At 50.9% G+C, this 56,939-nt stretch carries 58 protein-coding genes and 1 riboswitch (2 of these 59 running past the window's edge); of the genes, 30 read left to right on the top strand and 28 right to left on the bottom strand.

The features are described from left to right. Positions 1-969, top strand: the 3' portion of a protein-coding gene (gene fumA, locus NR177_RS10555; RefSeq protein ID WP_256852866.1) for a class I fumarate hydratase FumA. It extends 678 nt beyond the left edge of the window; only the last 969 of its 1,647 coding nucleotides appear in the window; its start codon lies off the left edge, out of view; it ends in the stop codon at positions 967-969. Positions 970-1,019: 50 nt separating this feature from the next. Here the strand turns inward: fumA and NR177_RS10550 are convergent, their stop codons facing one another. Then, the gene (locus NR177_RS10550; protein WP_172896970.1) at positions 1,020-1,676 is read right to left on the bottom strand and encodes an SDR family oxidoreductase; all 657 of its coding nucleotides are present in this window, start codon (positions 1,674-1,676) and stop codon (positions 1,020-1,022) included. Between the two features lie 91 nt (positions 1,677-1,767). Next, a complete protein-coding gene (locus NR177_RS10545; protein ID WP_256852865.1) occupies positions 1,768-2,835 on the bottom strand; it encodes an SDR family oxidoreductase in 1,068 nt (355 codons plus the stop codon). 99 nt (positions 2,836-2,934) lie between these two features. Between NR177_RS10545 and NR177_RS10540 the strand changes: the two genes are divergently transcribed. From NR177_RS10540 to proP, 4 genes are all read left to right on the top strand, one after another. After that, complete coding sequence (locus NR177_RS10540) at positions 2,935-3,837, top strand: LysR family transcriptional regulator (RefSeq protein ID WP_256852864.1); 903 nt, start codon at positions 2,935-2,937, stop codon at positions 3,835-3,837. Between the two features lie 280 nt (positions 3,838-4,117). After that, positions 4,118-4,960 carry a CDP-diacylglycerol diphosphatase gene (locus NR177_RS10535; protein WP_256852863.1) on the top strand — a complete coding sequence of 281 codons (843 nt, stop codon included), beginning with the start codon at positions 4,118-4,120 and terminating at the stop codon, positions 4,958-4,960. Positions 4,961-5,171: 211 nt separating this feature from the next. Beyond that, positions 5,172-6,374: an MFS transporter gene (locus NR177_RS10530; RefSeq protein ID WP_145394316.1), complete on the top strand. Its 1,203-nt coding sequence runs from the start codon at positions 5,172-5,174 to the stop codon at positions 6,372-6,374. Between the two features lie 373 nt (positions 6,375-6,747). Then, positions 6,748-8,223 (top strand): glycine betaine/L-proline transporter ProP, encoded by a 1,476-nt coding sequence (proP, locus tag NR177_RS10525; protein ID WP_109717738.1) that lies wholly within the window; start codon positions 6,748-6,750, stop codon positions 8,221-8,223. 62 nt (positions 8,224-8,285) lie between these two features. On the opposite strand, the gene NR177_RS10520 is transcribed toward proP, so the two are convergent. After that, positions 8,286-8,822: a YbhB/YbcL family Raf kinase inhibitor-like protein gene (locus tag NR177_RS10520; protein ID WP_096011704.1), complete on the bottom strand. Its 537-nt coding sequence runs from the start codon at positions 8,820-8,822 to the stop codon at positions 8,286-8,288. 363 nt (positions 8,823-9,185) lie between these two features. Between NR177_RS10520 and NR177_RS10515 the strand changes: the two genes are divergently transcribed. Both NR177_RS10515 and NR177_RS10510 read left to right on the top strand, forming a co-directional pair. Beyond that, a complete protein-coding gene (locus NR177_RS10515; RefSeq protein ID WP_074180956.1) occupies positions 9,186-9,359 on the top strand; it encodes a GhoT/OrtT family toxin in 174 nt (57 codons plus the stop codon). 315 nt (positions 9,360-9,674) lie between these two features. After that, on the top strand, positions 9,675-10,610 hold the full coding sequence (locus NR177_RS10510; RefSeq protein WP_256852862.1) for an Rpn family recombination-promoting nuclease/putative transposase: 936 nt from the start codon (positions 9,675-9,677) through the stop codon (positions 10,608-10,610). A 113-nt stretch (positions 10,611-10,723) separates the two neighbouring features. Here the strand turns inward: NR177_RS10510 and clcA are convergent, their stop codons facing one another. Together clcA and NR177_RS10500 are read right to left on the bottom strand one after the other, a co-directional pair. Continuing rightward, positions 10,724-12,142, bottom strand: a complete 1,419-nt coding sequence (gene clcA / locus NR177_RS10505) for a H(+)/Cl(-) exchange transporter ClcA (RefSeq protein WP_372340340.1) — start codon at positions 12,140-12,142, stop codon at positions 10,724-10,726. A 93-nt stretch (positions 12,143-12,235) separates the two neighbouring features. Further along, a complete protein-coding gene (locus tag NR177_RS10500) occupies positions 12,236-12,379 on the bottom strand; it encodes a hypothetical protein (RefSeq protein WP_256852860.1) in 144 nt (47 codons plus the stop codon). Positions 12,380-12,401: 22 nt separating this feature from the next. Here NR177_RS10500 and glsB point away from each other — a divergent pair, with 22 nt between their 5' ends. Beyond that, entirely contained in the window at positions 12,402-13,322 is a 921-nt protein-coding gene (gene glsB, locus NR177_RS10495) for a glutaminase B (RefSeq protein ID WP_256852859.1), read from the top strand. A gap of 1 nt (position 13,323) precedes the next feature. On the opposite strand, the gene NR177_RS10490 is transcribed toward glsB, so the two are convergent. Then, entirely contained in the window at positions 13,324-14,265 is a 942-nt protein-coding gene (locus NR177_RS10490; protein ID WP_256852858.1) for a D-2-hydroxyacid dehydrogenase, read from the bottom strand. A gap of 209 nt (positions 14,266-14,474) precedes the next feature. Here NR177_RS10490 and NR177_RS10485 point away from each other — a divergent pair, with 209 nt between their 5' ends. After that, positions 14,475-14,885, top strand: a complete 411-nt coding sequence (locus NR177_RS10485) for a DUF2946 domain-containing protein (protein WP_256852857.1) — start codon at positions 14,475-14,477, stop codon at positions 14,883-14,885. 61 nt (positions 14,886-14,946) lie between these two features. Beyond that, positions 14,947-16,683, top strand: coding sequence for a DUF2534 family protein (locus NR177_RS10480; protein ID WP_256852856.1), 1,737 nt, complete (start codon positions 14,947-14,949; stop codon positions 16,681-16,683). Between the two features lie 70 nt (positions 16,684-16,753). Here NR177_RS10480 and NR177_RS10475 read toward each other — a convergent pair whose 3' ends face one another. Beyond that, positions 16,754-16,972 carry a DNA-binding protein gene (locus NR177_RS10475; RefSeq protein ID WP_063877030.1) on the bottom strand — a complete coding sequence of 73 codons (219 nt, stop codon included), beginning with the start codon at positions 16,970-16,972 and terminating at the stop codon, positions 16,754-16,756. Between the two features lie 168 nt (positions 16,973-17,140). Between NR177_RS10475 and NR177_RS10470 the strand changes: the two genes are divergently transcribed. The 6 genes from NR177_RS10470 (at position 17,141) to crtB (ending at position 23,679) form a co-directional block, all read left to right on the top strand. Beyond that, positions 17,141-17,671, top strand: a complete 531-nt coding sequence (locus tag NR177_RS10470) for a YtfJ family protein (RefSeq protein WP_181377149.1) — start codon at positions 17,141-17,143, stop codon at positions 17,669-17,671. Between the two features lie 246 nt (positions 17,672-17,917). After that, a complete protein-coding gene (locus tag NR177_RS10465) occupies positions 17,918-18,826 on the top strand; it encodes a polyprenyl synthetase family protein (RefSeq protein ID WP_109717731.1) in 909 nt (302 codons plus the stop codon). A gap of 9 nt (positions 18,827-18,835) precedes the next feature. After that, positions 18,836-20,131, top strand: coding sequence for a glycosyltransferase (locus NR177_RS10460; protein ID WP_256852855.1), 1,296 nt, complete (start codon positions 18,836-18,838; stop codon positions 20,129-20,131). Further along, on the top strand, positions 20,115-21,263 hold the full coding sequence (gene crtY, locus NR177_RS10455; protein WP_256852854.1) for a lycopene beta-cyclase CrtY: 1,149 nt from the start codon (positions 20,115-20,117) through the stop codon (positions 21,261-21,263). Before NR177_RS10460 ends, crtY begins: the two co-directional genes overlap by 17 nt. Positions 21,264-21,274: 11 nt before the next feature. Then, positions 21,275-22,753: a phytoene desaturase gene (locus tag NR177_RS10450; RefSeq protein WP_256852853.1), complete on the top strand. Its 1,479-nt coding sequence runs from the start codon at positions 21,275-21,277 to the stop codon at positions 22,751-22,753. After that, on the top strand, positions 22,750-23,679 hold the full coding sequence (crtB, locus tag NR177_RS10445; protein ID WP_063877024.1) for a 15-cis-phytoene synthase CrtB: 930 nt from the start codon (positions 22,750-22,752) through the stop codon (positions 23,677-23,679). Before NR177_RS10450 ends, crtB begins: the two co-directional genes overlap by 4 nt. Here the strand turns inward: crtB and NR177_RS10440 are convergent. The 3 genes from NR177_RS10440 to NR177_RS10430 all read right to left on the bottom strand — a co-directional run bounded on the left by NR177_RS10440 (position 23,618) and on the right by NR177_RS10430 (position 25,871). Further along, positions 23,618-24,145, bottom strand: coding sequence for a sterol desaturase family protein (locus NR177_RS10440; RefSeq protein WP_063877023.1), 528 nt, complete (start codon positions 24,143-24,145; stop codon positions 23,618-23,620). The two genes, crtB and NR177_RS10440, sit on opposite strands and share 62 nt — an antisense overlap. 112 nt (positions 24,146-24,257) lie before the next feature. Beyond that, a complete protein-coding gene (locus tag NR177_RS10435; RefSeq protein ID WP_063877022.1) occupies positions 24,258-25,274 on the bottom strand; it encodes an NAD(P)-dependent alcohol dehydrogenase in 1,017 nt (338 codons plus the stop codon). Between the two features lie 12 nt (positions 25,275-25,286). Continuing rightward, complete coding sequence (locus NR177_RS10430; protein WP_109717727.1) at positions 25,287-25,871, bottom strand: flavin reductase family protein; 585 nt, start codon at positions 25,869-25,871, stop codon at positions 25,287-25,289. A 346-nt stretch (positions 25,872-26,217) separates the two neighbouring features. Between NR177_RS10430 and NR177_RS10425 the strand changes: the two genes are divergently transcribed. Both NR177_RS10425 and NR177_RS10420 read left to right on the top strand, forming a co-directional pair. Continuing rightward, the gene (locus tag NR177_RS10425; protein ID WP_256852852.1) at positions 26,218-26,769 is read left to right on the top strand and encodes a thioredoxin domain-containing protein; all 552 of its coding nucleotides are present in this window, start codon (positions 26,218-26,220) and stop codon (positions 26,767-26,769) included. A 44-nt stretch (positions 26,770-26,813) separates the two neighbouring features. Then, positions 26,814-27,227: an ASCH domain-containing protein gene (locus NR177_RS10420; RefSeq protein WP_172896868.1), complete on the top strand. Its 414-nt coding sequence runs from the start codon at positions 26,814-26,816 to the stop codon at positions 27,225-27,227. An 80-nt stretch (positions 27,228-27,307) separates the two neighbouring features. Here the strand turns inward: NR177_RS10420 and NR177_RS10415 are convergent, their stop codons facing one another. Further along, entirely contained in the window at positions 27,308-27,709 is a 402-nt protein-coding gene (locus tag NR177_RS10415; protein ID WP_241568055.1) for a nuclear transport factor 2 family protein, read from the bottom strand. 82 nt (positions 27,710-27,791) lie between these two features. On the opposite strand from NR177_RS10415, the gene NR177_RS10410 reads away from it, so the two are divergent. The 3 genes from NR177_RS10410 to NR177_RS10400 all read left to right on the top strand — a co-directional run bounded on the left by NR177_RS10410 (position 27,792) and on the right by NR177_RS10400 (position 29,350). Beyond that, entirely contained in the window at positions 27,792-28,166 is a 375-nt protein-coding gene (locus tag NR177_RS10410; RefSeq protein WP_256852851.1) for a VOC family protein, read from the top strand. Positions 28,167-28,221: 55 nt separating this feature from the next. Beyond that, on the top strand, positions 28,222-28,824 hold the full coding sequence (locus NR177_RS10405; protein ID WP_096011689.1) for a LysE family translocator: 603 nt from the start codon (positions 28,222-28,224) through the stop codon (positions 28,822-28,824). A 61-nt stretch (positions 28,825-28,885) separates the two neighbouring features. Further along, positions 28,886-29,350: a GNAT family N-acetyltransferase gene (locus NR177_RS10400; protein ID WP_256852850.1), complete on the top strand. Its 465-nt coding sequence runs from the start codon at positions 28,886-28,888 to the stop codon at positions 29,348-29,350. A gap of 22 nt (positions 29,351-29,372) precedes the next feature. On the opposite strand, the gene NR177_RS10395 is transcribed toward NR177_RS10400, so the two are convergent. From NR177_RS10395 to NR177_RS10370, 6 genes are all read right to left on the bottom strand, one after another. After that, the gene (locus NR177_RS10395) at positions 29,373-30,335 is read right to left on the bottom strand and encodes a HesA/MoeB/ThiF family protein (RefSeq protein ID WP_256852849.1); all 963 of its coding nucleotides are present in this window, start codon (positions 30,333-30,335) and stop codon (positions 29,373-29,375) included. Between the two features lie 9 nt (positions 30,336-30,344). Beyond that, positions 30,345-31,103, bottom strand: coding sequence for a thiazole synthase (locus NR177_RS10390; protein WP_096011687.1), 759 nt, complete (start codon positions 31,101-31,103; stop codon positions 30,345-30,347). A gap of 2 nt (positions 31,104-31,105) precedes the next feature. Further along, positions 31,106-31,303, bottom strand: a complete 198-nt coding sequence (gene thiS, locus NR177_RS10385) for a sulfur carrier protein ThiS (RefSeq protein ID WP_063877012.1) — start codon at positions 31,301-31,303, stop codon at positions 31,106-31,108. Further along, the gene (locus NR177_RS10380) at positions 31,300-32,232 is read right to left on the bottom strand and encodes an FAD-dependent oxidoreductase (protein WP_256852848.1); all 933 of its coding nucleotides are present in this window, start codon (positions 32,230-32,232) and stop codon (positions 31,300-31,302) included. The genes thiS and NR177_RS10380 overlap by 4 nt, the downstream gene beginning before the upstream one ends. 136 nt (positions 32,233-32,368) lie before the next feature. Continuing rightward, positions 32,369-32,488: riboswitch (TPP riboswitch) on the bottom strand. Positions 32,489-32,546: 58 nt separating this feature from the next. Continuing rightward, on the bottom strand, positions 32,547-32,867 hold the full coding sequence (locus NR177_RS10375; protein WP_256852847.1) for an AzlD domain-containing protein: 321 nt from the start codon (positions 32,865-32,867) through the stop codon (positions 32,547-32,549). Beyond that, a complete protein-coding gene (locus NR177_RS10370; protein WP_256852846.1) occupies positions 32,864-33,529 on the bottom strand; it encodes an AzlC family ABC transporter permease in 666 nt (221 codons plus the stop codon). Before NR177_RS10370 ends, NR177_RS10375 begins: the two co-directional genes overlap by 4 nt. Before the next feature lie 100 nt (positions 33,530-33,629). Here NR177_RS10370 and NR177_RS10365 point away from each other — a divergent pair, with 100 nt between their 5' ends. Further along, positions 33,630-34,178 (top strand): helix-turn-helix domain-containing protein, encoded by a 549-nt coding sequence (locus tag NR177_RS10365; RefSeq protein WP_256852896.1) that lies wholly within the window; start codon positions 33,630-33,632, stop codon positions 34,176-34,178. A gap of 22 nt (positions 34,179-34,200) precedes the next feature. Here NR177_RS10365 and NR177_RS10360 read toward each other — a convergent pair whose 3' ends face one another. Genes NR177_RS10360 through NR177_RS10345 form a run of 4 tightly spaced genes read right to left on the bottom strand, consistent with a single transcriptional unit; the run spans position 34,201 to position 38,865 of the window. After that, positions 34,201-35,631: an ABC transporter ATP-binding protein gene (locus tag NR177_RS10360; protein ID WP_256852845.1), complete on the bottom strand. Its 1,431-nt coding sequence runs from the start codon at positions 35,629-35,631 to the stop codon at positions 34,201-34,203. Next, the gene (locus NR177_RS10355; protein ID WP_063877006.1) at positions 35,628-36,407 is read right to left on the bottom strand and encodes an ABC transporter permease; all 780 of its coding nucleotides are present in this window, start codon (positions 36,405-36,407) and stop codon (positions 35,628-35,630) included. The genes NR177_RS10360 and NR177_RS10355 overlap by 4 nt, the downstream gene beginning before the upstream one ends. Continuing rightward, positions 36,404-37,339 carry an ABC transporter permease gene (locus tag NR177_RS10350; protein ID WP_256852844.1) on the bottom strand — a complete coding sequence of 312 codons (936 nt, stop codon included), beginning with the start codon at positions 37,337-37,339 and terminating at the stop codon, positions 36,404-36,406. Before NR177_RS10350 ends, NR177_RS10355 begins: the two co-directional genes overlap by 4 nt. Continuing rightward, complete coding sequence (locus NR177_RS10345) at positions 37,339-38,865, bottom strand: ABC transporter substrate-binding protein (protein WP_256852843.1); 1,527 nt, start codon at positions 38,863-38,865, stop codon at positions 37,339-37,341. The genes NR177_RS10350 and NR177_RS10345 overlap by 1 nt, the downstream gene beginning before the upstream one ends. Positions 38,866-39,083: 218 nt before the next feature. Here NR177_RS10345 and zigA point away from each other — a divergent pair, with 218 nt between their 5' ends. Further along, positions 39,084-40,316, top strand: a complete 1,233-nt coding sequence (gene zigA / locus NR177_RS10340; RefSeq protein ID WP_256852842.1) for a zinc metallochaperone GTPase ZigA — start codon at positions 39,084-39,086, stop codon at positions 40,314-40,316. Positions 40,317-40,462: 146 nt separating this feature from the next. Here the strand turns inward: zigA and NR177_RS10335 are convergent, their stop codons facing one another. Then, entirely contained in the window at positions 40,463-41,833 is a 1,371-nt protein-coding gene (locus NR177_RS10335; RefSeq protein WP_256852841.1) for an aldehyde dehydrogenase family protein, read from the bottom strand. Between the two features lie 479 nt (positions 41,834-42,312). Between NR177_RS10335 and NR177_RS10330 the strand changes: the two genes are divergently transcribed. The 3 genes from NR177_RS10330 to NR177_RS10320 all read left to right on the top strand — a co-directional run bounded on the left by NR177_RS10330 (position 42,313) and on the right by NR177_RS10320 (position 47,202). Further along, positions 42,313-43,242, top strand: coding sequence for a RepB family plasmid replication initiator protein (locus NR177_RS10330; RefSeq protein ID WP_063877001.1), 930 nt, complete (start codon positions 42,313-42,315; stop codon positions 43,240-43,242). Positions 43,243-45,023: 1,781 nt separating this feature from the next. Then, on the top strand, positions 45,024-46,223 hold the full coding sequence (locus tag NR177_RS10325) for an AAA family ATPase (protein ID WP_063877098.1): 1,200 nt from the start codon (positions 45,024-45,026) through the stop codon (positions 46,221-46,223). Between the two features lie 7 nt (positions 46,224-46,230). Further along, positions 46,231-47,202, top strand: a complete 972-nt coding sequence (locus NR177_RS10320; protein WP_096011676.1) for a ParB family protein — start codon at positions 46,231-46,233, stop codon at positions 47,200-47,202. A 3,015-nt stretch (positions 47,203-50,217) separates the two neighbouring features. Here the strand turns inward: NR177_RS10320 and NR177_RS10315 are convergent. After that, positions 50,218-50,592 (bottom strand): RidA family protein, encoded by a 375-nt coding sequence (locus NR177_RS10315; RefSeq protein WP_256852840.1) that lies wholly within the window; start codon positions 50,590-50,592, stop codon positions 50,218-50,220. A gap of 20 nt (positions 50,593-50,612) precedes the next feature. Further along, on the bottom strand, positions 50,613-50,945 hold the full coding sequence (locus NR177_RS10310; RefSeq protein ID WP_256852839.1) for a hypothetical protein: 333 nt from the start codon (positions 50,943-50,945) through the stop codon (positions 50,613-50,615). A 340-nt stretch (positions 50,946-51,285) separates the two neighbouring features. Between NR177_RS10310 and NR177_RS10305 the strand changes: the two genes are divergently transcribed. Continuing rightward, the gene (locus NR177_RS10305; RefSeq protein ID WP_096011673.1) at positions 51,286-52,011 is read left to right on the top strand and encodes a YoaK family protein; all 726 of its coding nucleotides are present in this window, start codon (positions 51,286-51,288) and stop codon (positions 52,009-52,011) included. Between the two features lie 671 nt (positions 52,012-52,682). Here NR177_RS10305 and NR177_RS10300 read toward each other — a convergent pair. From NR177_RS10300 to NR177_RS10285, 4 genes are all read right to left on the bottom strand, one after another. Then, positions 52,683-52,937: a biofilm/acid-resistance regulator YmgB/AriR gene (locus NR177_RS10300; protein ID WP_063876994.1), complete on the bottom strand. Its 255-nt coding sequence runs from the start codon at positions 52,935-52,937 to the stop codon at positions 52,683-52,685. Between the two features lie 142 nt (positions 52,938-53,079). Next, positions 53,080-53,367, bottom strand: a complete 288-nt coding sequence (locus NR177_RS10295; RefSeq protein ID WP_096011671.1) for a hypothetical protein — start codon at positions 53,365-53,367, stop codon at positions 53,080-53,082. Positions 53,368-53,533: 166 nt separating this feature from the next. Next, positions 53,534-53,782, bottom strand: a complete 249-nt coding sequence (ycgZ, locus tag NR177_RS10290; RefSeq protein ID WP_109717709.1) for a regulatory protein YcgZ — start codon at positions 53,780-53,782, stop codon at positions 53,534-53,536. A gap of 229 nt (positions 53,783-54,011) precedes the next feature. Beyond that, positions 54,012-54,302: a hypothetical protein gene (locus NR177_RS10285; RefSeq protein ID WP_063876991.1), complete on the bottom strand. Its 291-nt coding sequence runs from the start codon at positions 54,300-54,302 to the stop codon at positions 54,012-54,014. Between the two features lie 325 nt (positions 54,303-54,627). Between NR177_RS10285 and NR177_RS10280 the strand changes: the two genes are divergently transcribed. The 3 genes in view from NR177_RS10280 to sitC are tightly spaced (each overlapping or abutting the next) and all read left to right on the top strand, a layout consistent with a single transcriptional unit that may run on beyond the window. Next, a complete protein-coding gene (locus NR177_RS10280) occupies positions 54,628-55,536 on the top strand; it encodes a metal ABC transporter substrate-binding protein (protein ID WP_241568095.1) in 909 nt (302 codons plus the stop codon). Then, positions 55,533-56,354 (top strand): manganese/iron ABC transporter ATP-binding protein, encoded by an 822-nt coding sequence (locus NR177_RS10275; RefSeq protein ID WP_241568043.1) that lies wholly within the window; start codon positions 55,533-55,535, stop codon positions 56,352-56,354. Before NR177_RS10280 ends, NR177_RS10275 begins: the two co-directional genes overlap by 4 nt. Continuing rightward, positions 56,351-56,939 carry the 5' portion of an iron/manganese ABC transporter permease subunit SitC gene (gene sitC, locus NR177_RS10270; RefSeq protein ID WP_096011668.1) on the top strand. Its footprint extends 269 nt past the window's final position, so the window shows 589 of its 858 coding nt (coding positions 1-589); its start codon is at positions 56,351-56,353; its stop codon lies off the right edge, out of view. The genes NR177_RS10275 and sitC overlap by 4 nt, the downstream gene beginning before the upstream one ends.

Here is a 56,939-nt window from a genome sequence, read left to right as displayed (position 1 = left end):
TACCATATCGCCTTTGTGATAGGTGGAACCTCTGCCGAAAGTACGCTGAAAACCGTAAAGCTGGCCTCGACCCATTACTACGATGGCTTGCCAACAGAAGGTAACGAGCATGGTCAGGCGTTCCGTGATGTTCAGCTTGAGCAGGAGTTACTGGAAGCGGCGCAGCAGCTTGGGCTGGGAGCACAGTTTGGCGGCAAATATTTTGCGCATGACATCCGCGTAGTCCGCTTGCCTCGCCACGGCGCATCCTGCCCCATTGGCATGGGTGTTTCATGTTCCGCCGACCGCAATATCAAAGCAAAAATCAACCGCGACGGTATCTGGATTGAAAAACTGGAAGCCAATCCGGGACGCTTTATCCCTGAAGCATTGCGCAAACAGGGTGAAGGCGAAGTGGTTCATATCGACCTGAACCGTCCAATGAATGAAATCCTTGCTCAGCTTTCGGAATATCCGGTTTCAACGCGTTTGTCTCTGACCGGCACCATTATTGTTGCCCGCGACATTGCACATGCCAAATTAAAAGAACGTATTGATAACGGTGAAGGGCTGCCGCAGTACATTAAAGATCACCCGGTCTATTATGCTGGCCCGGCAAAAACACCGGAAGGCTATGCGTCGGGTTCACTGGGCCCAACCACCGCAGGCCGTATGGATTCCTATGTCGACCTTCTGCAGGCCAATGGCGGCAGCAAAGTCATGCTGGCAAAAGGCAACCGTAGCCAGCAGGTCACCGATGCCTGTCATAAACATGGCGGTTTCTATCTTGGCAGTATTGGTGGACCCGCTGCCGTTCTGGCGCAACAGAGCATCAAGAGTCTGGAGTGCGTGGAGTATGCAGAGCTGGGAATGGAAGCCATCTGGAAAATTGAGGTAGAGAATTTCCCGGCCTTCATTCTGGTTGATGACAAAGGAAATGACTTCTTCCAGCATATTGAACGTGAACACTGCTCGCGCTGTGTGAAATAAACTTACGCAGTCAGCAATACGAAACGGCCCCTGTTACGGGGCCGTTTTTTTTAATCGCGCTGCAGGCGATGCATTGCGTCGCTTATCCTTTCATCACCTTCGGTCAGCTCGATAATTTTGTGTGAAATTTGCGGTGTTTCGACCAGCGCCACCAGCGTGGCGGCTACGTCCTCGCGCGGGACCGACCCGTAAGGGATAGCTAAATCTGCACGTACCCTGCCCGTGCCCGCAACATCGGTTAACGTACCGGGCCGAAGAATAACCCAGTCAAGCGCGCTTTCAACTAAACGCACATCGGCAAGTCGCTTCACGCGCATATAGTTCTCGAATCCCTCGGAGGTTTTTTCACCACGACCGGCATCCGGGAAGGCCGAAACCAGCATAAAGCGCTTCACATGGGCTTTTTCTGCTGCGTCGACGGCGAGAGCCAGGCCCTCACCATCAATGGCATTAGTCAGTTCAATGCCCGCGCCACCCGCGCCCGCGCTAAAAATCACCACTTCATGATGTGCCATTTTTTGCGCCAGTTGGTCCACAGTCAGTTGCTGAATGTCGCCAGCCACAGGAACAGCACCCGCTAACTTAAGTGCTTCGGCCTGCTCGGGTTTGCGATGCAGTGCAGAAACCGCATGTTGCTTAGCACTGAGCTGCTTCGTCAGATGAGAGCCGACTTTGCCAGCTGCGCCAATAATAAAACATGTCGTCATCATTCTGCTCCTTATCTCACATCAGTCAGACAATCAGTATAGACATAAGCACAACGATAAATGAGCGCCGGATAAGGCGCTCTGTAAGGCGTTATGACGGAATGATTTTCTCTTGCTTCAGCTTATCGAAAAGCTGAATAAACGCGTCCAGAGTACTCCGGTAGCCGGTGAAGCCCGCTTTGCGACTTTTGCTCATGTCAGTAAAGGCTTCCATTGGGCGGCCCAGATCGGCATCGGTGTGCCACCAGGAAGCCAGTCGGGTAATATCTTTCTCACGCAGGTTCTCGCGCTGGGCAAGTTCCTGCCATACACTGGCGGCCTCCTGCATGCGCCCGTCAAGCGGCATCATCTTCGCCGGATAATCTGCGGCCTCTACACCAAAATACTCAGCCAGTTTTGGCCACATCCAGTTCCAGCGGAAAACGTCACCGTTCACCGCGTTAAAATCCTGATTAGCGGCAGCCGGGCTGGTCCCGGCCCACGCGAGTTGCTCCGCCAGAAGGCCAGCGTCGGTCATGTCAACCACGCCATTCCACTGCTCAGGCGAGCCAGGGAAGATAAATGGCCAGCCTTTCTCTTTACACAACGTCGCATAGACGGCGAGGGTTTGCCCCATGTTCATGGCATTCCCCAGCGCATAACCAATGATGGTGTGCGGACGATGTACGCTCCAGCGATAGCCATACTTGTCTGCGCCAGCAAAGACTTCGTCTTCTTGCGCATAATAGAAATTGTCTACCGGCTGACGGCCTTGTTCTTCACGGAAAGGTGTTACCGGAACGGCTCCTTTCCCGTAAGCTTCAAATGGCCCCAGATAGTGCTTAAGGCCCGTCACCAGCGCCACATGGGCACCCTGCAATCGTTCGCCGAGTGCTTCGATAACGTTGCGAATCATGCCGCCATTAACACGAATATTCTCTTTTTCCGTATCCTGTCGTGCCCACACGCTGAAGAAAACCGCATCGGGTTTGATCGCTTTTAGTGCCGCCCGTACGGCTTCAGGATCGGTGAGATCGGCCGTTAAGCTGCTGCAGCCTTCGGGCACTGCGCCGCGGCCGCGCGACAGTCCGCTGACCTGCCAGCCCTCATTGTGTAGTCTTTCAGCTAACGCCCGACCGATCACGCCACTAATGCCGACAATCAAAGCCTGTTTTTGCATGTTAATTCTCCTCGTTTTACGTAATGCTAAGGGTAATAGAGAATTTCATTCCCATTTCGGGTAATAATTCACACCATTATCAACCTGAGTTCATCAATCATGCACGATCAACGTTTGAAGGACATTGTCCCTTTTGTGGCCAGCGTAGAAAGCGGAAGTTTTACCGCTGCCGCTGCGCGTTTACATGTTACCGGCTCAGCCGTAAGCAAAAGCGTCAGCCGGCTGGAGACGCGTCTGGGATCGCGCCTGCTTGAACGCACAACCCGTAAACTGCAACTGACCGATGCGGGCAGCGCCTATTACCAGACCTGCTTACGTATTATGGAAGAGCTGGCTGAAGCGGAAGCCGTACTGGCAGCGCAACGTATTATTCCTTCTGGACGTCTGCGGCTTGCGGTACCTCATACTTATGGTCGACTGAATGTGATGCCGTTGCTGATTCCGTTTTGTCAGCAACATCCTGAACTTGAGTTGAGAATGCGTTTTTCGGATCGCTTCACCGATCTGTTTGATGAAGGGATTGATGTTGCGGTCAGAATTGGGGGATCAGACGATTTGCCTGCCTCAATGGGTTGTCGTCACATAGGACGTGAACGAATGGTGTTTTGTGCTTCGCCTGACTGGCTGGCGCGCGAAGGGCGGCCGCAAAGCGAACAGGCGCTGATGCAGCATCGGGCGATTCTGTATGAACGTGCCGATAATACGCCAAAGCCGTGGTTGTTTACCGGCAAAGACGGGCATACCTACTGGCGCGACGTGCCCTTTCGCATGGCACTGGCTGATGTGGATGCACAACTTCAGGCAGTTATTGCCGGGTTGGGCGTCGCGCAAATGCCATCGTGGCTGGTGGAGAGCGCCGTCGCCCGCGGTGAACTGGAAATCGTATTACCGGAACTGCAACCTGATGGTCTGCCGCTGAGTGTCATTTGGCCACGACGTAAACAGCTCCTGCCCAAAGTGGATGTGTTATTAACGGCATTAACCCAGTTGACCATTCGTTGATCCTGTCAGCACACGATGTCTCCGTTGCCACATTGCCAGGCGGGTTTATGCCGGCCCTTTCAGAAATGGAAAAAACACGTTATCTCATCATTTTTCAGTCTTTTCTGGCGTTTCCAGTGGTGTTCATTACCGAGTGGCGCTAACTTACGGGATAGCAGACCGCTCAGACGAAAGGACAAACGCGATATGGCATGGGAAGGATTGAGCGGTACAGGTAGCAGAGGCAGTGAACGCTTTTCCGATCCCCACAGGTTATTCCTGGCTGTGAACGGTTGAGTTTATGCTGACGCTGCTCTGTCGCCTGATGATACTGGCTGGAATGGCGCTCACGCTGGCGGGATGCGCTCGCTCAGATGCGTTGTGGGCGGTGACGGACAACCTTTGCATGGTGAACTATCAGTACACCGGCCATCCCTCCCCTTGCCAGCAAGTTTATATTCCAAAAGGAAAACAGCAGGGTTTCACCCTGATTCAAGACCCACGCTATCCCTATCATTTCATTCTGGTTCCCACGATTCCGATGTCCGGTATTGAAAGCCCGTTGCTGTCGGTGCGTAACCGACCAGACTATTTTGGCTACGCCTGGCTGATGCGTTATCAGTTAACGTCGGTTTACGGCAGGCCGGTGCCCGAAGACAGGCTCGGGATGGCGATCAATTCAGCCTGGGGCCGCAGCCAGAATCAATTGCACATCCACCTCACCTGCCTGCGAGAAGATGTTTACAGGCAGTTGAAGGCCGAGCGTCCCTATATTCAGGATGCGTGGCATCCCCTGCCCGATAAGCTGCTCACTCATACCTACTACGCCCGTCGTGTGCTGCAACCCACAGCCATGGGCATTTACCCCATTGCCTCTGTTGCCAGCCACTTTCGCCTGTCGCCTCCTATGCTGGCGGAATATGGTATCGCCTTGGTGCCAACGACCTTCTGGGGTGAAAAAGGCTTTATCCTGCTGGCAACCCGGCGCGGCTGGGATAAGGGCAACAGAGCATCAGTTGAGTCTTTGCTGGACAAGGAATGCCGTATTCTGCGCGGTCTTGTTTTGCCGCCCGCGGTCAGCGTCAGTCCATCATCGGGTCGCACTGACGATTTTCCCCACACCTTAACCGGGCTTTCATCTTAACGACGGCGTAAATCCTCATTAAGCACAATCCTGCCGCAGGCGCTCAGCACTTATCCTGGAAGTCGTTAGATCAAATTGCATAAAAAGTGAATTTTTTCATTTTGTAACTTTAACGTTATGTTACTTCGTGTTTTTGCTGCCATGATTCACCAGGTTACTTATTGAAATGTGTTGGTCACTCAACCCTTACTATTGCTACAGGGAAAATCACATGTCACAACGGTCACTTCAGGCACTGTGTCTGATGAGTTTTTTTCTGGCCGACGTCAGAGACGGTCTGGGGCCCTTTTTAGGCATTTTTTTGACAGAGCGCCACTGGAGCCCGGATGAAATAGGCCTGGTGATGACGTCGGGCGGCATCGCCGGACTTCTGTCAACCTTACCCGCTGGCGTGGTGGCGGATGCGACGCGGTATAAACGACTTGTCATACTGGTCGGATGCATCGTGATTACCGTTGCCACTTTATTGCTCTGGTACAGCGATCAGTCCTGGACAGCGATCATTTCACAAATCGTTGCTGGTATTGCTGCCGCCTTTATTGGCCCAACCGTAGCAGGGATAACGCTGGGTTTGACCGGACAAAAGGGATTTAACCACCAGATGGGCCGCAATGAGGCCTACAACCATGCAGGAAACACGCTGGCGGCTGTCCTGGCAGGATTTGCAGCCTGGAAATGGGGGCTGGGGGCGGTATTTATTTTAATGATGATCATGGCCGTCTTTGCAGCTATCGCGACGATGGCGATCCGGGGGCAGGATATCAATCATGAGGTGGCGCGCGGATTAGAAGATAATCAGTCGCACAAGCCTACTCTGAGCCTGTGGATACTGGCACGTAAACCGGCACTGTTGATTACCGGCCTGACTTTACTGCTGTTTCATCTGGCCAACGCCGCCCTGCTGCCCATGCTGAGTATGCGCGTTGCCTCCTCTACCGGACCACATGCGGTTGACCCCGGCTTATATGCTGCGGCGACCGTGGTGATTTCCCAACTGGTCATGATCCCGGTAGCGATTTATGTCTCACGACGCGTGGATAAAATTGGCTATCGCCATTTAATTATGACCGCCCTGTTAATGATGCCGCTTCGTGCGCTTATTGCGGCAGAATTTCCGGAAACGTTATTTGTGATCCCCGTGCAAATCCTCGATGGTATCGCGGCCGGCATCCTCGGCGTTGCCGTCCCGGGTTATATTGTGTCGCTGCTGCGTGGAAGCGGGCACGTTAATGCCGGTCAGAGCGTGGTGATGCTGATGCAAGGCGTTGGCGCATCAATGAGCCCGGCGATGACCGGACTGATCGTGGCGCGCTATTCCTACAGCATTGCCTTTAGCGCATTAGGTTGCATCGCCCTGGTGGCGTTACTGCTGTGGTGGAGCAGCGGACGAACACCGGCTGCAAAACCGGCGTAAATCAAATCGGTCTGCCAGCACCTTTGCTGGCAGACCGATGAACCCCTACCCTACCCAGGACGTTATCCGCGACTCACCGTGCTTCTGTGACAGCATTGATGTGCATAAAAAGGCATTTACATCGCCCAAAACATCTCAATATGTAAACAAAAGTAAAAAATAATGTATGGCTATCTCTTTTATAAGACAGTCTTTTTTGCTGATTACTTGCAAAAAATTACATTCATGTACTATGTTTTCTCGCTGCGGTTAAGAACGCTCTATCATTAATGTAACTGGCCTCTTATAGCTTTCACTTCCTTTTTTTCCGTTAACCTCGCTCACTGGCTGCGAAAGCTATAGGTCGTCTTCATTTAAGTAGTATGAGGAAAATATGGATACTAATCGTTCATCGTCACCCAGGCCTAAAAAACATTTCTGGAATAAAAAACCAAAAAAGCTCACGTTCGATGACATCACCGTTATTGATAACGGAATGTTGAAACGTGCTGTCGGTGCAGCCGCATTAGGCAATGCCATGGAGTGGTTTGACTTCGGTGTTTACAGCTATCTGGCTGTCATCATCGGCAAAGTTTTCTTCCCCGATGCCAATACGGCCATCCAGTTAATCGCTACGTTTGGTACCTTTGCCGCAGCCTTTTTGGTGCGACCGCTGGGCGGTATGGTATTCGGTCCCCTGGGCGACCGCATCGGGCGTCAGAAAGTGCTGGCGATAACCATGATAATGATGTCGATAGGCACGTTCTGTATCGGCATCATCCCGTCCTATGCCTCAATCGGTATCATGGCGCCAATTCTTCTGCTGGTTGCAAGACTTGTTCAGGGATTTTCTACAGGGGGAGAATATGGCGGTGCAGCAACCTTTATCGCTGAATATTCAACTGATAAACGCCGTGGTTTCATGGGCAGCTTCCTGGAGTTCGGGACCTTAGGCGGTTATCTGCTGGGTGCCTGCCTGGTGACGGTTATGACGACCGTTATCTCGCCTGAAGCCATGATGTCATGGGGCTGGCGCGTGCCCTTCTTTATCGCCGCACCACTGGGTTTGTTCGGCCTGTATGTCCGTCTGAAGCTCGAAGAAACACCGGCCTTCAAGCAACACATGCAAAAACAGGAGGAGCTGGAGCAAAGTAAACCCCGTCTGACGCTCCTCAAGATGTTAAGCAAGCACCGCGTGCCAATGATGAAGTGTATTGGGCTGGTCCTCTTGTTTAACGTTTCAAACTATATGCTGACCTCATACATGCCCAGCTACCTTACTGGCGTACTGGGTTTACCCGAACTCAGCGGACTGCTGCTGGTAATGGTGGTGATGTTTGTCATGATGCCGCTGACGCTCATGTGGGGCCGCTGGACCGATCGCATTGGTCGTCGTCCTGTGATTGGTTTTGGTGCGGTAGGACTGATCCTGCTCGCGATTCCTAGCTTTATGTTGATCGGTACACATAACATGTGGGCCGTTTTTGCCGGGCTGCTGATATTGGGCATATTACATACCTGCTTTAGTGGCACCATGCCTTCAACGCTCCCTGCGCTCTTTACCACTGATATTCGTTACAGTGCTCTGGCGATTGGCTTTAATCTTTCGGTCTCGCTGTTTGGTGGTACCACACCTTTACTGACCGCATGGCTGGTTGATACGACGCAGAACACCATGATGCCCGCTTATTACATGATGGTCGCCGGCGTTATTGGGTTGCTGACGATTCTGACAGTTCGGGAAACGGCCCGTAAACCATTAAGTGGCTCTTCTCCCGCCGTGGCAAGTGAAGCCGAAGCCCATAGCCTGATCAGTAAACTGGATAAAAAGCCTGATCCCAGTCAGACAGCGTCAGCTGACGCGAAATAAGCTGTCGATCTCGATAAAAACACCCTGTCCGCAGGGTGTTTTTTTATGTGCTACCGTCAGACTCAGTCATTGCCAAAGCGGGCCACCGTGCTGGCCGCACCAAGAGAATGGCCTTTAAGTTTGTTCAGTAGCTGATCCTGTGTTAACCCGGCCTCAAGCACCGACGGCGCCAGATCGGTAGCGATAAGCACGAAATTATAATGGTGAATACCTGAGCCCACAGGTGGACAAGGTCCGTAATAATGCGCAGTGCCTGGTGAGTTTTTCCCTCCGGTGTACCCCTTTCCTTGCGTCAGTTCACCTTGGGCAAAAGCGGTACGATCGGCGGCAATGTTATAGGCCACCATATGGGTTACACCCAATCCTTTAGCGCCGACAGGATCGGTCATCACTAAAGCAAAGCTTTTGGTGCCTGCCGGTATTTCAGACCAGTTAAGTTCGGGCGATACGTTATCACCGGTACAGGCGGCGTTACTTTTATTGGCACCTGCAAACTTTTTGTCTAACAGACCATTATCACTGAAGTCTTTTGATTGCAGCGTCAAAGCAAAAGCCGAAGGACATAAAAGGATTAACAACAGATAGGAAAGTTTATTCACCTGATACTCCTGTGTTATCGAGACCTGAGGGGCGACGATATGTTAGCCCCGCGTTGAAACAGTATATGTCTCAAAATCGGCCCCGTAATAGTAACAGGCACTCAGGGAACAGAGGGCTAGCGAACGTTAAAACCTGTCATTCGCCAGACAACCTCGGCACTGAGGATCGGCCTGCGAGCAGGGATAAAGCCGCGTTAAATGGCAACGTTTCAGGGTGAAATCGCCAGTGATGGCCAGCAGGCAGGCAACAACACCCCAGCTTAGCTGCCATTTTTTTATTTACACAAAAGGCCGGATACTTGATCTGAGTCACAAAATTCCGCATGATCTGTACCAGACAACGAAACAGACGGCGGGGCTAAAATGACACTTTATCAACATATGTTGGTCTTCTACGGCGTTGTTGCCTCGGTAGCGGCATTAATCACCTTCTTTATCGCCAAAGATAAACTCAGCATAAAATTACTGAGTGCTCTTTTGGTCGGCGCAACCTGGCCTATGAGCTTCCCCGTCGCGCTGATGTTTGCATTATTTTAGTCATCTCAATTTATAAGCTTTTCAATGCAGGGCCCATTTACCTCTTGCGCTTCGCCCTTATCACGCTGAGGTGCACTCCCCGACTCATTTTGCGTGAAGTTGCACAGCGCTAAATCTGCAGGCTTTACAGCCACACTAAATCGTCTTTTACTGACCTCCGGCACCTCAACGCAACGACTCACAGGTTCCAGCCCTTGTGGACGGATCGTTGCCGCGCGTCATGCCTGATTATTTCGGGTTTTCAGACCACGCCAGGTTTGATGACGCGATGCCAAAGGGACATACCGTAGGGTATCCGGTTAAGGACGATAAACCGTGAAAAAAAAGCACAGTACACCGACGCCTCACGATGCCACCTTTCGCCAGTTTCTGACGCAGCCAGAGATTGCACGAGATTTTATCGAACTGCATCTTCCTGCGGGATTACGTGCGATTTGCGACCTCAGTTCATTAAAGCTTGAATCGGGATCGTTCATTGAAGACGACCTGCGTCAGTATTTCAGCGATGTGCTATATCGCATGAAAACAACGACCGGCGGAGAGGGTTATATCCATGTGCTCATTGAGCATCAGTCCACCCCGGACAAACATATGGCCTTCAGATTGTTACGCTATGCGGTAGCGGCAATGCAGCGCCATCTGGCCGCCGGGCATAAAAAACTGCCGCTGGTCATTCCGATACTTTTTTATGCAGGGAAGCGCAGCCCCTATCCCTATTCCACCCGATGGCTGGATGGATTTGAATATCCAGAGCTGGCGGGAAAATTCTACAGCAGGGAATTTCCATTAGTGGATGTCACGGTAATACCGGATGACGAGATTATGCACCATCGCAGCATGGCCGCACTCACGTTGCTACAGAAGCATATACACCGGCGTGATATCGCCACACTGACCGATCGCCTGGTCACGCTCTTAATGGCGAATCATCTTTCTTCACCACAGGTAACCACACTGGTACACTATTTAGTTCAGGCAGGTGAGTCAGCGGACTCCGAAGCCTTTGTTCGCGAACTGGCACAACGCGTGCCGCAGCACGGAGATGCGCTAATGACCATTGCCCAACAGCTTGAGCAGAAAGGTATTGAGAAAGGCCTTGAGCAAGGCGTGCAGATTGGCAGGAACGAAGGGAAGCGTGAAGTCGCCCGTAGCCTGCTCAACATGGGCATGCCACATGACGCTATTAGGGAAGCAACGGGTCTGAGTGAAGACGCGCTGGCCCAGCTATGCCAGGGGTCAACAGGGCTGTAAGACGGTCTATCAGTCAGGGCTGATTGTCTTAACCTGGACAGCCAGACCTGCAGCCAGGCTGTCACCTAAATACATCTTCCGTTTCGCTTTTAAATACTCCTTCGCTGCAACCCTCAGGCTCGCTCGCGCCTTGTATTATCCTCTGGGTCGTTTTGTTGCTGCTTAGCCAGCGTCCGCGCAAGAAGGGTGGAATACAATGGCGTTCCTCCGAAGTATTGTGCGGACAAGGTAGCGCCAAGGCAGGTAATAATCATGGGCAGGATCAGTTGGTAATTATTGGTCATTTCCAGCACCAAAATAATGCCGGTCAGCGGAGCGCGTACCGAGGCCGCAAATAACGCCCCCATGCCCGCTACCGCAAAGGTTGCGGCTTCAAGGTGATATTCTGGGAACATCGCGACACAGAGTTGACCCACGCTGATGCCAAGTAACGTACCAAGCGTCAGCATGGGTGCAAAGATGCCGCCGGGCGCTCCGGACGCAAAACACAATAAGGTGGTTAAGGCTCGCAATAAAAACAGGCAAAGTAATGCCGTTGATGTGTAATGACCCGCTGAAAAATCAGGGATAAGCGTAATACCGCCAGTGACGGCCTGAGGCAGGATTAACCCCAGCAAACCGCACAATCCCCCCAACACCGCGCCACCCAGCACCCAACGTGACGTCTGGCCCTTATGTAGCTTTTGAAACAGATCCTGAAGCGTAAATATCAGGCGATTAAAGGCAACACCGCAGCCACCAAACAAAATCCCCAACAGTAAATATAACCAGAGGGTTTGTATCGGCGCATCTTTCAGCTGTCCGATATCAATAATGGGCTCGTTACCGTTCAGTGTGCGAAAAACGATACTTGATGTAATCACGCCAACAAACACGGCTTTGATGGATATCAGGCTAAAACGAAACTGCAGGCGCATTTCTTCGATGATGAACAGAATGCCAGCCAGTGGCGCATTGAAGGCGGCGGCCAGCCCAGAGGCGGCACCGGTCGCCAGAATAGTATGGCGCGATTCAGACGAGCGCATGCGAAAAATATCCAGACACATGCGACCGATATTCCCACCGATTTGCACCGTCGGCCCTTCACGTCCCAGCACCATTCCCGACCCTAACGCGCCCAAACCACCCACAAATTTAACCGGTAGAACCCGCCACCAGCGTACCGGTCGCAGTTCTTCCAGCGCCCCTTCAATTTCGGGAATGCCTGAACCTCCCGCTTCAGGGGCAAAGCGTCTGACGAGGAAATACCCTATCGCCGCCAGGACGGCAGAGAAAATAAAGGCGTACAATCCCAGTAATATGTCCTGATTCTCGAATTGGCTAAGCCAGTTGAGACGGGAATGAATGACCCAGCTCACCGCTTTATCAAATGCCACTGCCGTTAATCCCGTCAGTACCCCCACCAGCGCGGCCAGCAGCAGCAATGCGATCGGCGTTTTGTCACGTCGTATAAGGTATTGCAACAACCGCAACCGACGGGGACGGAAGATTCCGGGTCGATTTGAAACAAAAGCGCGCATGCCTGACCTCAAAATTAGCGTGCTAAACAGCACCCACAAAGCAAATTAAATCCAGAGGTTATCGCATCTCCGCCATAATTCCTCGCTTTTATTTATTTCCGAATTTTAGTAAATCAGCAAACCCACTACGGCAAAATGAATGATGAGCCGCAATGGCAACCTGTGCATAGATTTCACATGTCGTCTGGCAATTTTACCGGCAACCCATTGATTTGCGGCTTCAGGACGCTCATCATCCTGCGCCATCATCCATTCTTCTGGAGAGACGTGTGTGACCACTCTTAGTAATACATTGCTGGAAGCCGTTCTTGATCAGGTTCGTCCATTGGTTCATCAAGGTAAGGTCGCCGACTATATTCCGGCACTGGCTGACGTCGCAGCGGATAACCTGGGTATAGCAGTGTGTTTGCGTGATGGCACTGTTTTTCAGGCAGGCGATGCTGAAACACGTTTTTCGATCCAGTCAATTTCCAAAGTGCTCTCTTTGAGCGTTGCTCTGACACGCTATGACGATGCCGAGATATGGCAGCGCGTGGGTAAGGAACCGTCCGGCCAACCTTTTAATTCACTGGTTCAACTTGAACTGGAGCAGGGAAAGCCGCGCAACCCCTTTATTAACGCTGGGGCACTGGTGATCTGCGATTTGCTGGAGACACGGCTGACTGCGCCTCGTCAGCGCATGCTTGAGATCATCCGTCAACTCAGTCAGCAACCCTATATTCAGTATGATCGCCATGTCGCCCGCTCAGAATATGAACACTCTGCCCGCAATGCGGCGATCGCCTGGCTGATGAAGTCGTTTGGGAATTTTAATAACGACGTCACCAGCGTGATGCAGACCTACTTCCACTATTGCTCGCTGTCTATGAACTGTATTGAACTGGCTCGCAGTTTTATTTATTTGGCTAACCAGGGAAAAACGCTGGAGGGTTCAGCCTTGATCACCTCCCGTCAGGCCCGACAAATCAATGCACTGATGATCACCAGTGGTATGTATGACGGAGCAGGCGAATTTGCCTGGCGGGTGGGAATGCCGGCTAAATCAGGCGTAGGAGGTGGCATCATTGCCGTGATCCCCGGTGAAATGAGTATCGCTGTCTGGTCACCGGGTTTAGACAATGCAGGTAATTCATTAGCCGGCACTGCCGCGCTGGAGTGCCTGACCGATAAACTAGGACGCTCGATTTTCTGACTTAGCTTACTACATTGACAGGACGGTTCTGTTCGAAGCCAGCCAGATTGACCATGATGCCCTGTAGCAGGTTATGCATACCGCTATGACTCGCCCAGGCAACATGCGGCGTCAGGATCAGATTCGGGATATCGGGCTGGAGTAAGGGATGATCCGCTGCAGGCGGTTCACTGGTGAGCACATCCAGTGCAGCACCGGCAAGCGTACCATTTCGTAGCGCCTCCGCCAGATGGGCTTCATGAATTAAACCGCCTCGCGCAGTATTGATCAGTAGCGCCTGGGGTTTCATTTTGCTCAGCGTGTCACGATCGATCAGTTGCCGGGTTTGCTCACTCAAAGGGCAGTGCAATGAAATGATATCGCTGGAGGCCAGCATCTCGTCAAAGCTTACATAGCCGTCACGTACCTTGCTGCTGCCCTTGCGTTCAGCATAAACAACTCGCATTCCCAGCGCCTGTGCCAGCCTGCCTACAGCGGTGCCAATATCGCCCTTACCCACGATACCCAACGTCGCGCCAGCGATATCTTGTATCGGCGTCTGGTGCAGGCAAAAATGAGAGGATTCAGGCCATAAATGACGTGTGCTGTTAGCGTATTCCACTATCTGGCGTCGCAGGGCAAAAATGAACGCGATCACGCCCTCGGAAACGCTCTGCGTTGAATAGCCCGGAATGTTGCTGACCACAATACCGTGTTCTTTGCAGGCCGCGATATCAATACAGTCATAGCCGGTTGCCGTCACACAGATGTAGCGTAGCTCAGGCAGCGCTGCCAGCGTTGCTGCGCGCAAGGGTACCTTATTAGTAATGGCAATGGTCGCGCCCTTGAGCGCCATAACAATCTCGTCCTCTGCCGTGTCATGACGAAATTGCCAGTCACTACACCAGGTGGGTTGCGGTGGGGGTACGGGCAACGTGCCGCCATCCAGCGTTACAATTTTCATTAAGTCCCTCTCAAATAACAACAACACAGATTAATAATGTTATTTAAATGTACGACATGAGTAACAAGAAAGTTAACCTCAAAGCTAATTAAGGTGAAGGTGTTCAAAAGGTGCTAATTTTTTTGTCTTAAGTGCCATTTTTTTTAACCCTTTTATCTACGCCGCGTTACACTGCCGCCCTTAAATTGTAAATAACTGTCCTCGTTTTGATGATGAAATCCACCCGCTATAAACGACAACGCCTGAGCGCCTGTATTGCGATACTGGCCGTACTGCTGTTGTTTATTGCACCGGTGGTATCTAAAAATCTTGCTGAACACCATGATGCCATGATCATGTCGGGCATGAGTGCGGATATGCCGATGATGGATCATCACAGCGACAGGGCGATGGCCGATCACAGCATGATGATGGATGATGGCGTCGCCTGCGGTTATTGTGATCTGTTGGTGCATGTCCCGTTAATGTTGTGGGTGTTTATTCCCTTCATCTGGCTAATGTGCCTTATCAGCCGCGCCCCTCCGCCGCACCACATTTTACACCTTGCGTTGCCACGCCTGAAGGGGAGTTATCGGCCTCGCGCGCCCCCGTTGTCCCGATTGTTTATCTCCTTTATGTGATCTTTTTTTCACGCCAGCGTGCGGGAAGAAAACCCCGGTATTCTGAAAATATGGAATAGCTATGACCTTTTCACGGGAAAACAATCCACCTCCTCGCGGGGCGGTACTGACTGTACTTCGTCGTCTACATTTTTATATTGGCCTGTTTATTGCGCCATTTATTTTTATTGCCGCATTAACCGGCACCTTGTATGTCATAACGCCGCAATTAGAGAACTTTATTTATAAAGACGCATTAACCACTGACGCGCAGGGCCATGCCAAACCCCTTTCTGCGCAAATTAATGCGGCACGACATTATGCGGGTAATTTACGGATCTATGCCGTTCGTCCTGCCCCTGGCGCACAGGATACAACACGTGTGCAATTCTCAGATCCGCAGTTAGGCCCTTCAGAATCGCGTTCGATTTTTATCGATCCTTATACGCTTGGTGTGAAAGGCGATATGACGGTTTATGGCACCAGCGGCGTGTTGCCACTGCGCATGTGGCTCGATCAGGTTCATCGCGGTTTGCTGCTGGGTGATATCGGCCGTAATTACAGTGAACTGGCGGCGTCGTGGTTATGGGTAGCGGCATTGGGCGGCATCGTATTGTGGCTGGGCACACGTCCCCGTCGTAAGGTCAAAAAGACAGGTGCTGGTTTTGCTTTAACGCGTTCCTGGCACGTCACACTTGGCTTAGTGCTGTCGCTGGGTCTGGTGTTTTTCTCCGTAACGGGATTAACCTGGTCACAATGGGCTGGCAATAATATCGATAAAATGCGTAGCGACTTTGGCTGGTTGACGCCTCAGGTCAGAACCGCGTTAAATGGTGATGCGCCAGCGGTGCCTGCCGATCCTCACGCCGACCACCATGCCACGATGGACGGTATGACGATGAGCGGCGCTATGCCAGCCATGTCAGATCACCAGGCCCGCACTCCCGCCATCCTTAATCAGCCCGATGCTGACTGGGACAGGGTTGAGGCCGCCGCACGCAGCGCAGGCCTGGAGGCGGCAAAAATTGAATTACGTCAACCGAAAAGTGGGGGTCAGGCATGGACGGTGAGTGAGATTGACCGCCGCTGGCCGAGCCATGTCGATTCGGTTTCTGTTAATCCTGATAACTTTAGCATTGTCGACCACGTAGAGTTTGCCCATTTCCCTCTGGTCGCAAAACTGACGCGCTGGGGCGTGGATGCGCACATGGGCGTGCTGTTTGGGCTACCCAATCAACTCATCCTGGTGCTGTTTGGCGCGGGCTTGTGTGCGATGATCGTACTGGGCTATCGCATGTGGTGGATTCGCCGTCCGGCATTACCGCAGGTTAATCCCGTGCAAACCCTGTTGTCCGCATGGCTGGTCTTACCGCGCTATCTTCAGGGCGCAAGCCTGATGCTTGCCCTGGTATTAGGTTATGCGTTGCCGCTGATGGGATTGAGTTTACTGGCCTTCGCCCTGCTCGACATCCAGCGCTGGCGAAAAGCGCATCGCGCCACACGCCAGGATGCTGTCACGCCGCTGGACAAACAGTCCCCGCTGGCGATTGTGCAATCCCGTTTTGCCGTTAAGCGTAAAGAGATGCGTTATTTTCTGCGCAGTGTCGTCATTCTGGCGATAATAGTGGGAACGGTCATGGCGCGAGCCATGGTGAGTGGCGTCATTGAACAATACAACATCCCTTTCAGCGACTGGACGCTAATGATGTATATCACTCAGGCCATGATGATTTTGCTTTATACCACGGTATTCACCGGCTTGATGTCTATTCCACTCTGGTATTTCTTCCTGGGTGAAAGCGACGAGCAGGGCAAATAAATACGACGCCCGCCTGGTGCGGGCGTTTTATTGATCATAACGATATACCGGGTGTTTTCAGGCCACGTATTTAATCATGGTGGACAACATGGGCACGTTGCAGCGCATGTTTAAACTGACTGACATCCTCTCTCAACCAATGGCGTTGCGTCAGAGGCAGGTGCTCCAGCGCCTCGGGAAGAGGCACACCATTTAATTCGCCTTGATTGCAAAGCGCCCTGACCAGGCTTGCCTGAGAAATGCCCAGGTAGACCGCCATTTCAGATAATGTCATAAGATCTGAGTGCATGCTTACCTCCTGCCCCTGGATTGTTGATGCATTTTTGTTCAATCCCATCCCACCGTTATTGATCTAAAACAGGAATGGGCATAAAACAGTCAAAGGGTTGATAAAATTGCTAAGCTGGTAAGATGGCTCCCAATAACCAGAGATAACACAGTGCAACATTATGGATTGATGGCGCTTTTGCTCGTTTCCTGTTGGGCAAACGCCCATAACATCGTTGTCGGGCAGCCTCTACCGTCGGTTTTTATTGCGGATAAAGGTGAGATGCGGCTCGATAGCGGAAAGATTGACTATCAAAAATGGAACAGTCTGACTCTGACGGGGAAAACACGTTTAATTATTCACGTTGCGGGTCGATTATCGGCAAAAGAACAGTCGGCAGCTCTCATTGACGCTCTTCAGCACGCCAACCTGCCTAAAAAACAATTCCAGACCACGACCATCGTCAATACTGATGATGCTTTACCTGGCAGCAGTCTGTTTGTGGTCAATAGTATCCGCGCCAGTAAAAAAGCATCGCCATGGGAACAGTTTATTATCGACAGTAGCGGTGTGGCACAGCACCGTTGGCAGCTTAAGCCCGAAGGTGCGGCAGTCATTGTGCTGGACCAGAAGGGACAGGTGAAATTTGCTAAAGACACGGCGCTCAGTGCTAATGACGTTTCTCAGGTAATTGCGACATTACGTGCACTGGCAGGCTGAACCCCGGGCGCTCAGGAAAACCTGTCACGCCACAGGCAAATACGACGGAGGTTTATGAATTCTCCACCTTTTCCACAGGCTCAACTAGTATTAATTATGTGGATTTAGCGAGAAAAAACCTGAAACCCTGAATGTAAAAATAACGGGTAAGCCTGCCAACCATGTTATGGCAGATTAAGCGTTTCTTTAAAGGGCAGCGCACTTTTAGCGTTGTCATAAATGTATCCGTTGATAAGGACAGCCCGAATGACGGTCTGCGCAAAAAAACACGTTCATCCCACTCGCAGTGCTGCTGAGCAATTACTGGCTGATATTGATCGGCGGCTTGAGCAGTTATTGCCTGTCGAGGGAGAACGGGATTTTGTAGGTGCCGCGATGCGTGAGGGCGCGCTGGCACCGGGTAAACGTATTCGCCCGATGCTGTTGTTGCTCACAGCACGCGATCTGGGCTGCGCTGTCAGCCACGAGGGATTGCTGGATCTCGCCTGCGCCGTGGAAATGGTGCACGCGGCATCGTTGATTCTTGATGATATGCCCTGTATGGACGATGCGCAGATGCGTCGGGGCCGCCCTACCGTTCACTGTCAGTACGGCGAGCATGTGGCAATACTCGCGGCGGTCGCCTTACTGAGCAAAGCCTTTGGGGTCATTGCTGATGCAGATGGCCTGACGCCGCTGGCAAAAAACCGCGCAGTGTCAGAATTATCAAACGCCATTGGTATGCAAGGTCTGGTACAGGGTCAGTTTAAGGATCTGTCAGAAGGCGATAAGCCGCGCAGCGCTGAAGCCATTTTGATGACGAACCACTTTAAAACCAGCACCCTGTTTTGCGCGTCTATGCAGATGGCCTCAATTGTGGCGAATGCCTCCAGCGAAGCACGCGATTACCTACACCGTTTTTCGCTTGATCTCGGCCAAGCGTTTCAACTGCTGGACGACTTAACGGATGGCATGGCTGACACGGGTAAGGACATCAATCAGGATGAAGGCAAATCGACCCTGGTCAATTTATTAGGCTCCAGAGCAGTTGAAGAGCGTCTGCGGCAGCATCTGCATCTCGCCAGTGAGCACCTCTCAGCCGCGTGTCAAAACGGTCATTCTACTCAACAATTTATCCAGGCCTGGTTTGACAAAAAACTCGCTGCCGTCAGTTAAGGATGCTGCATGAGCCACTTCGCGGCGATCGCTCCGCCTTTTTACAGCCATGTCCGTGCACTGGAAAACCTCGCTCGGGAGTTAGTGGCTCGCGGTCATCGGGTGACCTTTATTCAGCAACAGGACACTAAACCACTCATCCAGCATCCCCACATCGGATTTCATGCTGTAGGAGAAGAAAGCCATCCGTCTGGCTCGTTATCGCGCCTGCTGCACTTAGCGGCCCATCCTCTGGGGCCGTCAATGCTTCGGCTCATCAATGAAATGGCGCGCACCAGCGATATGCTGTGCCAGGCGCTCCCCAGAGCCTTTAACGATTTGGCGATAGATGGCGTCATCGTTGATCAGATGGAGCCGGCAGGCGCTCTGGTCGCTGAAGCGCTGGGGCTGCCGTTTGTCTCGGTTGCCTGTGCACTCCCGCTTAATCGCGAACCGGATTTGCCCCTGGCGGTGATGCCTTTTGACTATGGCACCAGCGATGCCGCACGTGAGCGCTATGCAGCCAGCGAAAAAATTTATGACTGGCTGATGCGTCGGCATGACCGCGTCATTGCTCATCACAGTCACAGGATGGGCTTAGCACCCCGGGATAAACTCCATCAGTGTTTTTCGCCATTGGCACAAATCAGTCAGCTTATTCCAGAACTGGATTTTCCCCGTAAAGCGCTACCGGCTTGTTTTCATGCTGTTGGCCCCCTGCGAGAAACGCAGACGACATCAACCTCTTCGCCGCTTTATTTTTCGCCGTCTGAAAAGCCCCGGATTTTCGCCTCGCTGGGCACGCTGCAGGGTCATCGCTACGGTCTGTTTAAAACCATTGTGAAAGCCTGTGAAGAGATTGATGGTCAGCTTCTGTTGGCGCACTGTGGCCGCCTGACTGCCTTTCAGGCCGAAGAGCTGGCGCGAAGCCGTCACACGCAGGTTGTGGATTTTGCCGATCAGTCGGCCGCGCTGTCGCAGGCGCAGCTTGCCATTACCCATGGCGGGATGAATACGGTGCTGGATGCCATTAATTATCGCACGCCCCTTTTAGCCCTTCCGTTGGCATTTGATCAGCCCGGCGTGGCCTCACGTATTGTTTATCATGGGATAGGAAAACGTGCGTCCCGTTTTACCACCAGCCATGCGCTGGCGCGCCAGATGCGTGCATTGCTGACCAACGTCGACTACTCGCAACGCATGACGAAAATCCAGACCGCCCTTCGTTTAGCCGGCGGCACAATGGCCGCTGCAGATATCGTTGAGCAGGCCATGCGCACCGGCCAGCCCGTTTTGAAGGGGAGCGGCTATGCGACCGCATTATGATCTGATTTTAGTGGGCGCCGGGCTGGCTAATGGCCTCATTGCCCTGCGCCTTCAGCAGCAGCAACCTGACATGCGTATTCTGCTTATCGAAGCGGCCCCCCAGGCGGGCGGTAATCATACCTGGTCCTTTCACGACGCTGATTTAACCGAGGGCCAACATCGCTGGATAGCACCGCTGGTGGTGTATCACTGGCCCGACTATCAGGTCCGCTTTCCCACGCGGCGTCGTAAGCTGAACAGCGGCTATTTTTCTGTGACTTCGCAGCGTTTTGCCGAGGTTTTACAACAGAAGTTTGGTCAGCACTTATGGATTAGCCGCGCGGTGGCAGAGGTTCACGCCGACGCTGTTCGACTGAATAATGGTCAGGTCATCAGCGCCAGCGCGGTGATTGATGGGCGAGGTTATACGCCCAATTCAGCGCTGAACGTGGGATTCCAGGCGTTTATCGGACAGGAATGGCGACTCAGTAAACCGCACGGTTTATCTTCACCCATTATTATGGATGCCACGGTCGATCAGCAAAATGGTTATCGCTTTGTTTACAGCCTGCCGCTATCTGCGACAGAACTGTTAATCGAAGATACCCACTATATTGATAACGCGACACTGGAACCTGAACGCGCACGACAAAATATTCGCGATTATGCTGCCCAGCAGAATTGGCAGCTTCAGACTCTGCTTCGTGAGGAACAGGGCGCATTGCCAATAACCTTAACGGGCGATAGCACCGCGTTTTGGCAGCAACAGCCTTTAGCCTGCAGTGGACTGCGTGCCGGACTGTTTCACCCCACAACCGGTTATTCACTCCCCCTTGCGGTTGCGCTGGCCGATCGCCTGAGTGCGCTTGATGTTTTTACATCGCCCTCAATTCATCAGGCGATTACCCACTTTGCCCACGAGCGCTGGCAGCAGCAACGCTTTTTCCGCATGTTGAATCGCATGCTGTTTTTAGCGGGACCCGCCGATTCACGTTGGCGTGTTATGCAGCGCTTCTATGGTTTACCTGAAGATTTAATCTCCCGTTTTTATGCGGGCAAACTCACGCTGACCGATCGGCTACGTATTCTGAGCGGCAAGCCGCCTGTTCCGGTATTAGCGGCATTGCAGGCAATTATGACGACTCATCGTTAAAGAGCGACAACATGAAACCAACTACGGTAATTGGTGCAGGCTTTGGTGGCCTGGCATTAGCAATTCGTCTGCAGGCGGCGGGGATCCCTGTCTTACTGCTTGAGCAACGCGACAAACCCGGTGGCCGGGCTTATGTCTATGAAGATCAGGGATTTACTTTTGATGCAGGGCCTACCGTTATTACCGATCCCAGCGCCATTGAAGAACTCTTTGCCCTGGCGGGAAAACAGTTAAAAGATTACGTTGAACTGCTGCCGGTTGCGCCGTTTTATCGCCTGTGTTGGGAGTCAGGAAAGGTTTTCAATTACGATAACGATCAGGCACAGCTTGAGGCGCAGATTCAGCAGTTTAATCCACGCGATGTTGAAGGCTATCGTCAGTTTCTGGACTATTCACGTGCGGTGTTTAAAGAAGGCTATCTGAAGCTTGGCACCGTGCCTTTCTTGTCGTTCAGGGATATGCTTCGCGCCGCGCCCCAACTGGCGAAACTGCAGGCATGGCGAAGCGTTTACAGTAAAGTTGCCAGCTACATTGAGGATGAACATCTTCGTCAGGCGTTTTCTTTTCACTCGCTGTTAGTGGGCGGCAATCCCTTCGCCACCTCCTCCATTTATACGCTAATACATGCACTCGAACGCGAATGGGGCGTCTGGTTTCCACGCGGTGGCACCGGGGCATTAGTGAAAGGGATGATAAGGCTGTTTCAGGATCTGGGTGGCGAAGTGGTACTGAATGCGAAGGTCAGCCACATGGAAACCACGGGGGATACCATTGAAGCCGTGCATTTAGAGGACGGACGCAGATTCCCGACCCGGGCTGTCGCTTCCAATGCGGATGTGGTTCACACCTATCGCGACCTGTTAAGTCAGCATCCTGCCGCCGTGAAGCAGTCGAAAAAACTGCAAACTAAGCGCATGAGCAACTCATTGTTTGTTCTATATTTTGGTCTGAATCACCATCACGATCAGCTTGCCCACCATACGGTTTGTTTCGGCCCTCGCTACCGTGAGCTGATTCATGAAATTTTCAATCATGACGGACTCGCAGACGATTTCTCACTTTACCTGCACGCACCTTGTGTCACGGATTCGTCACTGGCACCGGAAGGTTGCGGCAGTTACTATGTGTTAGCTCCCGTGCCACATTTAGGCACAGCGAACCTCGACTGGACGGTTGAAGGGCCGCGACTGCGCGATCGTATTTTTGAGTACCTTGAGCAACATTACATGCCTGGCTTGCGTAGCCAGTTGGTTACGCAGCGAATGTTTACGCCGTTCGATTTTCGCGACCAGCTCAATGCCTATCAAGGCTCAGCCTTTTCTGTTGAGCCCGTTCTCACACAGAGCGCCTGGTTCCGACCGCACAACCGCGATAAAACCATTAATAATCTTTACCTGGTAGGTGCAGGCACCCATCCCGGCGCGGGCATTCCCGGCGTGATCGGCTCGGCTAAGGCAACTGCAGGTTTAATGCTGGAGGACCTGATTTGAATAATCCGTCGTTACTCAATCATGCGGTCGAAACGATGGCTGTTGGCTCGAAAAGTTTTGCGACTGCCTCAAAGTTATTTGACGCAAAAACCCGGCGCAGCGTACTTATGCTCTACTCCTGGTGCCGCCATTGTGACGACGTGATTGACGATCAAACCCTGGGTTTTCAAACCGATCAGCCGTCATTACAAACGCCTGAGCAACGCCTGATGCAGTTGGAGATGAAAACGCGCCAGGCCTATGCCGGATCGCAGATGCACGAACCGGCATTTGCTGCGTTTCAGGAAGTGGCGATGGCCCACGATATTGCGCCCGCTTACGCGTTTGATCATCTGGAAGGCTTTGCCATGGATGTGCGTGAGGCGGAGTACATTCAGTTGGACGATACATTACGGTATTGCTATCACGTTGCAGGCGTGGTCGGCTTGATGATGGCGCAGATTATGGGCGTACGCGATAACGCCACACTGGATCGCGCCTGCGATCTTGGGCTGGCATTTCAGTTGACCAACATCGCCCGCGATATTGTGGAAGATGCGCATGTGGGTCGTTGTTATCTGCCGGCGAGTTGGCTGGAAAATGAAGGACTAAATAAAGAAAATTATGCGGCACCGGAAAACCGCCAGGCGCTGAGCCGCATCGCCCGACGTCTGGTGCAGGAAGCCGAACCTTACTATTTGTCCGCTACGGCGGGACTGGCCGGGCTGCCCTTGCGCTCAGCCTGGGCCATCGCCACAGCGAAGCAGGTTTATCGTAAAATTGGGGTGAAGGTTGAACAGGCAGGAACAGAAGCCTGGGACCATCGGCAGTCAACCACGACACCCGAAAAATTATCGCTTCTGTTGATGGCATCCGGTCAGGCCATTACTTCCCGGATGCGGCCTCATCCGCCTCGCCCTGCCCATCTCTGGCAGCGCCCGATTTAGCCGAATGTCGTTCTCTTAGCGTCGCCTGAAGTTTTGATAGCGGCGGCGCATAGAGAAAACCAAAAGAAACACAGCCTTCTTTGCCTCTTACGGCATGATGCATACGGTGGGCCATATACAACCGCTTCAGGTAGCCTTTGCGCGGAATATACCGGAACGGCCAACGCTGATGCACCAGCCCGTCGTGAACCATGAAATAGAGCAATCCATAGGCCGTCATGCCCGCACCAATCCACTGAAGCGGCCACATTCCCGTACTGCCCAGATAAATAAGCAGGATCGATAATCCAGCAAACACAACGGCATAAAGATCGTTAACTTCAAACGCGCCTTTGCGTGGTTCATGATGGGAAAGATGCCATCCCCAACCCCAGCCATGCATGATGTATTTATGTGCCAGTGCAGCAACCACTTCCATGCCAATCACAGTAATCAACACGATCAGGGCATTCCAAATCCACAACATAATTTCTCCAGTAGAGACGTCCGGCATCAGGCGTGAGGATTTAATTTTAACAGAGATTAGCCGCGCTATTGGTGGGAAAGAAAAAAGGCGCGCCAGAAAGGCGCGCCGGAGATTAGAAATCGGCTTTCAGAACCACACGGTAGTTGGCTTTACCTGCGCGAACGTGTTCCAGTGCCTCGTTGATTTTGGACATGGGGAAATATTCCACCGTCGGCGCGATATCCGCGCGGCCAGCCAGTTTCAACAGAGAACGCAACTGAGCAGGTGAACCGGTTGAAGAACCGGTAACGGCACGGTCGCCTAAAATCAGGCTAAAGGCAGGCACATCAAACGGCTTCAATACTGCACCAACGGTATGGAACTTGCCGCGTGGTGCCAGCGCCGCAAAGTAGGGTTGCCAGTCGAGGTCAACCGCAACAGTGCTGATAATCAGGTCAAACTGTCCCGCCAGCCCTTTTAACGCTTCTGGGTCACGGCTGTTCACCACATGGTCGGCGCCCATATCCAGAATGGCTTGCTTTTTATTGGCCGAAGAGCTGAACGCGGTGACTTCTGCGCCCATCGCATGCAGAATTTTGATGGCGATATGACCCAGACCACCAATACCGATCACGCCGACGCGGCTCATCGCGGTGATGTTATGCATCAGTAAAGGTTTAAATACGGTGATCCCACCGCACAGCAGCGGACCGGCTGTTGCCGCATCCAGCTTTTCAGGTAGTGGAATGACCCACTGCCAGTTAGCGCGCAGCTTATCAGCGAAACCGCCGTTGTTACCGATGGTCGTTGTGGTGCCATTGGCACAGTTAACATGATCGCCGCTGATGCACGGATCGCAATGCTGACAGCTTTTCGCTGTCCAGCCGATGCCCACGCGCTGTCCCAGCTTCAGGCCTTTACTTTTGGCACTGTCGCCAAGCGCAGCCACGCGCCCAATCACTTCGTGACCGGCAACCACGGGATAGGCTGAAATCCCCCATTCATTGTCGATCATCGACAGATCTGAATGGCATACACCGCAATATTCAACTTCGACTTCGACATCTTCTGCGTCTAACGGGCCTGGATCATAGTCGTAACGCTCCAGTGCTTGTCCCGCCTGCATGGCTGCGTAACTCTTAATTGTCATTCTGTACCTCATTTAACGCGTTGATTTGGCAGTCAGCGTGTTCGCCACCGTCACGAACTGGCCACCGCCAAGGTGATGTAAAGTATGTAGGGCTGAGTTACTGTCATCAAAATGCCAGCGCCCATCGTAAAAGACCCGACTGTCAGCAGCAGCAGTGACCACTTCGCCAAACAGGGTGTCATATGCCTGCTGTGCTTCTGTTTCCGGCAGTAAACGGCATTCCATCCAGGCTACACAGCTCTCTTCCAACAGAGGCACACCGAAGTGCTGACTCTCACTGGCCTGAATGGAGAACGCCGCAAATTTGTCCTGGTCGCGTCCTGTCGTGCTGCCGACGGCATACGTGAGGTCGACAAAACTTGCGGCGGGCACACAAATACCAAATGCGCCGCTGCCTTCAATCAGCTCACGTGACCAGGTCGATTTATCCACAATGATGGCCACCCGCGGCGGCGAAAACTCTACCGGCACTGACCAGGCCGCAGCCATGATGTTGCGACGCTCAGACTGACTGTCCCGACTGGTAATTAATATCGTCGGCCCATGATTCAGCAGGCGGCTTGCATGTTCGAGCGCGACCGGACGAAAATGCGACATTCAATAATCCTTACGTCCCGGGCCAGGAAAACGCGACGCCCGGTTCCGGGTTGATAAACGGGTTACTCTAGCGGTTTTCATCTCGAATCAGTTTGCCGCTTTGTGCCTTCGCGTTGCAAAATAGTGTGTAATATCATGATTTAACAATCCTGAAACCTTAAACGTTGTGCACGTAAAGCGAAACCGTTGAAGGAATAATTTTAGTCTGATTTGCCGTAACGTAAGAGAAATGAGACTAATCCTTATCAGGGTGGATAAACGGCTCCTGAGGTGAATACCCGGCAGAAAACGCGTAAAGTTGCCACAGTCAGTGAACCCGGAACTTAACTATCTAATGGGAGTTGGGATGAACAACGAAAAGCTAAGAGCAGAACCTCTCACCTGGGGACAGGGACCTCACCTGTTCGAAATTTTTATTGAGCCCACCTGCCCCTTCTCCGTACGCGCGTTCAATAAACTGGATGCGCTTTTAGAGCAGGTCGGTGAAGATAAAATGACGCTTAAAATTCATCTTCAGTCTCAGCCCTGGCACATGTATTCGGGCGTGATCGTTCGCTATATCCTGGCAGCTTCGGTGGAAAGCAAAGCGGCGGCTAAAGCGGTACTTCAGGCCGTTGCCGACCATCGGGAAGCATTTGAGTTTACAGACCATTGCCGGGGTCCAAATATGGACGTCACGCCCCACCAGCTTCTTGCCAGGCTAAAAGAATACAGCGGCATTGATGCTTACGCCGCCTTTGATCGTCATGATTTGCAAGACCTGGTGAAATGGCACTGTAAATATGCCCGTCAAAACGGTATCCATGTTTCACCGACCTTTATGATTAATGGCCTGGTACAACCGGATATAAGCAGTGGCGATTCGGTTGAAGAGTGGGCACAACGTATTCTGGACTGACGTAATGCTCCAGCCATTCTGGCCCCGCGGTAAAAGGACTGAGTATGACGATGACGCTTGAACAGATTAAAGCCAAATATCCTGACGCACTTTGCTGGTCATTTGGCGATTCTCCCGAAATGGCCAATGCGCTGGCGACGCTGGTGCTGACCGGCAAAAAAATCGCCACCTGCAGCTCTCTGCAAGGCTGGTATGAAGATGATGTGAAGCCTCAACCTGGCAGCTACAGCGTCATTTTAAACGGCGCGGATAAACCGGTTTGCGTCATCAGAACAACAGGGTTGTTTGTGACGCGCTTTGACCGCGTAACGCCAGAAATGGCGATGATGGAAGGCGAAGGTGACCTGAGCCTTGAGTACTGGCAGCGCGAACATCAACGCTATTTTCAGCGTAACGGCGGTTTCAGTACCGAAATGGAACTGATATTCGAAACCTTCCAACTGGCAGAAGTGATTTAAAAAAGCCGTTAATTCGCGCCAGCATCCAGCGCGGATTAACGGCTCAGGCCGTTCAGATGACGCGCCCAAAAGCAGCAATGCTAAAGCACGTGATCAAGTAGCGTGGTGCCATAGGAATTATCTACGGTGCAGCGCCATTGATTATCACTTTCCAGCCGAAACACATAAGTGGCACGCCGGGTGTTTTCTATCGGCTGTCCCTGCCCATCGGGATAGCGGAGCACCGTCTCCATGATAACCAGCGCGGTTCCTGCCCCTTCAATGACCTCCATCCTGCCCTGCTCCACCACCAGCTGATGCTGAAAATAGTTGGCAATGGCCTCAAAGGCACGGCGAATAGCTACGCTGCCCGTCACGGTCATTCCCGGCTTAATGACCAGGCTGGCATCGTCTGCATAGTGTTTCATCAAGGCATCATAATCACCGGCTGATATCGCCCTGTCGCATAACCTGACAACCTGTAAAACGGGATGGTCATTCATCGGAACCTCCTTACGCATAGCTGGTCAGCAATAAACCGGATGTGATAAGTATATCCCTACCGATGTTAAAAAGGAGTTAAGTATGTTTAGCCATATGGTTGTTGGGACCGATGATATTGCGCAAGCTAAAACGTTCTACGATGCTATTTTCGCGGTTATCCGTTGTGACGATCAGGGCATCGATGCCCTAGGTCGCCCTTATTACATTAAAAATAATCAGCGTTTTATCATCACCAAACCCATCAATGGTCAGCCCGCCACCTTTGCCAACGGCGGAACCATCGGCTTCACCATGCCCTCATCCGAGGAGGTGTTTCGCTGGCATCAACAAGGGATTGAAAACGGTGGCACATCGGCAGAAACACCGCCGCAGGTCAGAGAAACAGATGGAAAATGCATCGCCTATCTCAGGGACCCAACCGGCAATAAGCTGTGTGCTTTTTATAATCCGACATAATTTTTGTTAACGCATTTCGTGCTCGCTGTAAAAAGACGTTGTGTGCGGGTGAAAGATGGACATTAATCTGGCGGGGTTTCTGCCCGCGCTGCTCCCCATTGCGCTTTCACCCGGCGCAAGTTTCACGCTGGCAATGAACAGTGCACTTACGGCTGGTCGCAAAGGGCTGTTTAAAACCCTGCTCGGCACCGCACTGGGGATTTATACCCATGCTTTACTGATCGGTCTCGGCCTGTCGACGGCACTGGTTGCTTCACCCGCGCTGTTTGGCCTGTTAAAAATGGCTGGCGTGCTCTATTTACTGTGGCTGGGCGGGCTTTTATTTATCACTGGCGTCAGGACGAAGACCTTTGCGCTGAACGCGACAGAAAGCGCGGTTACGATCAAAGGTGCATGGCTGGCCAATGTCGCCAATCCCAAAGCTATCCTGTTTTACCTGACGGTGGTTTCACAATTCGTTGGTAACAGAGCGGGTATTGATGCCTTTCTGACGCTGGCCACAGTGCACATTGCGGTCATGGTTATCTGGCTGGCCCTCTTTAGTCAGGCGCTGGTGTTCTCGGCGCAAAAACTGAACCCGGTATCGCTGAAACGCTATGTGAATATGGGTGGCGGATTACTGCTTATGGTTATTGCAGTGCGCAGTCTTACAGGCTGATGTTTTAGCGAAACGGTTATCGACAATTTCACTCAGATCGGGAAGACAGGGGGGCAAACTGATGGCACCTGTTCAGCACTGGCACAAAGACGATTATCGCATTACGACGGATAAATCGCAGATGGATATTGAGGCCATTCACCGTTACCTCACCCGCTCAAGTTGGGCAGCCGGTATCGATTACGCCACCGTGGCACTGTCGGTAGAAAACAGTTTAAATTTTGGGCTGTTTCATCATCAACAGCAGATTGGTTTTGCGCGGTTTATCACCGACTCCGCGACCTTCGCGTACCTGTGTGATGTCTATGTCCTTGAAGAATACCAGGGTAGCGGGCTCGGCGGATGGCTGATTGAATGCTGTCAGTCCCATCCTGTCATTAACACATTGCGCCGACTCTTGCTGTTTACTTCAACCGCCCCCTGGTTGTACCAGAAATTCGGTTATCAGCCAGTGAACAGACCCGATTATGCCTGGACAATAACCCGACCCGACATTTATCAAACCAACCGCAAAGACCAGAATTAATCATCCCGCTTTTTCGTCTGTGTTATCGGTCTGCAATGATTGCCAGCCGCTGACAGCCACGCGCTTCCAGAGCCAGAGCAGCCTGGGCGGCACGAATGCCACTGGCACAGACCAGAACAATGCGTTTGTCCGCGGGCGGCTGCCAGCAGGCGATATGCTGGGGCAATATCCGCGTCACATCGGGAATGACGCTAACAGGCGCTTCGTCGGTCCCGCGCAAATCAACCACACAGTCGTTTGGGGTCAACAGGGCCGAATCGATAAACGGAATTCCGGCTTTTTCAGGTTCGGGCGCATTGTCGAATCGGAACTGACGCAGTTGCCAGGACACAAAATCACAATTAATCATGCAACCCAATGGTGAAGGCGACAAATTCAACAGGATACTGAGTGCCATCTGCGCCTGTAAAGCACCTAAGGTGGCGACTGCCGGACCCAAAACGCCTGCAGTGTTGCAGTTGCCTGAGGCTTTGGGTAAGTGTGGAAACAGTGCGCGATAGCTTGGCGCACCGCCGCAAAATCCGCCAGCATAGCCCTGTCGCCCCAGCACCGAGGCGCAAACCAGCGGAACACCTCGGGCAAAGCAAATATCGGAAAGCAGGTAAGTCACCGCGAAGTTATCCGCTGCATCGACCACCAGATCGATATCCGTCATTGCCGCCTCAACAATGCTGGCGCGCAACGCCACAGGATATACCTCAACAACCGTATCCGGGTTACGCTGTGCCAGCGCGCGTTGCGCGCAAAAAACCTTCGGCTCGCCAATGTCGGCCGTGGTAAACAGCGTCTGACGATGCAGATTATGCAGCGCCACAACATCATCGTCATAAAGCCGGATATAACCGATGCCAGCGCCAGCCAGCAGTGGCAGCAGCGTGGAAGCCAGCCCACCTGCACCGACCACTAAGACACGCGCAGCTGACAGGGCCTGCTGCCCTTGCTCCCCGACGTCTGGCAGCATTGTCTGTCGTTGATAACGCGACATCACCGCTCCTTAGCTGAACTGGGCCAGCCCGAAGATGGGCGTGGACGCCGCTGCCATGTCGCGGCGTTCCATCATCCCTGCCTGACGTGCCTGATGTCCCGCGTCGATGGCGCCAGCAAAGGCACCAGCCATGCGCACCGGATCGCTGGATTTCGCGACGGCGGTATTCAGTAACACAGCGTCGAAACCTAATTCCATCGCCTGGGCCGCCTGACTCGGCGCACCGATCCCGGCATCAATAATCAGCGGAACGTCTTTAAACCAGGCACGCATCGTGCGTAAGCCCTCAATATTGCGTAATCCCTGCCCTGAACCGATGGGCGCGCCCCATGGCATCAGCACTTCGCAGCCAGCATCCAGCAGTTTCTCGCCAACAATCAGATCTTCTGTGGTGTAGGGAAAAACATGAAAACCCTCGGCACACAAAATACGCGCCGCTTCAACCAGGGCAAAAGGATCGGGCTGCAAGGTGTCGGCATGACCAATCACTTCAAGTTTGATCCACGACGTGGCGAACAACTCCCGCGCCATATGTGCAGTGGTAACGGCTTCTTTAACCGTATGACAGCCTGCCGTGTTCGGTAATACGCGTTTATTCAGCGTTTTCAGAAGGTCGCGAAATGCGCCGCCCTGGCTTCCTTCACGACGTAAACTGACTGTAATAATGTCTGCGCCCGATGCGCTGACGGCCTGTTGCAAAATATCTGGCGAGGGATAACCCGCCGTGCCCAGTAAAAAACGTGACTGCCCGCTATAGTCGTAAAACATCGTTAACCTCCCTGCATCGGTGATAACACTTCCAGACGACAACCGGCCTCAAGCGGTTGGGAGGAATAGCGTTCCCGGGGAATAAAGGTGCCGTTAAGCGCGCTGGCAACACAGCCCGCATCAATATCCTGTTCCGCCAACAATTCAGCCAGCGTGCGGGCCTGAGTCTCAATAGCAAGGCCGTTCAGTTCTATTTTCATCGCATTCCCTCTGACGTAAGTTGTTGCATAAGCTTCTCGGCCATCATCGGGGCCAATAAGAAGCCGTGACGATACATACCGTTGATGGAAAAAATGCCGTTTTCATAACGAACATCGGGCAGATTATGAGAGTAAGCAGGACGCAAACCCGTACCGCTTTCAATGATGCGTGCTTCGGCAAGGGCAGGATGGATGCTGTAAGCAGCGCTCAACAGTTCCATCATTGCGCGCGCGCTTATCGGGCTGTCATCCTGGCTTTCGACCATGGTCGCGCCCAGCATAAAATGCCCTTGCGCTCGAGGTACCAGATAACAGGGAAAGCGCGGGTGCAGAAGGCGAACCGGCCGGGAGAACGTTATCTCATTCGTCTGCAGGATGAGCATTTCACCGCGTACGGCACGGAGTGCCGGCAGGGATTCCTGGGCATGGATACCACGGCAATCAATAATCTTCCCACTGGGTTTACCGCTGTGAAAATTCACGCCAGCATTGATTAAGCGCGTTTGTAACTCTTGCATTGCCAGACGGGGATCAAGATGGGCTTCTGCAGCGAAAAATAGTCCACGCGCAAAACGGTTTTCCAGCGCGGGTTCGATCTCTGCAGGCACCACCCACTGATGTTCAGACGTTATGTTCGCAAAACGGGTTAATTCAGCACGGTCGCGCGGCGGCGCAATCACCAGCGTGCCCTTCTGTTCAACGCCGCTGACGCGGGCCGACCACCATGCGGCGGCATGCTGGCCCCAGTCCACGACCTGCTGCGGCGCACTTTCCGCTTCGCACCAGGGGGCCAGCATACCGCCAGCCCAGTGGGAAGCTGCCCGGCAATCAGGTAACGTGATGATTTCGACATTTTCGCCGCGCTCCACCAGTAACGTAGCAATGCACAGCCCGGACACACCACTGCCCAGCACCGACCAGCGGCTCATTGCCAGCCAACCTGACAGCGTAAAATCAGAAACAGGATTTTCACTTTGGCCTCTCTTTTAAATCAGAGACCCGTGATACGAGAAGGGAAAAAGCATGAGCACAGTAAAAGCAGGCTCTGCGGCAAGTATCTGCACTGGGCGAAGATACCCGTCTTCCTACGCCAGTATCAACTGGGTCAGGTTCTAAGGGTCGCTAAGCCGCGCATTGCGCTATTAGCCTCTCAGTCTCTTTGGCGAGACTCCCCTGACGGGTTCTAGTTGTATTTTAAGCTGCGTCTTACGTCAAGGCTGACGCAACAATTTGTCATCAGCGTCTAAGGCACATTCAGATAACGCAGCAAGGCGGTCATACAGGCCGCGCCCAAAATAATCACGATAAGCGGGGCTTTACGCCAGGCAAGAAAAAGGGCAAACGACACACCCAACAACCTTGCCATCCCGGCAAAATGCTGGCCTTCAAACAGGGTGGTGGTGGCCGCTACGGCCAGTAACAGTACGGTTGCCGCATCAGATAGCATATGCTGCGTCCGTTCACTGACAGGCAACCTGTTACCCAGTTTGACGCCGGCATAGCGAATGGCATAGGTCCCGGCGGCCAGCAGTGCAATTCCTGCAATAATTATCGGGTGATTCATTTACGCGATCTCCACGTCAGCAGCCCTAACAGGGAAAACAGAACCGGCATACCTGCGGGAACAAATGGCGTGACCACCAGCGACACCAGCGCACCTGTCGTCGCAGGGATAGAGGTGCGGGGTTTACGTAGCGCCGGGAAAATCAGGGCGATAAGAATGGCGGGGAAAACGGCATCCAGACCGATAGCGGAAATACTCGGGATAAACTGACCAATCGCGGCCCCAAGCATCACGCTAAATGGCCAGATCAATCCAATACCGATGCCACACAGCCAAAAGGCACTGCGGCGCTGGGCCAGTATTGGCTGAGAGATGCCAAACACCACACTTTCATCGTTCATGATGTGACAGCCGAGCAGGCCTCGCCAGCCCTGACCCACCAAATCTTTAACAGCAATACCGAAGGGGAGATGGCGTGCGTTAACCAGCAGGCCCGCCGCTGCCGCAGTCAACGGGCTGCCACCGCCTGCCACGATGCCAATAAATAAGAATTCTGATGCACCAGCCAGTACGAGAGTCGATAACGCCAGTGGCACCCAAAACGGAAAGCCATCCGCAGTAGCAAGAGAACCATAAGACAGGCCTACAATCCCATCTGCGATACAGACCAGAAAAATCGCTTTAATCACGCCCTTATCGAGCGTCGTTTTTTTTGCCGGCATCAAAATCAAATCCCATATCGAACGTTTTATCCATTATAATGAACATCCGACATGTATTACAAGATGAACGATACGTTCGTTTTAATGAACAGGATGAATGATGAGTACGCCCATTAACATCATTGCCAATAGCTTAGTGAGAGAACGTCAGCGTACTGGCCTGACGCTCGCTGAGGTGGCACGTCGCGCAGGTATTGCAAAATCGACCCTGTCTCAGCTTGAAGCCGGTAATGGCAATCCCGGCATTGAAACATTGTGGTCACTGTGTGTGGCGTTGAATATTCCTTTTGCCCGCCTGATGGAGCCGGAAGCGAATCGCCTGCAGGTTATCCGCCGCGGCGAGGGTCCAACGGTGGCCGCCGAGCAGGCTGACTATAAAGCGGTGCTGTTGGCAACCTGCCCACCAGGCGCTCGACGGGATATCTATTTGTTGCACATCCAGCCCGGTAGTGAACGCTGCTCACAGCCGCATTCGCCCAATACCATTGAACATTTAATTTTAACCCAAGGGCGTGCGCTGGTGGGTCCGGTCGATTCACCGGTTGAACTGGCGGTAGGCGATTACATCAGTTATCCGGGCGACAGTGAGCATATTTTCCGCGCACTTGAACCCGACACGCTGGCTGTGTTGGTCATGGAGCACGTGTGAAGGCAGGTTTCCCCGCCTTCGTTTACCCATGCGCTGTCATGACTGCGGAACCCTGTCTGAGGGAAGCCAGTGAGATGACTCGATGCGCGCTCTTCTCCAGTAAGGCGAGGTCATGGCTGACCAGCAAAATGGCACAACGCAGCTTTGTTGCCAGCCCGGTAAGTAGCGCCAGCGTCTGCTGCTGAACAAGCGGGTCCAGACGCGACGTCGGCTCATCGGCAAATAAAAAGACAGGGTCCAGTAGCATGACCCGCAGCAGTGAAAAACGCTGAAGCTCGCCACCTGACAAACCAGAAGCCGGGCGGCTCAGCAAATCATGCGCTAATCCCAGTTGCACCATCAGTTCATCACGTCGCTGAACCGTGGCGTGGTGCAGGCGCAGCACATCATCGATAACCTGTGCCATCGACACGTCAGGTGGAAAAATGGCTGAGGGATCCTGATACAGTTTTTGGTAACGTAACTTACTGATATTGTCGGGCCGTATGACTCTGCCTGCATCCGGTTTTATCAGACCACACAGCGTATCTCCCAGGCTACTTTTACCACAGCCGCTTTCGCCGTAAAGCCCTACGATTTCACCGGCCCGAAAGGTTAAAGCCGCATCGTGAAACAGCCTTTTTCCTGAACGTTTCAGCGAAAGGCCTTCTGACTGTAACACGACGGTTTCATCACAGGGCACCCGCAAGCCTGTCGCCCAGGCCTGCGGTTCCGCCGCCAGCAACTGTTGCGTGTAACGCTCTTGTGGCCTGCTCAGCACCCGCCTGGCACTGCCCTGCTCAATGACCTGGCCTTTATGCATCACCATGACATCGCCAGCCAGCTGCCTGGCCAGTGCAATGTCGTGCGTGATCGTCAATAAGGTTTCGCCCCGAGCAACCGCCGTGTTCAACAGGCGACCTATTTCATCCCGTCGTGCGACGTCCAGCCCTTTAGTGGGTTCGTCTGCAATCAACATCGTGGCCCCACCAGCACGAGCCGCCGCAAAACAAACGCGCTGGGCCATTCCGCCTGAAAGCTGCCAGGGAAAACGCGCTGAGGCCTGCGTAAGACCCAGATGATCGAGCGCTTCTGCAGTGGACTGCTGGGCGTCATGACGCGGTAAACCCCGTACGTAACGGTAACCTTCTTCAACCTGAGCATTAACGCGCATCGTCGGATCGAGCGCGAGCCAGGGTTCCTGCGGCAGTGATGCAATGCGGTGTCCCCACAGCGCCCGAAGATGAAGCAAATCGGTTTGGAGATCATAGTGTTGCCCGTCGATCTCAACGATGCCTTTTGCGTACAGCCCCTGAGGTAATGCGCCCATGATGGCCTGGGCGAATAAGCTTTTCCCCGATCCGGTTTCCCCGACCAGCGTCATGGGCCTGCCTGGTTGAATGACCATGCTCACAGGCTCGACGATGCAGTGTTCGGCGTAAACGGCGACCTGTTTTATCACCATGCCAGTCATATACGCTCCTTGTTCACCAATAAATTCAGGCCGATCAATACGATAAAAAGCGCCATTACAGGCTGCAGTAAAAGCCAGGGGGCTTCCCAGGCATAGGGAAAGAGTTCTGTCATCATCAGTCCCAGCTCTGGCGTTGGCGGTCGTACGCCCACGCTGATGAATCCCAATGCGGACACCGCCATAATGGCATTGCTAAACGCATACACCGTTAATGTCAGCAGCAAAGGCGCCATTGCTGGCCACAAGTGTCTGCGCAACAGATAGACCATCGAGAAACCAAGCAGTAAAGAGGACTGGACTGCCGGAGACGTAACGACGGGCCGCAAGGCGGCTCGCGTCACACGGAAAAACTCCACCCACAGTACCAGTGAAATACCGAGCCACAACATGCCTGGCGAGTCTGGCGCGATAGCGGCTAACAGCAACACCAGCAACAGACCGGGAAGCGCCAGGCACATATCCGCTAACGCATTGCATATCCGGTCAACCCAGCCACCGTGCCAGGCACTGATGATCCCCGCCAGGGTGCCCATCGTCAGTGCCGTAATGACGCACATCGCCGCCAGCCCCAGCGACAGACGAAGCGCCGCGCTTAAACGGGCCAGCATTGAACGACCAAGGTGGTCATAACCCAGCCAGGCCTCTCCAGTGGGAAGCTGTAACATCTGCAGCAGGTCCTGTTGCACGGGGTCCCCGGAACTCAACAGTGGCACCAGCCAGGCGAACGCGAGCAACAACAGGAGGAGAGTCAGACCCGTTTTTTGACGGTAGGTCATGCGCGTTTCCCCCTTGGGTCCAGTACGTAACACAAGCCATCGACAAGCATATTTAAAGTGACAAATGTCAGCCCCAGTACCAGCGCACAGGCCTGAATTACGGGCACGTCCCGGGCAAAAATCGCATGCACCAGCGCATGGCCAATACCCGGCCAGGCGAACAGCGTTTCGACCACCACTACACCTTCCACCAACCAGACAAACTGCATGCCGAGCCAGGTCACGACCGGCACGCTGAGGTTGCGTAGACCGTGCCGCCAGAACAGACGCGAGCCAGACAGTCCTTTCTGTGCCCCCCAGCGATACCAGGTTGCGGTGACGGCCTGATGCGTTGCCTCACGTACCACACGTGCGCCCACGGCACTCAGTGACAACGCCAGGGTCATTGAGGGCAGGATGAAATGTCGCCACTCTCCCTGCCCTGCACTGGGCAGCCAGCCCAGGCGCAGCGCAAACAACACGACAAGCAGCAGGCCCAACGCAAAATGTGGAATCGATTTGAGTATGGCTGCCAGCCAGTTAATGAGCCGGTCCAAAAAGCCGCCTGGATGGCAGCCCGCCCAGAGACCAATCGGTATAGCCAGCAACAACGTCAGCAACAGGGAGAAGCCGGCAAGCGCAAGCGTTTGTTTTAATTGCCAGGCCAGTTCGTTGCTTACCGCCTCACCCGATACCAGTGAATGACCAAAATTGAAGCGCAGCAGATCCCACAGCCATTGCCACAGTGCATTTCCCTGAGCAGTGATATCCGCCAGTTGCTGTTGTACTTTGGCGACGGCGGCCAGATCGACCCGATCATAACCATAACGCCCCGATGCAATGCGCCAGGCCATATCACCTGGTAACGCCTGCACCAGAACGAAGGTTAAAATGCCGACGGCGAGAACGACAAAAGCGGCCTGGCACAGGCGCCAGCTGAGTTGTTTAAGCATCACTTCACCCATCTCATATCACGCAGACCGAAATGGCGTTCAAAGGGATCAAGCGTGACCGAGGTAAGATTGACATTGACCGCTGCCGACTGCTGATACCAGGCGATGGGGATCACAGGCAAATCACGCTGTAAAGCCGAAGTAATGACCTCTCTGGCCTTTTGCCTCATCGCAACATCATAACGGCGTGATAGCGTACTGAGCGCCTCACCAAAGGCCTTGTCATGCCAGTTCATCGCGCCCCAGTCACCGCCCTGGGTGCCGTAATCCTGAAGCAGCGTACCGGTGGGATCGGGTGTTAAGGCAAAATTACGGGCGAACAGCGCCATCTGCAGGCTCCCGTCATGATGACGGGCAGGGATTTCACTGGAGTTGGTTGAATTGATGACGACATCAATTCCAGTCTGACGCAGTTGCTGTTGGATCACTATGGCGATTAACGGCAGTTCCGGGCGATCCGGATAGGTTAACAGCGTGAGCGTAAACCGCTGCCCGTCGCGCACCAGAATCCCATCCTGGCCGGGCTTCCAGCCTGATTGTGTGAGTAATGCTGTTGCGCGCTGTGGTGAGAAATCCAGGGCCGGTAATGCGGGATTGTGCCATTCCGCCATTGAAGGCGGAAACATCTGTGTTGCCGCACCGGGATAGCGCAATATCGCATTGGCCAGTGCGCGACGATTAATCGCCAGGCTTAACGCCTCTCGCGTGGTTTGCTCTTTGAGAAAAGGATGAGCCAGGTTCAGTTTGAGCATGACCGTCCGCGGAACGGAAACGGTAAGAAGTTGCAGGGATTTTTTTTGTGACAGGCGTTGGCGACTGGCTGCATCAAGGTTAAAAACATAATCGGCGTCTCCGCTTTCGGCTAACAGTGCGCGGGTTTCTGCACGTCCTGCGGATAAAAATTCAGCGTTAACAATGGCGGGTTTATTCCCCCAGTATCCCTCAAATCTTTTTACGCTCAGCGTCTGAGGCGGTTGGAAACGGACTAACTGGAAAGGACCGCTACCAATGATGCGCGTGACGGCGTTTGCGTTATCCCATGATGCCAGCGCCAGAATTTGTGAACGGCTTTCCGCCAGTACCGCCAGGAGCGGCGTAAAGGGTTCACTGAGCGTAATGGTGACCTGTCTGTCTTCGCCGACGATCGATGTTATTGGGGCTTTATCCAGTAAACCCGGCTTACTGCGGGCGATATTCAGTGATTTTACGACACTTTCAGCGGTGACCAGAGATCCATCGTGAAAGTGCGCGTTCGCCCGCAGCCTGAAACGCCATTGCAGACCGTCAGGAGAAGCCTCCCAGCTCTCTGCCAGCGCAGGAACAGGCGCACCTTTGATATCTGTCTCCACGAGTGTTTCAACGACATCCATGCGAAGTAAAATATCACCGGAAAGCGCAGGATCGGTCCCTTTAATTTCGAAAGGGGCCGCAATTCGAACCGGTCTGGTCTCGTCAGCATAAGCACTCAATGAAGCCACTATCAGGCCCGCAATCGCGCTGTAAAACAGGCTTTTAAGTTGTGTCATGATATTTCTGTTTACCACATAATATTTCCCAGAATGTATAATGTTATAACATATCATTTAAAATCAAAACCCATTAAAGCGCAGGGGGATTAGAAACGAGTCAGCTCCGCTTCTCGCTGCCAGTATGTGTTTCAATCATCCTGACAAACAGTGTTGAAAATTACCTTCATTTTGTTATGTTATAACATTATATATAAAACTGATTTGAAGGATAACGCATGGCACACCATTCCCTCCCCGACTTCCAGGACTCTCGTTTACCGGTTTCTGTGCTGTCGGGTTTTCTCGGCGCAGGTAAAACCACGCTTCTTAACCACATTCTTAACAATCGTGAGGGGCGACGTATTGCTGTCATCGTTAATGACATGTCTGAAGTCAATATTGATGCGGCGTTAGTGCGCAACGGCGGTGCTGAGCTGTCGCGTACCGATGAAAAGCTTGTAGAGATGAGTAATGGCTGCATATGCTGCACACTTCGTGAAGATCTGCTGCTGGAGGTCAAACGGCTGGCGCAGGAAGGTCGTTTTGATCATCTGGTCATTGAATCAACCGGCATATCTGAACCGCTTCCTGTGGCAGAAACCTTCACCTTCGCCGATGAGGACGGTGAAAGTTTATCCAGTATTGCCCGACTGGATACGATGATTACTGTCGTAGATGGTTATAACTTCCTTCGTGATTATCGTTCCGTCGACTCACTGCAGGCGCGCGGTGAATCCCTGGGCGAAGAAGATGAACGGTCTGTCGTAGATTTACTGGTTGATCAAATCGAATTTTGCGATGTACTGGTCGTCAATAAAACAGACCTGATCAGCGAGGAAGATCAACTGTCGCTTAAAGCAATGTTGCATTCATTGAATCCGCGAGCGCATATCATCACCAGCCATTTTGGTAACGTCCCACTTGATCAGGTGCTGGATACCGGGCTGTTTGACTTTGATCAGGCTGCGCAGGCACCTGGCTGGCTAAGAGAACTTCGTGGCGAGCATCAACCAGAAACAGAAGAGTACGGTATTCGTAGTTTTGTTTATCGCGCCAGGCGGCCCTTTCACCCCGAACGTTTCTGGCATGCTGTTAACCACCAGCTTGATGGTGTGATTCGTTCCAAAGGCTACTTCTGGCTGGCCAGCCGTCCGGACTTTGCTGCAATGTGGTCACAGGCAGGCGCGGTTGCCCGTCATGGACATGCCGGAAGCTGGTGGGCCAGCATTCCACGTGAGAAATGGCCTCAGGATACTGAGTCTCTTAATTTTATTGCAGAAAACTGGCTGGATGGCATTGGAGATGCCCGACAAGAACTCGTATTTATCGGTATAGAAATGGATGAGAAACAGGTGCGTAGTGCGCTTGACGCCGCGCTCTTAACGCCACAGGAAATGGCTCAGGGGCCCGCATACTGGGTGACGCTTTCCGATCCGATGCCGGGCTGGTTTGAGGATGCGGAATCCTGAGGGTCAGATCCGGGGAGCTTCAGATAACCTGCTGTGGTGAACAGTCAGTCAAATCATTCTGTCGCGCAGTCCTTCAGAATAAACCGGCGCACAACGATGCGCCGGTTTTAGCTGTGAATCCGCAGAACAAACTTCAGTAAGGCTCATTAACGGCGGTTTTTCCATACTGTCTGCACATTACAGAATTCATGCACGCCAAAGTGTGACAGCTCGCGGCCGTAGCCACTCTTTTTGACACCACCGATAGTAACGCGCGGATCGGAAGCGCCATTGCCGTTAATAAAGACTGCGCCCACTTCCAGCTCATCACTCATGCGTGCGGCAACCTCTTCATCAGCGGTCCAGACTGTTGCACTCAGCCCAAAATCGCTGTTATTGGCGATTTCCAGCGCATGCTGAGCATCGTTTGCCACTGCAATTGCCGCCACGGGACCAAACAGCTCTTGTCTGAAAGCGGTCATGTCGTTGGTGACATCCGCAAGGATGGTTGGGGCGTAATAATTGCCCTGCCCTGCTATTTTCTCGCCGCCTAACACCAAACGTGCACCTTCACGCAAGCTGGCTTTGACCTGCTCATCGAGCTCATCGCGCAGATCGGCTCGTGCCATCGGACCGATGAAAGTCTGTTCATCAAGGGGATCGCCAATTTTGAGTGATTTGACTGCGTCAACAAAACGCTTTTCGAACTCATCTGCGATGGATGCTTCGATAATAAAGCGTTTAGCGGCCATACAAACCTGTCCGGTATTTTGATAGCGGCCTGTTACTGCCGATTTTACGGCTTCATCAAGGTCAGCATCGGCCAGCACGATAAAAGGGTCCGATCCCCCTAACTCAAGCACCGTCTTTTTCAATGCCGCACCTGCCTGTGCTGCGATAGCTGCACCGGCACGGACGCTACCTGTTACAGCAACAGCCGCGATGCGGTCATCTTTGATTGCAGCTGAAACGCCTTCGTTATCAACATTAATCACATTAAAACCGCCTTTTGGCAGGTCAGTCGCATCAAACAATTCTGCCATCAGCGTAGCGCTGCCCATGACGTTGGGTGCATGTTTGAGTAGATAGGTATTGCCAGCAAGTAGCATGCCTACTGCGCCGCGCAGAACCTGCCAGAAAGGGAAATTCCACGGCATAACGGCAAGAATAACGCCGATTGGACGAAATGACTGCCATGCATCAGGAACCTGCGAAGGCTGGTCTGCCAGCATTGCAGGTCCATGTTCTGCATACCAGTCACACAGGTTCGCGCATTTCAGGATCTCTCCTCTCGCCTGTGCAACGGGCTTACCCATTTCAAGAGTAATCATACGTGTCAGTTCAGTTTCGCGCTCACGAAGCTGTTGGCTCAGTTGACGAAGCACGCTTACACGGGTTGCCATGCTGCTTTGCCGCCACTCTTTGTAAGCCGTTGCGCTGGTATTTAGCGCTTGCTCCAGTTCAGAAGCGCTTTGCATTGGGTATTGGGCAAGAATCTCGCCTGTTGTGGGATTACGTGAAATCGCAAAGTCAGTCATGGACTTGATCCTTTATCAATAAGAGACCCGATCACCATACGCTGGGATGATGCTGATGAAAAATGAATAATAGTGAGCAAGTTGTTTATAAAAAATGAAAGAAGAATTTATAAAGAGAATGATCCTTTGAGAAAATCATTATGATCGACTTTCTCGCTATGCTTTCAGAAAAGGCTGTGAGGATACTCGCAAGGTGTGCGCAGAGAGGCTGTTTTTTTGAGTTATCCACTTATACAGTGATTAGTTCCTATATAACGATCATAAAGAGATCCCTTATAGATCCAAAGAGATCCCCGATCGCCGCAGGCCGCACCACACAAGGGCTGAGAGGGTGTTGTCATTCACTGTAATCAGTAAAGTATTCACTGTAATCAGTACTTTATTCACTACACACAGTAGAAAGTTCACTATAATCAGTGCTAATGTTCACTGTAGTCAGAAAACGATCCTTTTCATCCACAGAATGAAGATCTTATCCAATGGCAGATAAAGATAGTGAAAACAAAGCGTTACTAGAGCCTTTTCTGTCTGTGACCAAAAACAGTGGCGAAGTTATCCAGCTTCATCCAAACAAAAATAATACCGTCCAGCCTGTGGCTTTAATGCGCCTGGGTTTGTTTGTGCCCACGCTTAAATCCACAGCGCGTGGCATCTCGGGTGCGATGGCTTCAACCGATGCCACTAAAGAACTTAAAAACCTTTCGCTGGTTAAAGCGGAAGGTTATGAAAAGATTACCATCACCGGTGCCAGGCTGGATATGGATAATGACTTTAAGACATGGGCAGGTATTATCCAGTCATTTTCCCGCTATCCGACACAGGGAGACACGGTGACGCTGCCCTTTATTGATTTCGTGAAGATGTGCGGAATACCTTCGGCGAACTCCTCTGCTGCGTTACGCAAGCGCCTTGACGCCTCATTACGTCGTATCGCGACGAATACGCTTTCTTTTGAAGGTAACGGTAAAGCCTACCATACGCACCTTGTCCAGTCGGCCTACTACGATCGCGAAAAAGATATCGTGCGCATACAGGCCGATCCTAAGCTATTTGAGCTCTACAACTTCGACCACAAGGTTTTACTGCAACTACGCGCCATCTCCCGCCTTAAGCGTAAAGAATCGGCTCAGGCGCTTTATACGTTCCTTGAGAGCCTGCCAACCAATCCTGCTCCTATTTCTCTTGCGCGTTTACGCATGCGCCTGAATCTCGGATCAAAAATTACCACTCAGAACCATGTGGTGCGTCGCGCGATGGAACAGCTCAAAGAGATTGGTTACCTTGATTATTCTGAAGTTAAACGCGGGCGTTCCGTGTTTTTCATCATTCACAGCAGAACGCCAAAGCTTGATGGCATAAGCAATCTTGAGGGAATCGATACGCTCGAAGACATCGATTTTGAGGACTAGCCCGAAGGTTCACTGTAATCAGTACATCCTGCGTTGCAGTGTCACTTTTGCCTGAAAGTGACATCCGCATTCTCTTCTCCGCTATTCCCTGTGCGATGCAGTGCGCAAGATGTTCACTGTAATCAGCGCCGTTCACTGTAGTCAGTAAAAGCGTACTGCCTAAAACTCTCTGTTCAATTCCCTTTTTTTAAATGTGATATTAATCAATTGATTATATGTTTGTAGGTGCTCACTATTATTATTGGTAGTCCCTGCTTCCTCTTCCGAACCCACAATTACTGATTACAGTGAATGTTGCCTCTGGCGTGCACATCAGCAGACAGGACTGATTATAGTGAATCCCCGCACGTTATCTATCAAGCTGATTACAGTGAATTTTTAATGTATCTCTCTGTTTAAAAAGAGCTTTTTTTTCGGGGTTTTTCGAGTCCTTCTCCTCGTTTTGGCTTTAACATTCCAGATAATGACACGTGAAAAAAGTGACAGGGTTAGTTGGATTGCTGATTACAGTGAACGTGATGTTACCTGTAGAGCGCGATAGTCATATCTGCCATCACATTTACTGATTACAGTGAACATCTTGACTCATTACAGTGAACGTCCAGCCGGTAGCGCGGTACCTGAAAACACAGGTGCTGATTACAGTGAACATTTCACCTGTCGGTGCCCCGCTTCCAGGTTTGGTGCGGATTCTCGTTTTTTCATCTATTGATTACAGTGAATGTTTTACTGACTACAGTGAATCTGTAAACTGCATTCAACCATTTTCACAGGTAATGACTAAATACGATGCGGGGAAAGAGACATTGTTAACTCCACTGACTACAGTGAATGTTTTGACGAAAGCGCCTCTGGCGGCAAGGACTTCCTTGATGCTCTGTTGATGGATAACAAGGCATGGATTACCAGCAGACGGTATCCCCTACTGACTACAGTGAATGTTTTAACCCGGGTACGGCATACAAGCGTTCTGGAGTGTACCGTCATGGCACGTGATGAGGGTGGCGGTGTGCTGAAGAGTGCTGCTGCTGAGCATGAAAGCCAGACACAACATGACTGAGATTACTGACTACAGTGAACGTTTATGCGAACCGGGCAGTTTTACTGATTACAGCGAATATTATGGTTGCCGCCCTTGCTGACTATAGTGAATTTTTAGCCCTGCTGTAGTAAATCAAAAACTGTCTTTACCTCCCTCACTCACTCCTGTTCTTTACTGCCTGGTGCCTGCTGTAGAGAGCTGTCCAGTAAGGTGGGGAGTTTCGCATTATCACTATGTCGTCACTGACTACAGTGAATCTTCTACTGTTTATAGTGAATGTTTTAAGCTTGTTGGGTTTCCTGTTTCTGCTAACCACAGTGAATGCATTAGAGCGTCCTGATTGAGCGCGCTATGACGCTACCTTAACCTGTTTACTCTTCTTCATGCCGGGCCAGCTAGCCTTTTTCAGGGCAGATTGATCAATGTAAAAACCTACTGATTACAGTGAACGTTATCACTTCTGTTCATCATTCTGGTTGCCGTTTCATACATATGGGCCGCGGGAGTGGGATTCGACAGGGTTGTGTTCGGGCTTATCAGGTGGAATAAGCTCGGACTAGACGCGTTTCACACGATGCCTGTCCAGCGCGACACACGCTCATTACAGTGAATTGTGCGAATAGCGTCACAAAAATCAGGAGTTTCACATCTAACACAAGATTACGTTTATAAGATAAATTCTTGCCTGATGTGCAGGATTTAGGTATAAATTCATAAATCCTACATGTTTGGAGTAAGTATGGCTAACGATGATAGTCAGGTCATGAAAGTTGCTCAGCGTTCAGAACGCATGTTATTGAGCCTTACTGAACAAATTCAGGCACAAAAACTTGAGTTGCAAGAAAACAGTTACTACCAAATCTATGCCAAGGCTGCGCTGGCGAAACTGCCAAAGTTAACGCGTGCCAGCGTAGATTATGCAGTGAACGAAATGGAAGAGAGTGGCTATCAGTTCGATAAACGTGCAGCAGGTAGCTCCGTCAAGTACGCGATGTCCATTCAGAATATTATTGATATTTATCATCATCGCGGCGTGCCTAAATACCGCGATCGCCATACTGAAGCCTTTACTTTGTTTGTGGGTAATCTTAAAGGTGGTGTTTCAAAAACCGTTTCTACGGTTTCTCTGGCTCACGCGCTGCGAGCGCACCCTCACCTCTTGTATGAAGACCTGCGCATTCTCGTTATTGACCTTGATCCACAGTCCTCGGCCACCATGTTTTTAAACCATGAGCGTTCTGTTGGACTTGTTGAGGCCACGGCCGCTCAGGCGATGCTGCAAAACGTCACGCGTGATGAGCTGGTGAATGAATTTATTGTGTCATCCATCATCCCCGGTGTGGATGTGCTGCCTGCGTCGATAGATGATGCATTTATTGCATCAAGTTGGGATCAGCTTTGTGCCACACATCTGCCCGGGCAAAATATTCATTCAGTGTTATACGATAATGTGGTTTCTAAGCTTAAAAAAGATTACGACTTTATCTTCATTGATAGCGGGCCACATTTAGATGCCTTTTTAAAAAATGCGATAGCCGCGTCCGATCTGCTGATGACGCCTGTCCCGCCTGCGCAGGTGGATTTTCATTCCACACTCAAGTACCTGACCCGTTTGCCCGAGCTCATCGGCATTATTGAAGAGTCCGGCGCGACCTGTCGACTTCAGGGCAACATTGGGTTTATGTCTAAGCTTTCAAACAAAGCAGACCATAAACTTTGCCACAGCCTGGCAAAAGAAATTTTCGGTGGCGATATGTTGGATGCGACGCTGCCGCGTCTGGATGGTTTTGAGCGATGTGGTGAGTCTTTTGACACCGTGATATCTGCCAATCCCTCTACCTATGTCGGCAGCAGTGAGGCGTTGAAAAATGCCCGTTCTGCCGCTGAAGACTTTGCTAAAGCGGTTTTCGACCGCATTGAATTTATCCGCCTGAACTGAGGTTTATATGAGTGCAAAAAGAATAACGATCGGCAGAACCTTCAGCCAGACACCGTTAAACACAGAAAAAAGCGCTGATAGCCATTCACAAACGTTTGTACTGGCAACAGGAAAGCGTGCCTTATTTCGTTTTGAACATATTCTTGCGAATGACGTTGAAGCCAAAACGTTTGTGACCATGGAAACAAATGGGCGTGATCAGTCTGGACTCACACCGGACTCGCTACGCGATATTATTCGCACTATTAAGCTTCAGCAGTTCTTCCCTGCCATTGGTGTCATGCAAGGTGAACGTATTGAGATCCTGGATGGCTCACGACGTCGTGCGGCGGCGCTTTACTGTAAAACTGGCCTTGATGTGCTTGTCACAGATGCGGCGATAACGCCTGATGAAGCCCGCCGGCTGGCTCAGGATATCCAGACAGCACGTGAGCATAATTTGCGTGAAGTCGGTATGCGGTTACTGGCACTCAAAGACGGTGGCTTGTCACAAAAAGAGATTGCTGAAAACCAAGGGCTCTCACAAGCCAAAGTTACGCGAGCCCTGCAGGCCGCTAGCGTTCCTGCTGATTTGATATCCCTTTTTCCGAATCAATCTGAGCTGACTTATCCTGATTATAAGGCGTTGCTCCAGGCGGCGGATAAACTCAGTGAAACAGGCCAGACTGTAGATGCACTGATAAACGCAATCTCAGCGGAAATTGATGTGGTAAGAGCGCGTGAGGGTTTAGCTGAGGATGAACTGAAAAATACCATTCTCAGGTTGATTCGTCAGGGCAGTCAGACACTGGTGAAAGAACCGGAAAAAGATAAAACAACGGCGGTCACCCTCTGGTCTTTTGCAGATAAAGATCGCTTTGCACGTAAAAAAACGCGCGGAAGAATGTTCAGCTATGAGTTTAACCGTCAGTCCAAAGAGCTCCAGGATGAGCTTGATAAGGTCATTGCTGAAACCTTAAAGAAATATATGACGCGTTAAAACGTACATCAAACCAGGCAACCTGTATTTGTCTGGTTTGCGCTTTCCCCCCTTCTTTTTTTCTCCGCCATTCACGTTTCAGTACGCTGTTAATAGCGAATTTCAGGCTGAAATCGCCAAAGAAAACGGCCCCAGATGTTTTTAACATCATAATTTAAATGACTATTTTATTTTTATTGATCTGAAATTCGCCAGTTTTCTTGCTCGTAAAAACCTAATCAAAAACATGTTGAAAATCGGACAAGAATGACAAAGACGGTTTTAACGCTGAAAATTTTCATTGAACGTCGATGTAAGGCCTGAGCGATATTTGCTCAAGCATTCTCCTGTCTGGAGGTCTCTCTTAACAGCTTAACGATCCGAAATACCATTTTAACCGCATCGCGCAATATGCAGAGTCGCTAACAGCATAACGGGATGGCGAAAGCAGCGCTGTTTTTAAGATTATACTATTGATAAATAACGTTTTTATTCTGGCGATTTCAGGCTGAAATTCCATCCGAGGTGAAATTTTTGTCATCGTTGAGGCGATAAAATCATTCAAATTTACAGCTTTTATTGGCTTTAGAATGCTAAAAGGAAAAATGCTAAATATCATTGAGAATGATATACAGAAAATATCCCTTACTTATCCACAGAAAAAGTGGATAAGTAAGGGAATTCTGAATAAACCCTTTTGAACGTAGGCTGTCATCCTGTTGCAATCAAATGGTAAAAAGTGGATGACGAAAGTCACACCTTAGCCAATTCATCTGATCTGTAAGAGCAAATGCCTCTCTGAGTAAACGATATTGCTTAGGTGCAAAACTGAGGTTTTGACGTGTCTGGAATACTTATCGGCGAGTGCAACAGGTTCAGGCCGCGCCAGACCGCCCTCAATATCTGCACTTATGTACCTGGCCCTTCTTCAAACATTACTGCCGCTCTCTCTTAACTGGGTTTGGTCCGACGATGGCATTGTCATGTTGAACAAAAAAGATTTTGCGACGGATTGCTATTTATCCGTGCCTCCGGAGCCTGAATGTAAGGGTTCACTCAAGGCCGTTCTTAATATGTGTCGCATGAATCACGTCCCAACTCGGTCAGTCTAACGTTCCCCCTATCAGACGGAAAAGCCCTGATGCCATTTGTCCAAAGAAAACAGCATCAGCCAATGCCAAACGGATAAGTTCTTTAGAGGATAACGGCGAAGAGATTGCCCGTACTTTTATTCACTGTAATCAGAAACGACTTCTCTGGAGCCGATCGCTTCCAGCTATCCCTTTAAAAAAGTGCCACTCAGTATCATCTACTGATTGCAGTGAATGCTTCAGTGTTGGCATACGTAAGTGTGCATGCTTACGGAGCGGGTGATATTTCCCGTTCAGCGGGAGACAGGATTACAAGTAGAGTCAGCGCAATCCGGGCTTTAACCAATGGGGCTTAAAGGGAAGGATCGTATCTGTGTCGGTGTTGCGCTGATTACAGTGAATACATGCATAACGTTCACTGTAATCAGTAACAGTAAAGTGGCCTGTTTGGCGATTTCAGCCTGAAATCCTTCTTCACCTCAGATTCAATGAGTCAGAATGGTGTGAAGAAGTCGGTAAGAGGATACCTTTGGGAGAATATCTGGCTCAGGCATACGCGCACGACCACTCAATTTTTAACGGCCTAAAACAATGCTCATATCATTCACACTTTGCTGCCTGTTTAAAGGTCAGTATTTAATGAGCCAGAAAACAGACCACCATTCGACAGATAACATTGCAGGTACCGTCGTTACTCGGATAAATGGGTAATCCCGTGCGCTTTTAAATGTGTTCCTCATCTGTGTTAATAAGGTCTGCGAGGTAACGAGCAATTAGCCATGATTACGCCGCAAAAAAGAGTCTTTACTCTGCTACGTAGTAGTTCTCAGCTTTAACGCAGTACCCTGACTGTCGTTGATTTGTTGATGCCATGATTATTTAACATAATACACAACGCTGTAGTGAACCCTATATGCTGATACCCGACTATTTGCAGCCACTGCGTGTGCTGTGTTTGTTTAGCTGCCTGATTACAGTGAACAGAAATTACATTCACTGTAATCAGATATGGGCAGGATGCTTGGCGATTTCAGGCTGAAATTCAGGTGCTGCACTGCGTTTCATCGGCAGGCTGAATATATACCTGCACCTGGAACAGGAGAAACGAACGTTCTTCATTATGATAAATTGCTGAAGCCTGCCACTTGCGGCACAGTGCATTCCCCAGACGAAAAGCAAAAGTGTTCAGCTGGTTGTGGAGCATCTTCAATGACGGTTCTCATGGAAGCTAAATGGCTGCGTTTGACTCACCATCAGGTAGATGGTGCGGCGGAATATCCCGGCGAAGAAAACCTTCCTTTGTGGCGTTGAGGAGCAGCAACTGACCTGTCCCCGCGAGCAATGTGCACCCTGGCAAAAAAATCATTATGTTGCGTATAGCGGGAGCACATGAAAGCTAAAAACCGTTCTGATAATCCAGAGATAACATCCAGATGATAAAAGGCGGGCAGGGCGCGTAGCCTTGCTTATCCTCTGCTTAACACCGAGAGAGCGACAACCTTAACCGGGCTGGAAATGAATTGCTGTTCCCTTCCAATGCGCAGAGACCAGCATCTTCAGGAGGATTCGTGCTGATAGCTTCAATCAAATATAAGCGCAGAAGGCGTCAGCTATGCTGTCGATAGCATAGTTAACAACGGTATTGGGCGCATCAGATATTCATGTGCCGGTCATCATGATTTCCCCTGAAGGCGAAATGTTAGGCGAGCAACGTGCAAGAGCATGCCATATTTTACCTTGATAGGTTGTCATCACTGACCAGCAGTTCAAAGCCGATCCTTTCCTGCAAAATATCGTCTGCCTGCTTAGCAAAATAAATGTCCATAACGCTGTGTTTTGATGGTGGTGACGCTAACGGCGGACATCGTATGAAGAAGAGGAGTTATGCACCGCCGATAAGAGCGTTGTTAACCTGTATCACAACGTGCGTGCAGTATGTATAAAATCACAGGGCGATGATTGCGTCGATTTCAATGAGCAAGTCTGGCGAAAACAGGGCACTAACCTGCACCAACGAGCTGGCAGGTAAGTGGTCTCCGTATCGTTTAAACAGTACGTGACGCAGCGCATCAATATCGGCAAAGGAGGTAATAAAAATAGTCACTTTGAGTAAATTCGCCAGTGAGGTGTGCTCCGCCGCGGCTATAGTTTCCAGTTGATCGAAGATCACGTCTGCCTGATCCGCAATATCACTCTGATGCGCCGTAGTACCGAAGGCCGTTAAGCCTGATACATAGAGCGTTTGATTGTGGCGGACGGCATGGACGTAAGGGGCATTTACCTGCCCCAGTGCGGGATAGTTTTTCCGTTCTGGCATCATAGTGGTTTGCTCCTGATGAATCACTTCTGCGCACGTATCAGTTGTGTGCACTGGCTACTGTTATGCGACGCTTGCTGTTTCTGCTCAGGCGTCAGCGTCTTCCAGTCATTAATGACCCGGTTTGCGAGGGCAGGGATGAAATGGATTTTTTGCAACGCGTAATCTGAATTACTGCCCTCTATCACGTTTTGCATATCTTTGTGTAACTGATGTTCATTCTGCTGAGATACCGCGCAGATCACGGAAATGTAATAGGCCTCATCTTCAGCATTATAATGGGGGATTAACCACCATCCCAGGCCGCCAATGGCAATGGCGGCTGGAATAATGAATTTACGTTTTAAAGCTGTCATGTATTTATCCTGACTTATTCATATGACTGGTGTGAGTGGCCAGAGCCCGGGCGCGTATCCTGCCATAAATGCGTTGCATAGTTAAATCCTCGCTAAAGTGAGCCGTCTCTGCCGTGGATATGCCATAAGATTAGGAAATTTATGGAAGAAAAACCGGTTGTAACAGGTGTTTACTTTCCATGAAATCCTGGCCAGAAAACTATAAAAATTAATACAATTAACAGGTTACAGACCCAGACTTATCTGTATTAACCGCGATGCATTCGAAAGCGTACTACCATTAGATGGCGGGGTTTTAGGTAACCCGGGGGAGAGATATACACATTCATAGGGGAACGGCGTGCTTATAAAAAAGAAGAAGATAAGATCTCACACAGAGGACCGCTATCTGGCCCTGGCACTGGCAACAACCGCCGGCATACTTAATGCTATGGCACTGGGCGCATTTGGTTTTTTCCCGTCGCACATGAGCGGGAACACCTCTCAAATTTCAACAGAAGTCTTTACTTCCGATCTGGATAGCCTGCTTTTTCTTGCCGGTTTGATCTCGGCATTTGTCATCGGATGCACATCCGCCAGGTTAGTCATTATTGCAGGAGAACGACGTAAAATCAGAACCATTTTCTGCCTGATCATACTGGCAGAAGGTTTTGCCCTGACTGCCGCATCGCTGTTTGAAAAATTATTTTATTCACCCAGTTACAATGGTGAGGTCCTGTTAATGCTTGGATTCCTGATGGGGCTCCACAACGCGACCTCGACGCAATTATCAAACGGCCGTGTCAGATCGACACATATTACTGGCACGCTTACTGACGCCGGAATCGCATTCGGTTCTTATCTGTCGTCGTTTGTATCACGTGCAGAGCCTTGTGACAGACGATTTGCACAAAAGCAGTTATATACGCATTTAACTACGGTGTTGTCTTTTTTAACCGGTTGTATTGTCGGTCTGCTCCTGTTTAAAACCTATGCCTTTAACGCTATGATTGGGCTGGGTATTTTTCTCATTATTCTCTCAGTAAGCGCAATTGTGATGACGTTATATAATGCAAAGAAGTTGTAATAGTTAATTTATCGGAAAGGCGGTTTTTGCTGATGTTTATTTCGTTAACCGCTTTTTTTTATTAATGAAATGCTGATCACGACAATAAATAATATTTTTATATTAAAACTTGGAATCGCTATTCAATGGATTGGGAACGTTATGCGAGCATACATTCCGATTAACTGACCAAAAAAAGAAATAAATCTTTACGTTTTATCTGATTTTGTAAGATTTTGAGGGTGAGTATAATTTTTTAGCAGGAGTGAAAATAAATAGACCCAAAAAATCAATAATATAACGCTGTATTGCCGCTTCGCTTAAGGTTTATTTTCATTATCCGCTTTGTTTTCATGATAACAAAGGTGTTAGTCTGTATATACATACACCAGTTGGAGGTTATGTGAATAACCATGAAGACAACGATATTCGTGCGCTGATTGGGAGAGTGGTAAGTGAACTTCTGAAGGTGGGTGAGCCCATACAGTTTCACCAAATCACAGATGCATTGTTTCGTTTGAGTCAGGACAGCCGTGACAGGCGATTCAAAGTTCTTTGCCAGCGCGCAATCCATTTTTTTTCACGCAAAATGCACTAATGCTGACCTGTAACCTCACCATTTTGCAGGATAAAACAAAACTGACGTGGGCATTACCTGCGTCATCCATTACTGAATCACGCAGTTAACAGAATCAAATACCTGCATCGTCCGGCGTACGACCGACAACGATTTCCAGCGTTCTGCGTAACAGCTCAATACGGAACTCATCATCAGTGCATTCAAGCTCTGCAATCAAATACAGGATGATGGCTTTATTGGTTACGCGTTTCTCATCGCTAACGATATTTCTGATAACTCTGCCAAGCAACTCAGTTTCCTGAGCAAGATGCTCTCCCTCACTGCGAAAAAACTCGATGATGGCTAAATCTGATGTGCTCTGTTGCATAGTCATAATTCTCTAGGAAAATCGTCAGTTGCATCTTTGGGAGTCAGCCGACAGTGTCATTAAATATTAAGGTTAATCGGGCGTAACACAGGTTAGTACTTACACTTTACGATTGCTCAATCATTAGGCAATCGCCGTGAACTCAATGTTTTTTAGAGCCTTCCGGAGGGCCATCGTTGTTTAAGCGATGATTATCACGTTCGGGAAGATCAACTCTGCGGCGGCTGTTGGCTGAGGCTATTCCTTTTTGGACTTCAACAATCGCAACTTTAATAGCCTGAAGCTTCGTTGCATCGTCGGTTTCGCCTGCCATCGCTTCTAGCTGAGCAATTAACGCATTACTGGATATCGGACTTTCCGATTTGAGTAAGGTCAGAACAGCCTCACCTATCATCACGTCCGTTATTTTTTCTTCTTCACTTCTGTACATACTGGCTTCTCTGATTACGATTTGTGGCCATGTTCCGGTCACGATGACGGGGACAGCTAACCTTCCCGCGTCAGCTGTGGGCAGTACTATCCCTTTGAGTAAATGTGGTACTGCCCGATCAGAAATTACTTTCGGTAACGAATTAATATTTAAAGATGAAAACCTTCTATTCGCTTTCGCGACTAAACAATAATCCAATCAACGCCTGGTAATGACGTTGTTGCTCCGTGGCATCACAACTATCAAGACGGTGAAGTAATTTACTGCAAATTGCTTTACGAGAAAGGGTTTGACCTGCGCGCAGTAGCTCAACAACAATCTCTCCCAGCGTTTCTTGCTGCGAGGGCAAATTTGCCTGGTTGAAGTAACGGGCGATGTCGCTGGTATTATCCGGTGCATGTCCGTTCTGACGCATACTGTTATCCTCAAGTGGTTAAAATGTACTTTGCCATAGAGCGAAAGTTATACAAGTTTTAAAAACTTGTACAGAATTTTGATGAACTTGAGAGGTTTTTTTTGTGCAAAAGATGCTAACGCATTTAAAACAAGAAGTTACAGAAGGATAGAGCATGTGTGGAGGTTATGTTGCCTTAACGCTAAAAGGCGCAAGGTTAATAACCTGCTGCTCTGAAAGGAGCATAGTACTATTTTAAGAAAATGTCATCGCAGTCATTATCTGCGGATGGTGAAAACACGGACTTGCGTGCTGACCAGCCGGGACCTGCTGCCAGGCGAGATCCAATTTTCCTGAAACCCATAAGCCATTTCGTTGCATCATACAACTGTGACAGTCTGGCCTCATCGACTTCAGATTTCGTCATCACGTTAAGCTCATCGACCAGAGACTCGACGCTGACATCCTGATTAATTGCAATCAGATTCAGGGCGGCTTCGCCAATGATCGTGTTGGTCAGTTGCTGCTGGGAAAGTAACAAAAGAGCCTCCTTTGATCGTTGTTCGATGAGAGTAATTTTAGCAAAGAATACTGTTCCCTTTTACCTTAAGAGCTATCCGCTGTGAGGAATCGGTTGTGCACCGCGCATTGCGTCGAATTTTTGCATATCGGGTTGCGCCATGTTGCCCGAATTTTGCTTTTAGAATAACTATTTAGCCACTCTGCATTACAAAAGCTCAAACTTCCATTCATTTCATTAAAAAACTTCACAAAGTGTTTCTGTGTGATCTTTTATAGCCTGTGCTATAAAAGTTAGCTAATGCTAAATTATGAGAATGGTCACATTCAAACGTTGGGTGGCGAATATGGTGAGAAAAATATCAGTTACTACACTTGGCATCTTTTTTAGTCTGTTCCTTAGTGTTCACAGCTATGCGGCGGAAAAATTTAAGGTTGTCACCACCTTTACTGTTATCGCTGACATGGTAAAAAATGTGGCAGGTGACGCAGCTGAAGTCACGTCGATTACCAAACCCGGCGCGGAAATTCATGAGTATCAGCCGACGCCGGGGGATATCAAGCGTGCACAAGGCGCGCAACTGGTGATGGCTAATGGCCTGAATCTGGAGCTCTGGTTTCAGCGTTTTTATCAGCATCTCAAGGGCGTTCCTGAAGTCGTCGTTTCAACAGGCATAACGCCGATGGGAATAGGGGAGGGGCCGTATAACGGCAAACCTAATCCTCATGCATGGATGTCGCCAGATAATGCACTCATTTATGTGGATAATATCCGTGACGCCTTAGTCAAATACGATCCAGCCAATGCCAGTACCTATCAGCGCAATGCTGCCGCCTATAAACAAAAGATTGTCACAGCGCTCGAACCGGTTCGTCAGCAAATTGCCGCTATTCCTGAAAACAAACGCTGGATAGTCACCAGCGAGGGCGCATTCTCCTATCTGGCTCGTGATTTAGGACTTAAAGAGCTTTATCTCTGGCCAATTAATGCGGATCAGCAGGGAACGCCGCAACAGGTTCGCCACGTTATCGACCAAATGAAAAAAAATGCCATTCCCGTCATCTTCAGTGAAAGTACCGTTTCCGATAAACCAGCCCGTCAGGTTGCCCGTGAAACCCATGCGCATTATGGCGGCGTGCTGTTTGTGGATTCCCTGAGTACGTCCAGTGGTCCGGTGCCGACTTACCTTGACCTGTTGAAAGTGACCACTCAAACCCTGGTGAACGGCATCAACGATGGGATGAAAACACAATGAGCCCAACAATTGTTGTTTCCGACCTCTCGGTGACCTACCGCAATGGACACACCGCGCTGCATAATGCCAGTTTCAGTGTGCCAGCGGGTTCAATTGCGGCACTCGTCGGTGTTAATGGATCGGGAAAATCCACGCTTTTTAAAGCGATGATGGGATTTGTGCCTGCCCACGCCGGTCAAATCAGCATACTGGGTATGCCAACACGTAAAGCGCTTCGTCGCAGCCTGGTGGCCTACGTACCCCAGGCGGAAGAGGTGGACTGGTCTTTTCCGGTTCTGGTGGATGATGTGGTCATGATGGGACGTTACGGGCATATGGGCCTGATGCGCAGACCTAAACAGCACGATCGTGACCGCGTGACTGACGCCCTGGCCCGTGTCGATATGCTGGCATTCCGCGAACGACAAATCGGTGAGCTTTCTGGCGGTCAGAAAAAACGTGTTTTTCTCGCCCGAGCGATTGCCCAACAGGGTGAGGTGATTTTACTGGATGAACCCTTTACCGGCGTTGACGTTCAGACTGAGGCCAAAATTATCAGCTTGTTGCGTGAAATGCGTGATGAAGGCAAAACCATGCTGGTTTCGACACACAACCTCGGATCGGTTACCGAGTTTTGTGATTACACCGTCATGGTTAAAGGCACCATTCTGGCCAGTGGACCCACAGCCACCACATTCACGCCCGAAAACCTTGAGCGTGCATTTAGCGGCGTGCTGCGTCATGTGATGATTGACGACGGCCACAGTCAGGTTATCACTGATAGTGAGCGTCCTGTGATTGCACCGGCATGCGCTAATCCATCGCGAGGCCAACCATGACAACATTACTGGAACCTTTTGGTTATCAATATATGGTCAATGCCATGGCGATCTCAGCCATGGTTGGCGGCCTGTGCGCCTTTCTTTCCTGTTACCTGATGCTGAAAGGGTGGTCGCTTATTGGCGATGCACTATCACATTCAATTGTACCCGGCGTGGCGGGCGCTTATATGCTCGGCTTGCCCTTTGCCTTGGGCGCTTTTTTATCCGGGGGATTAGCCGCAGGAAGCATGTTGCTGCTTAACCAGCGCACGCGACTGAAAGAGGATGCCATCATTGGTCTGATTTTTTCCTCGTTCTTCGGTCTTGGGCTGTTTATGGTTTCACTGAATCCCACTTCCGTGAATATTCAGACCATCGTACTTGGCAATATTCTGGCCATTGCGCCTTCCGATATCTTTCAACTGGTTATTATCGGACTCACCTCTGCCATCATTTTATTTTTTAAATGGAAGGATTTGATGGTGACCTTTTTTGATGAAAACCATGCCCGCGCCGTGGGTTTACATCCCGGACGTCTGAAGATCTTATTTTTCACCTTACTGGCTGTTTCAACGGTTGCCGCCCTGCAAACCGTGGGAGCCT

The organism is Pantoea sp. Fr+CA_20, assembly GCF_024520835.1.
GTDB classification, from domain to species: Bacteria; Pseudomonadota; Gammaproteobacteria; order Enterobacterales; family Enterobacteriaceae; genus Pantoea; species Pantoea allii.
This window is presented reverse-complemented; position numbering and strand designations above follow the sequence as displayed.

Excerpts from the sequence above, each read along its gene's own strand:
- NR177_RS10350 (WP_256852844.1), bottom strand. The coding sequence starts at position 37,339 with ATGCTTAAACAACTCAGCTGGCGCCTGTGCCAGGCCGCTTTTGTCGTT.
- NR177_RS10430 (WP_109717727.1), bottom strand. The coding sequence starts at position 25,871 with ATGTCGCATTTTCGTCCGGTCGCGCTCGAACATGCAAGCCGCCTGCTG.
- NR177_RS10375 (WP_256852847.1), bottom strand. The coding sequence starts at position 32,867 with ATGAATCACCCGATAATTATTGCAGGAATTGCACTGCTGGCCGCCGGG.
- zigA (WP_256852842.1), top strand. The coding sequence starts at position 39,084 with ATGGCACACCATTCCCTCCCCGACTTCCAGGACTCTCGTTTACCGGTT.
- NR177_RS10310 (WP_256852839.1), bottom strand. The coding sequence starts at position 50,945 with ATGACAGCTTTAAAACGTAAATTCATTATTCCAGCCGCCATTGCCATT.
- NR177_RS10490 (WP_256852858.1), bottom strand. The coding sequence starts at position 14,265 with ATGAAAATTGTAACGCTGGATGGCGGCACGTTGCCCGTACCCCCACCG.
- NR177_RS10410 (WP_256852851.1), top strand. The coding sequence starts at position 27,792 with ATGTTTAGCCATATGGTTGTTGGGACCGATGATATTGCGCAAGCTAAA.
- NR177_RS10545 (WP_256852865.1), bottom strand. The coding sequence starts at position 2,835 with ATGCAAAAACAGGCTTTGATTGTCGGCATTAGTGGCGTGATCGGTCGG.
- thiS (WP_063877012.1), bottom strand. The coding sequence starts at position 31,303 with ATGAAAATAGAACTGAACGGCCTTGCTATTGAGACTCAGGCCCGCACG.
- NR177_RS10275 (WP_241568043.1), top strand. The coding sequence starts at position 55,533 with ATGAGCCCAACAATTGTTGTTTCCGACCTCTCGGTGACCTACCGCAAT.
- NR177_RS10435 (WP_063877022.1), bottom strand. The coding sequence starts at position 25,274 with ATGACAATTAAGAGTTACGCAGCCATGCAGGCGGGACAAGCACTGGAG.
- NR177_RS10300 (WP_063876994.1), bottom strand. The coding sequence starts at position 52,937 with ATGCAACAGAGCACATCAGATTTAGCCATCATCGAGTTTTTTCGCAGT.
- NR177_RS10365 (WP_256852896.1), top strand. The coding sequence starts at position 33,630 with ATGAGTACGCCCATTAACATCATTGCCAATAGCTTAGTGAGAGAACGT.
- NR177_RS10425 (WP_256852852.1), top strand. The coding sequence starts at position 26,218 with ATGAACAACGAAAAGCTAAGAGCAGAACCTCTCACCTGGGGACAGGGA.
- NR177_RS10355 (WP_063877006.1), bottom strand. The coding sequence starts at position 36,407 with ATGACCTACCGTCAAAAAACGGGTCTGACTCTCCTCCTGTTGTTGCTC.
- proP (WP_109717738.1), top strand. The coding sequence starts at position 6,748 with ATGGATACTAATCGTTCATCGTCACCCAGGCCTAAAAAACATTTCTGG.
- NR177_RS10440 (WP_063877023.1), bottom strand. The coding sequence starts at position 24,145 with ATGTTGTGGATTTGGAATGCCCTGATCGTGTTGATTACTGTGATTGGC.
- NR177_RS10405 (WP_096011689.1), top strand. The coding sequence starts at position 28,222 with ATGGACATTAATCTGGCGGGGTTTCTGCCCGCGCTGCTCCCCATTGCG.
- NR177_RS10380 (WP_256852848.1), bottom strand. The coding sequence starts at position 32,232 with ATGAGCCGCTGGTCGGTGCTGGGCAGTGGTGTGTCCGGGCTGTGCATT.
- NR177_RS10530 (WP_145394316.1), top strand. The coding sequence starts at position 5,172 with ATGTCACAACGGTCACTTCAGGCACTGTGTCTGATGAGTTTTTTTCTG.
- NR177_RS10395 (WP_256852849.1), bottom strand. The coding sequence starts at position 30,335 with ATGTCGCGTTATCAACGACAGACAATGCTGCCAGACGTCGGGGAGCAA.
- NR177_RS10450 (WP_256852853.1), top strand. The coding sequence starts at position 21,275 with ATGAAACCAACTACGGTAATTGGTGCAGGCTTTGGTGGCCTGGCATTA.
- NR177_RS10480 (WP_256852856.1), top strand. The coding sequence starts at position 14,947 with ATGACCTTTTCACGGGAAAACAATCCACCTCCTCGCGGGGCGGTACTG.
- crtY (WP_256852854.1), top strand. The coding sequence starts at position 20,115 with ATGCGACCGCATTATGATCTGATTTTAGTGGGCGCCGGGCTGGCTAAT.
- NR177_RS10325 (WP_063877098.1), top strand. The coding sequence starts at position 45,024 with ATGGCTAACGATGATAGTCAGGTCATGAAAGTTGCTCAGCGTTCAGAA.
- NR177_RS10475 (WP_063877030.1), bottom strand. The coding sequence starts at position 16,972 with ATGCACTCAGATCTTATGACATTATCTGAAATGGCGGTCTACCTGGGC.
- NR177_RS10370 (WP_256852846.1), bottom strand. The coding sequence starts at position 33,529 with ATGCCGGCAAAAAAAACGACGCTCGATAAGGGCGTGATTAAAGCGATT.
- NR177_RS10415 (WP_241568055.1), bottom strand. The coding sequence starts at position 27,709 with ATGAATGACCATCCCGTTTTACAGGTTGTCAGGTTATGCGACAGGGCG.
- NR177_RS10280 (WP_241568095.1), top strand. The coding sequence starts at position 54,628 with ATGGTGAGAAAAATATCAGTTACTACACTTGGCATCTTTTTTAGTCTG.
- NR177_RS10390 (WP_096011687.1), bottom strand. The coding sequence starts at position 31,103 with ATGTTTTACGACTATAGCGGGCAGTCACGTTTTTTACTGGGCACGGCG.
- NR177_RS10420 (WP_172896868.1), top strand. The coding sequence starts at position 26,814 with ATGACGATGACGCTTGAACAGATTAAAGCCAAATATCCTGACGCACTT.
- NR177_RS10320 (WP_096011676.1), top strand. The coding sequence starts at position 46,231 with ATGAGTGCAAAAAGAATAACGATCGGCAGAACCTTCAGCCAGACACCG.
- NR177_RS10535 (WP_256852863.1), top strand. The coding sequence starts at position 4,118 with ATGCTGACGCTGCTCTGTCGCCTGATGATACTGGCTGGAATGGCGCTC.
- NR177_RS10460 (WP_256852855.1), top strand. The coding sequence starts at position 18,836 with ATGAGCCACTTCGCGGCGATCGCTCCGCCTTTTTACAGCCATGTCCGT.
- NR177_RS10485 (WP_256852857.1), top strand. The coding sequence starts at position 14,475 with ATGATGAAATCCACCCGCTATAAACGACAACGCCTGAGCGCCTGTATT.
- NR177_RS10295 (WP_096011671.1), bottom strand. The coding sequence starts at position 53,367 with ATGTACAGAAGTGAAGAAGAAAAAATAACGGACGTGATGATAGGTGAG.
- NR177_RS10470 (WP_181377149.1), top strand. The coding sequence starts at position 17,141 with ATGGCGCTTTTGCTCGTTTCCTGTTGGGCAAACGCCCATAACATCGTT.
- NR177_RS10550 (WP_172896970.1), bottom strand. The coding sequence starts at position 1,676 with ATGACGACATGTTTTATTATTGGCGCAGCTGGCAAAGTCGGCTCTCAT.
- NR177_RS10345 (WP_256852843.1), bottom strand. The coding sequence starts at position 38,865 with ATGACACAACTTAAAAGCCTGTTTTACAGCGCGATTGCGGGCCTGATA.
- NR177_RS10465 (WP_109717731.1), top strand. The coding sequence starts at position 17,918 with ATGACGGTCTGCGCAAAAAAACACGTTCATCCCACTCGCAGTGCTGCT.
- NR177_RS10400 (WP_256852850.1), top strand. The coding sequence starts at position 28,886 with ATGGCACCTGTTCAGCACTGGCACAAAGACGATTATCGCATTACGACG.
- NR177_RS10315 (WP_256852840.1), bottom strand. The coding sequence starts at position 50,592 with ATGATGCCAGAACGGAAAAACTATCCCGCACTGGGGCAGGTAAATGCC.
- NR177_RS10515 (WP_074180956.1), top strand. The coding sequence starts at position 9,186 with ATGACACTTTATCAACATATGTTGGTCTTCTACGGCGTTGTTGCCTCG.
- NR177_RS10330 (WP_063877001.1), top strand. The coding sequence starts at position 42,313 with ATGGCAGATAAAGATAGTGAAAACAAAGCGTTACTAGAGCCTTTTCTG.
- NR177_RS10360 (WP_256852845.1), bottom strand. The coding sequence starts at position 35,631 with ATGACTGGCATGGTGATAAAACAGGTCGCCGTTTACGCCGAACACTGC.
- NR177_RS10540 (WP_256852864.1), top strand. The coding sequence starts at position 2,935 with ATGCACGATCAACGTTTGAAGGACATTGTCCCTTTTGTGGCCAGCGTA.
- ycgZ (WP_109717709.1), bottom strand. The coding sequence starts at position 53,782 with ATGCGTCAGAACGGACATGCACCGGATAATACCAGCGACATCGCCCGT.
- NR177_RS10500 (WP_256852860.1), bottom strand. The coding sequence starts at position 12,379 with ATGATGGCGCAGGATGATGAGCGTCCTGAAGCCGCAAATCAATGGGTT.
- NR177_RS10335 (WP_256852841.1), bottom strand. The coding sequence starts at position 41,833 with ATGACTGACTTTGCGATTTCACGTAATCCCACAACAGGCGAGATTCTT.